At 72.9% G+C, this 49,402-nt stretch carries 38 protein-coding genes and 1 tRNA gene; 17 read left to right on the plus strand and 22 right to left on the minus strand.

Annotation, left to right across the window (positions count from 1 at the left end; all coding sequences use genetic code 11):
* The coding region (locus PSU4_RS20470) for an amino acid adenylation domain-containing protein (protein ID WP_147110829.1) at positions 1-2,988 on the minus strand (2,988 nt) is incomplete at its 3' end.
* A gap of 99 nt (positions 2,989-3,087) precedes the next feature.
* On the opposite strand from PSU4_RS20470, the gene PSU4_RS20475 reads away from it, so the two are divergent.
* On the plus strand, positions 3,088-9,222 hold the full coding sequence (locus PSU4_RS20475) for a non-ribosomal peptide synthetase (protein WP_147110832.1): 6,135 nt from the start codon (positions 3,088-3,090) through the stop codon (positions 9,220-9,222).
* A 63-nt stretch (positions 9,223-9,285) separates the two neighbouring features.
* On the opposite strand, the gene PSU4_RS20480 is transcribed toward PSU4_RS20475, so the two are convergent.
* Both PSU4_RS20480 and PSU4_RS20485 read right to left on the minus strand, forming a co-directional pair.
* Positions 9,286-10,308, minus strand: coding sequence for an ABC transporter substrate-binding protein (locus PSU4_RS20480; protein WP_147110835.1), 1,023 nt, complete (start codon positions 10,306-10,308; stop codon positions 9,286-9,288).
* A gap of 35 nt (positions 10,309-10,343) precedes the next feature.
* The gene (locus PSU4_RS20485; protein ID WP_147110838.1) at positions 10,344-12,209 is read right to left on the minus strand and encodes a siderophore-interacting protein; all 1,866 of its coding nucleotides are present in this window, start codon (positions 12,207-12,209) and stop codon (positions 10,344-10,346) included.
* Between the two features lie 222 nt (positions 12,210-12,431).
* Between PSU4_RS20485 and PSU4_RS20490 the strand changes: the two genes are divergently transcribed.
* Entirely contained in the window at positions 12,432-13,814 is a 1,383-nt protein-coding gene (locus PSU4_RS20490; protein WP_147110841.1) for a helix-turn-helix domain-containing protein, read from the plus strand.
* 33 nt (positions 13,815-13,847) lie between these two features.
* Here the strand turns inward: PSU4_RS20490 and PSU4_RS20495 are convergent, their stop codons facing one another.
* Positions 13,848-14,525, minus strand: a complete 678-nt coding sequence (locus tag PSU4_RS20495) for a formyltransferase family protein (RefSeq protein ID WP_147110844.1) — start codon at positions 14,523-14,525, stop codon at positions 13,848-13,850.
* A 23-nt stretch (positions 14,526-14,548) separates the two neighbouring features.
* On the opposite strand from PSU4_RS20495, the gene PSU4_RS20500 reads away from it, so the two are divergent.
* Together PSU4_RS20500 and PSU4_RS20505 are read left to right on the plus strand one after the other, a co-directional pair.
* Positions 14,549-15,580, plus strand: a complete 1,032-nt coding sequence (locus tag PSU4_RS20500; RefSeq protein WP_246115242.1) for a FecCD family ABC transporter permease — start codon at positions 14,549-14,551, stop codon at positions 15,578-15,580.
* Between the two features lie 107 nt (positions 15,581-15,687).
* Positions 15,688-16,725, plus strand: a complete 1,038-nt coding sequence (locus tag PSU4_RS20505) for a FecCD family ABC transporter permease (protein WP_147110847.1) — start codon at positions 15,688-15,690, stop codon at positions 16,723-16,725.
* A gap of 28 nt (positions 16,726-16,753) precedes the next feature.
* Here the strand turns inward: PSU4_RS20505 and PSU4_RS20510 are convergent, their stop codons facing one another.
* The 3 genes from PSU4_RS20510 to PSU4_RS20520 are packed head-to-tail and all read right to left on the minus strand — an operon-like array spanning position 16,754 to position 19,070.
* Positions 16,754-18,370 carry a (2,3-dihydroxybenzoyl)adenylate synthase gene (locus tag PSU4_RS20510; RefSeq protein WP_147110851.1) on the minus strand — a complete coding sequence of 539 codons (1,617 nt, stop codon included), beginning with the start codon at positions 18,368-18,370 and terminating at the stop codon, positions 16,754-16,756.
* Positions 18,371-18,372: 2 nt separating this feature from the next.
* A complete protein-coding gene (gene panD / locus PSU4_RS20515; RefSeq protein ID WP_147110854.1) occupies positions 18,373-18,786 on the minus strand; it encodes an aspartate 1-decarboxylase in 414 nt (137 codons plus the stop codon).
* A gap of 44 nt (positions 18,787-18,830) precedes the next feature.
* Complete coding sequence (locus PSU4_RS20520) at positions 18,831-19,070, minus strand: MbtH family protein (RefSeq protein ID WP_147110857.1); 240 nt, start codon at positions 19,068-19,070, stop codon at positions 18,831-18,833.
* 241 nt (positions 19,071-19,311) lie between these two features.
* On the opposite strand from PSU4_RS20520, the gene PSU4_RS20525 reads away from it, so the two are divergent.
* The 4 genes from PSU4_RS20525 to PSU4_RS20545 all read left to right on the plus strand — a co-directional run bounded on the left by PSU4_RS20525 (position 19,312) and on the right by PSU4_RS20545 (position 24,339).
* Entirely contained in the window at positions 19,312-20,148 is an 837-nt protein-coding gene (locus tag PSU4_RS20525; protein ID WP_147110923.1) for an ABC transporter ATP-binding protein, read from the plus strand.
* Positions 20,145-21,851, plus strand: coding sequence for an ABC transporter transmembrane domain-containing protein (locus PSU4_RS20530; RefSeq protein ID WP_246115243.1), 1,707 nt, complete (start codon positions 20,145-20,147; stop codon positions 21,849-21,851). The genes PSU4_RS20525 and PSU4_RS20530 overlap by 4 nt, the downstream gene beginning before the upstream one ends.
* Positions 21,848-23,635 (plus strand): ABC transporter ATP-binding protein, encoded by a 1,788-nt coding sequence (locus PSU4_RS20535; protein ID WP_147110860.1) that lies wholly within the window; start codon positions 21,848-21,850, stop codon positions 23,633-23,635. The genes PSU4_RS20530 and PSU4_RS20535 overlap by 4 nt, the downstream gene beginning before the upstream one ends.
* Before the next feature lie 263 nt (positions 23,636-23,898).
* Positions 23,899-24,339 carry a ribbon-helix-helix domain-containing protein gene (locus tag PSU4_RS20545; protein ID WP_186817089.1) on the plus strand — a complete coding sequence of 147 codons (441 nt, stop codon included), beginning with the start codon at positions 23,899-23,901 and terminating at the stop codon, positions 24,337-24,339.
* Between the two features lie 117 nt (positions 24,340-24,456).
* Here PSU4_RS20545 and PSU4_RS20550 read toward each other — a convergent pair.
* The 3 genes from PSU4_RS20550 to PSU4_RS20560 form a co-directional block, all read right to left on the minus strand.
* Positions 24,457-24,528, minus strand: a tRNA-Val gene (locus PSU4_RS20550).
* Positions 24,529-24,555: 27 nt separating this feature from the next.
* Positions 24,556-25,014, minus strand: coding sequence for a peroxiredoxin (locus PSU4_RS20555; protein ID WP_147110862.1), 459 nt, complete (start codon positions 25,012-25,014; stop codon positions 24,556-24,558).
* A gap of 140 nt (positions 25,015-25,154) precedes the next feature.
* Positions 25,155-25,589 carry a DUF3052 domain-containing protein gene (locus PSU4_RS20560; protein WP_147110864.1) on the minus strand — a complete coding sequence of 145 codons (435 nt, stop codon included), beginning with the start codon at positions 25,587-25,589 and terminating at the stop codon, positions 25,155-25,157.
* 186 nt (positions 25,590-25,775) lie between these two features.
* On the opposite strand from PSU4_RS20560, the gene aceE reads away from it, so the two are divergent.
* Both aceE and PSU4_RS20570 read left to right on the plus strand, forming a co-directional pair.
* Complete coding sequence (gene aceE / locus PSU4_RS20565) at positions 25,776-28,568, plus strand: pyruvate dehydrogenase (acetyl-transferring), homodimeric type (RefSeq protein WP_147110867.1); 2,793 nt, start codon at positions 25,776-25,778, stop codon at positions 28,566-28,568.
* 347 nt (positions 28,569-28,915) lie between these two features.
* Entirely contained in the window at positions 28,916-29,122 is a 207-nt protein-coding gene (locus tag PSU4_RS20570) for a cold-shock protein (RefSeq protein ID WP_098960333.1), read from the plus strand.
* 121 nt (positions 29,123-29,243) lie between these two features.
* Here PSU4_RS20570 and PSU4_RS20575 read toward each other — a convergent pair whose 3' ends face one another.
* Positions 29,244-30,008, minus strand: a complete 765-nt coding sequence (locus PSU4_RS20575) for a pirin family protein (RefSeq protein ID WP_147110870.1) — start codon at positions 30,006-30,008, stop codon at positions 29,244-29,246.
* 114 nt (positions 30,009-30,122) lie between these two features.
* Positions 30,123-31,244 carry a Nickel transporter NicT gene (gene nicT, locus PSU4_RS20580; protein WP_147110873.1) on the minus strand — a complete coding sequence of 374 codons (1,122 nt, stop codon included), beginning with the start codon at positions 31,242-31,244 and terminating at the stop codon, positions 30,123-30,125.
* A gap of 183 nt (positions 31,245-31,427) precedes the next feature.
* On the opposite strand from nicT, the gene PSU4_RS20585 reads away from it, so the two are divergent.
* The 5 genes from PSU4_RS20585 (at position 31,428) to PSU4_RS20605 (ending at position 36,457) form a co-directional block, all read left to right on the plus strand.
* Positions 31,428-32,756: a PucR family transcriptional regulator gene (locus tag PSU4_RS20585; protein WP_246115244.1), complete on the plus strand. Its 1,329-nt coding sequence runs from the start codon at positions 31,428-31,430 to the stop codon at positions 32,754-32,756.
* Between the two features lie 171 nt (positions 32,757-32,927).
* The gene (locus tag PSU4_RS20590) at positions 32,928-33,860 is read left to right on the plus strand and encodes an ACP S-malonyltransferase (RefSeq protein WP_147110876.1); all 933 of its coding nucleotides are present in this window, start codon (positions 32,928-32,930) and stop codon (positions 33,858-33,860) included.
* 73 nt (positions 33,861-33,933) lie between these two features.
* On the plus strand, positions 33,934-34,923 hold the full coding sequence (locus PSU4_RS20595; RefSeq protein WP_147110879.1) for a beta-ketoacyl-ACP synthase III: 990 nt from the start codon (positions 33,934-33,936) through the stop codon (positions 34,921-34,923).
* Between the two features lie 50 nt (positions 34,924-34,973).
* Positions 34,974-35,216 carry an acyl carrier protein gene (locus PSU4_RS20600; RefSeq protein WP_147110884.1) on the plus strand — a complete coding sequence of 81 codons (243 nt, stop codon included), beginning with the start codon at positions 34,974-34,976 and terminating at the stop codon, positions 35,214-35,216.
* The gene (locus tag PSU4_RS20605; protein ID WP_147110886.1) at positions 35,213-36,457 is read left to right on the plus strand and encodes a beta-ketoacyl-[acyl-carrier-protein] synthase family protein; all 1,245 of its coding nucleotides are present in this window, start codon (positions 35,213-35,215) and stop codon (positions 36,455-36,457) included. The genes PSU4_RS20600 and PSU4_RS20605 overlap by 4 nt, the downstream gene beginning before the upstream one ends.
* Before the next feature lie 76 nt (positions 36,458-36,533).
* Here PSU4_RS20605 and PSU4_RS20610 read toward each other — a convergent pair whose 3' ends face one another.
* The 4 genes from PSU4_RS20610 to PSU4_RS20625 all read right to left on the minus strand — a co-directional run bounded on the left by PSU4_RS20610 (position 36,534) and on the right by PSU4_RS20625 (position 39,742).
* A complete protein-coding gene (locus tag PSU4_RS20610; RefSeq protein ID WP_147110890.1) occupies positions 36,534-37,088 on the minus strand; it encodes a hypothetical protein in 555 nt (184 codons plus the stop codon).
* Positions 37,089-37,200: 112 nt separating this feature from the next.
* Complete coding sequence (locus tag PSU4_RS20615) at positions 37,201-37,689, minus strand: DUF3145 domain-containing protein (protein ID WP_147110893.1); 489 nt, start codon at positions 37,687-37,689, stop codon at positions 37,201-37,203.
* A 226-nt stretch (positions 37,690-37,915) separates the two neighbouring features.
* A complete protein-coding gene (locus PSU4_RS20620) occupies positions 37,916-39,031 on the minus strand; it encodes an MBL fold metallo-hydrolase (RefSeq protein WP_147110896.1) in 1,116 nt (371 codons plus the stop codon).
* A 9-nt stretch (positions 39,032-39,040) separates the two neighbouring features.
* Positions 39,041-39,742, minus strand: a complete 702-nt coding sequence (locus PSU4_RS20625) for a transglutaminase-like domain-containing protein (protein WP_246115245.1) — start codon at positions 39,740-39,742, stop codon at positions 39,041-39,043.
* A 210-nt stretch (positions 39,743-39,952) separates the two neighbouring features.
* Between PSU4_RS20625 and PSU4_RS20630 the strand changes: the two genes are divergently transcribed.
* A complete protein-coding gene (locus PSU4_RS20630; RefSeq protein ID WP_147110899.1) occupies positions 39,953-40,165 on the plus strand; it encodes a helix-turn-helix domain-containing protein in 213 nt (70 codons plus the stop codon).
* A 36-nt stretch (positions 40,166-40,201) separates the two neighbouring features.
* Here PSU4_RS20630 and PSU4_RS20635 read toward each other — a convergent pair whose 3' ends face one another.
* From PSU4_RS20635 to PSU4_RS20655, 5 genes are all read right to left on the minus strand, one after another.
* Entirely contained in the window at positions 40,202-41,176 is a 975-nt protein-coding gene (locus tag PSU4_RS20635) for a pirin family protein (RefSeq protein ID WP_147110902.1), read from the minus strand.
* Positions 41,173-41,682, minus strand: a complete 510-nt coding sequence (locus PSU4_RS20640) for an NUDIX hydrolase (protein WP_147110904.1) — start codon at positions 41,680-41,682, stop codon at positions 41,173-41,175. Before PSU4_RS20640 ends, PSU4_RS20635 begins: the two co-directional genes overlap by 4 nt.
* A gap of 403 nt (positions 41,683-42,085) precedes the next feature.
* Complete coding sequence (locus PSU4_RS20645; RefSeq protein ID WP_147110906.1) at positions 42,086-44,932, minus strand: vitamin B12-dependent ribonucleotide reductase; 2,847 nt, start codon at positions 44,930-44,932, stop codon at positions 42,086-42,088.
* A gap of 152 nt (positions 44,933-45,084) precedes the next feature.
* Complete coding sequence (nrdR, locus tag PSU4_RS20650; RefSeq protein ID WP_147110909.1) at positions 45,085-45,600, minus strand: transcriptional regulator NrdR; 516 nt, start codon at positions 45,598-45,600, stop codon at positions 45,085-45,087.
* A 572-nt stretch (positions 45,601-46,172) separates the two neighbouring features.
* On the minus strand, positions 46,173-46,514 hold the full coding sequence (locus PSU4_RS20655) for a LysM peptidoglycan-binding domain-containing protein (protein ID WP_147110912.1): 342 nt from the start codon (positions 46,512-46,514) through the stop codon (positions 46,173-46,175).
* Positions 46,515-47,375: 861 nt separating this feature from the next.
* Between PSU4_RS20655 and lexA the strand changes: the two genes are divergently transcribed.
* Positions 47,376-48,110 (plus strand): transcriptional repressor LexA, encoded by a 735-nt coding sequence (gene lexA, locus PSU4_RS20660; protein WP_147110915.1) that lies wholly within the window; start codon positions 47,376-47,378, stop codon positions 48,108-48,110.
* 346 nt (positions 48,111-48,456) lie between these two features.
* On the opposite strand, the gene PSU4_RS20665 is transcribed toward lexA, so the two are convergent.
* Positions 48,457-48,753, minus strand: a complete 297-nt coding sequence (locus PSU4_RS20665; RefSeq protein WP_147110917.1) for a hypothetical protein — start codon at positions 48,751-48,753, stop codon at positions 48,457-48,459.
* Positions 48,754-49,402 lie beyond the last annotated feature (649 nt).

Consider the following 49,402-nt stretch of genomic DNA (forward strand, 5'->3'; position numbering starts at 1 on the left):
GACGGACACCAGCGCCCGTTCCGTGGCAGACTCCGCCGCTCGCCCGGCCCCGCCACCGGCACCCAGGTCCGGGGCAGGCAGGCTCGCCCGGTCGAGCTTCCCGTTCGCGGTGGTGGCGAACGCCTCGATCCGCGTGACCGTGGTCGGCACCATGTAGTCCGGCAGCACCGACCCCGCGAACCCGCGCAGCTCCTCCCCGAGCTCCGCGTCGTCCGCGACCGCGCCGGGCCCCGTCGTCACGTACGCCGCGAGGAACTTGCCCCCGGCGGGATGCTGCAGGGCCAGCACCGCGGCGCCGGTGACGTCGGGGTGCTGCTCCAGCACCGCCCGGACCTCGTCCAGCTCGATCCGGAAGCCCCGCACCTTCACCTGGTCGTCCGTGCGGCCCAAGTACTCCAGCGCCCCACGATCGTCCCACCGGACGAGGTCCCCCGATCGGTAGAGCCGTGATCCGGCCGGGTCGAACGGATCGGCGACGAACCGCTCCGCCGTCAGGCCGAACCGGCCTGCGTACCCGTCCGCCAGCTGCACCCCCCCGACGTACAGCTCACCCACCACGCCCGGCCCCACCTCGCGCAACCACCCGTCCAGGACGAGAAGACGGACGTTCGGCGGGGTGCCGCCGATCGGCACGACGGACAGGTGCTCGCCCAGCGGGTGGTCGTCCATGTGCAGGTAGGAAACATCCACGGTGGTCTCGGTCGGCCCGTAGACGTTGTCGATGCGCGCCGCGCCGAACACCCGGCGGGCCTCGGCCACCGCCGCCATGGGGAACGCCTCACCCGACACGAAGACCTGCCGCAACGAGGTCAGCCGCGCAGGATCCGGTTCCGACGCGAGGAACCCCTGGAGCATCGACGGCACGAAGTGCGTCACGGTGACCCGCCGCCGCGCGATGACGTCGGCGAGGTACTCCGGGTCCTTGTGGCCCTCGTCGCGCGCGACGACCACGACACCACCGACGAGCAGCCCGCCGAAGAACTCCCACATGCACGCGTCGAAGGTCGCGGGGGTCTTCTGCAGGATCCGGTCGTCCGGCCCGAGGTGATGCACGGAGAGCGCCCACATCAGCCGGTTGACGATGCCGCGGTGCGTGACGCGAACGCCCTTCGGCCGCCCCGTCGTGCCCGAGGTGTAGACGAAGTAGACGTTGTCCGACGGGATCAGTGGACGGGCGAGGACCGGCGCCGTGGCCCGGCCACGATCCAGCTCGGCCCGGACCGCCCGGTCATCCAGGAGAACCTGTTCGGCGGGAACACCCGCGAGCCCGTCCCGGTGCGCCACCGCCGTCGCGGAGTCGGTGACGACGGCCGTCACCCCGGCGTCGTTGAACACGTACTCCACGCGATCCGCCGGATAGGAGGTGTCGACGGGAACCCACGCCGCTCCCGCCCGCATGATCCCCACCAAGGTCACGACGAGGTCCGCCGAGCGTGGCAGCAGCACACCCACCGGGTCCCCGACCCCGACCCCACGTTCTGCGAGCAGTCCGGCCAGCGCGTTGGCCCGCGCGTCGAACTGCGCGAAGGTCAGCTCCGTCCCGTCGCCGTCGTCGACGAGTGCGAGGTCGTCCGGGGTCCGGGCCGCCTGGGCGCGGATGAGCGCGTCGAGATCCGTCTGTGGGATGTCGAGCACCGGCCCGGTCGACCACGCGTCGACGCGCGCGCGCTCGGATCCGCCGACCACACTCGGCAGCTGGGCGAGGCGGTGGCCCGGATCGAGCCCGACGGCGGCCTCGACGAACCGTCCGAAGCCGTCCGCGCGCGCCGCGAGGTGGTCCGCGTCGGAGAACGCCTCGTTCCCGGCCAGCTCCATCCGGAACCCGTGGACGGGGTCGGAGTACACCGTGAGGTCGAGGCGCCCGACCGGGCCGGCGTTCACCGTTTCCTGACGGCCGACGACGCCGCCGAACCGCGACTCGTAGTCGAACGCCTTGATGTTGACCAGCGGGAGGGTCCGGTAGTCCAGCTCACCGCCGGGCCAGGTCCGGGCGATCTGTTCCTCGGTCCGACGCTCGTCCCGCCCGGTCGTCCGGAGCTGATCGGCGACGGTGCGGGCGACGTCCTCCAGTGTGGAGTCCCCCGCCAGACGCATCGCGACCGGCAGGGTCGTGACCAGCATCCCGGGTGTGCGGAGTGCGGCGGCGTCCGGCCGCATCATGAAGGGGACACGCAGGAGGAGTTCCTGCCGGCCGTCGGCGAGCGCGTCGTAGACACCCCACAGCGCGGTCAGGTAGGCGGCCCAGTTCACCCGGGCCCGGCGGGCGGCGTCCTTGAGCGCGACGCCGGTCGACGCCGACAGCGGGACGGCCGCGCGCTGGTCCGAGATCCCGAACAGCCGCTCCGAGTCGACGCCCACCGCGTGGCCTCGCGCCTCGCCCGACCCGAACACCTCGGCCCAGGGCTCGGGAGCCTCGGCGGCCGCCTCCGCGCGCGCGTTCTCGCCGCCGGCGACGGCCGCCCACTCACCGAACCACGCCGGAACCGGCTCGGTGCCGTCCCGGTGCGCGGTGTAGATCTCCCCGACCCGGCGGGTGAACAGGCCGATGCCGTAGGCGTCCACGAGCACGTGGTGGGTGGAGAAGACCCATACCCAGGTGCCGTCGGCGCGGCGGTACAGCGTCGAGGCGGACGCGACGGAGCCGGTGAGGTCGGTGGCGACGTCGAACGACCGGCGGACGCGGCGGCGGATCTCGGCGTCGTCGGACGGGGTGTCGACGATCTCCGTGGTCAGCTCCGTCACGTCGTCGACCCACTGCCGCGGCGGGCCGTCGCCGTCGGTGAACCGCACCCGCAGCGCGTCCGACTCGGCGTAGGCCTCCGCCACAGCGCTCACGAACGACACGGTGTCGACCTCGCCGTCGAGCCACAGGAACTGGCCGACGCGGTACGCCGTCGCGGCGGGGAAGAGTCGTTGCGCCGCCCACACCCCACGCTGTGCCCGGGTGAGGGGGAAGAGCTTCCGTGACGCAGCGACACCGTGATTCACTTAGGTAAAGCTAATGCAACGTAGGCCAGCCTGCCAGTACCCACCGGCGTGGCCGGGGCCACCGGACACGGCTGCCCCGGCGCAAGTCCAGGAGGACCCTTGCGCTCCCCCACACATCCCGACACCGAGCCGGCCCGGACCGGGGAGGGCGACGTCGCGGCCCTGCAGGAGCGGTGGAACGACCGCTCGTCACCCGCAGTGTCCGAGACCGTCCCCGCCCTGTTCGCGGCCGCCGTTCGCGCCACCCCCGACGCACCCGCCGTCGTCGACGGCGAGCGGCGGCTGAGCTACCGCGAGCTGAACGCACGGGTCGAGCGGCTCGCCTACCGGCTCCGCGCCGCCGGTCTGGCGACCGAGGGTGTCGTCGCGATCTGCATGCCCCGCTCGGCCGAGATGGTCGTCGCCGTGCTTGCGAGCATGGCCGCCGGCGGCGCTTTCGCCCCGGTGGACTCGCAGTGGCCCGCTGCCCGCCGCGCGCAGGTGATCGCCGAGGCCTCGGCTCGGATCGCCCTCGTCACCCCGGGCGACGACGTGCCGGTCGGAGTCGATCCGATCGTCGTCGACCTCGACGAGAGCCTCGACGAGAGCCTTGCCGATGTCGACGACGGTCTCGAGACCGTGCCACCACTACCCCCGATCACCGGTGCGCGGCTGGCGTACGTGATCTTCACCTCGGGCTCGACGGGCACTCCCAAGGGCGCCATGATCCGCCACGAGGCGATCTGCGAGCGCCTACGGTGGCAGCGCGACCACGTGCTCCTGTTCGGACCGGACGACGCGTCGCTGTTCAAGGCACCGCTCGCCTTCGACATCTCCGTCAACGAGATACTGCTCCCGCTGGTCTCCGGCGGGCGGGTGGTGATCGCGGCCCCCGGCAGTGAGAAGGACCCGGAGCACCTGCTGCGGCTGATCGCCGCGGAGCGCGTGACGTTCGTCTACCTCGTGTCGTCCATGTTGGACGTCCTGCTGGCCCTCGACGACGCCCGCCCCGCAGGCGCCGCGTCCGAGCTGGCCGGCCTGCGGCACGTGTGGTGCGGCGGGGAGGTGCTGACGCCGGACCTGTTCGCTCGGTTCCGGCGGCAGCTGACCACGACGCTCTACCACGGGTACGGGCCCGCCGAGGCGACGATCGGCGTGTCGCACGTGATCTACCGCGACAGCGCGGAGCGGATCGCCACCTCCATCGGCCGGCCCAACCCGCACACGCAGCTCTACGTCCTCGACGAGGCCCTGAACCCCACCCCGATCGGGGAGGGCGGCGAGCTGTACGCGGCCGGGTTCCTGCTGGGCCGCGGCTACATCGGACGGTCCGTGCTGAGCGCCGCCGCCTTCGTCGCCAACCCGTTCGACAGCGGTACGGAACAGGCGGGCTCCCGGATGTACCGCACGGGCGACCTGGCCCGCTGGACGGCTGACGGCGTCCTGGAGTTCCTCGGCCGCGCCGACAACCAGGTGAAGATCCGCGGTAGGCGCGTCGAGCTGGAGGAGATCGAGGTGGCCGTCTCCGGCCATCCACTCGTGCGCCAGGCTGCGGTGACCCTGACGACGAGCGCGACGGGCGTGGAGAGCCTGACCGGCTACGTGACCGGGCACGGCGAGACGATCGACACCGCCGAGCTGCGGACCTGGCTGCTCGAGCGGCTCCCCGAGTACATGGTGCCCGCGACCCTGATGGTCCTCGACCGATTCCCCGTGAACGCGAACGGCAAGATCGACCGCAAGGCCCTGCCCGCACCCACCGAGCCCGAACCCGGGACCCGCACGGCACCGACCACGCCCGAGCAGCGGCTGCTCTGCGAGATCCTCGCGGAGGCCCTCGACGTCGAGGAGGTCGGCGTCGACGACGACTTCTTCACCCTCGGAGGCGACAGCATCGTCGCCGTCACCGTGGCACTCGCCCTTCGGGCCGAGGGGCACACGCTCCGCGCGACCGACATCATCGCCCAGCGCACCCCGCGGCTCCTGGCCCAGCTCCTCGACGGTGGCGGTCCGGCACCCGAGCGGGACGTCGAGGAGCTCGACGACGCACCGCTGGTGGTCCTGGACGAGGCCGACGCCGCCGCGATGTCCGCTGCCGTGTCCGGCCTGCGCGAGGTCCTCCCGGTCACCTCGGTGCAGTCGGGCATCTACTTCCACTCCGTCGCCGCGACGGGCGAGGATCCCTACGTCGTCCAGCAGATCGTCGACCTCGACGGCCCCCTCGACGTGGCGCGCCTGCAACGGGCCACGGAGGCGGTCGTCACTCGGCACGGGGCGCTCGCCGCCGGCTTCCACCTCACCCGCTCCGGGCGGGTGGTCTCGGCGATCGGAGCGACCGGGGCCCCGGAGTTCCGGACCCTGAGCGGCGCTGAACACGACGTGGCCGCGGTCGCGGAGGAGGAACGCCGGCGCGGCTTCGACCTGGGCCGGCCGCCTCTGATGCGCTACGCGCTGGTCGCCGTCGGGCACGAGCGCCACCGCCTGGTCCAGACGGTCCACCACATCGTCGCCGACGGTTGGTCGGTCGCCCTGATCTGGGACGACATCATGGCCGCTTACCGCGGTGACCCCCAGGAGGCGAGTGCCCCGCAGCACACCGGGTTCCTGCGCTGGTGGACCCGCCGCCGCGACCCGGTGCGCGAGGTGGACGCGTGGGCCGAGCACCTCCGCGGCGTCGAGGGCGCGACGCTGGTCGCCGAGCACCTGCCACCGGCAGGGGACGGTACCGGGTTCGGTCGCCGCCGCCGCGCGCTCGACGCCGAGCACCGGACGGCGCTGACCGCCTACGCCCGCTCCCGGTCGGTGAGCGAGGGCGCGGTCATGACCGCGGCGTGGGGCGTGCTGCTGGGCTGCGTGACGAGCCGCACCGACGTCGTCTTCGGTTCCACCACGGCGGGCCGCGGCGAGGACGTCGACGGGATCGACCGGATCGTGGGGATGCTGCTCAACACGGTGCCCACGCGCGTGCGCTGGACGCACCGGGACACGGTGGACGAGGTGGTGCGCCGGTTCGTCGCCGCGGAGACCGCGGTGCTCGACCACCAGCACGTGCCGCTGCTGGAGGTGCACGGCCGACTCGGGATCCGGGAGCTGTTCGACACCCTCTTCTCCATCGAGAACCTGCGGCAGCCCGCCGGCGACGGAGAGCTCCGCATCGGCGCCGTCGAGTACGTGCAGGCCCCGCACTACCGGCTGACCGCGCTGGTCACGCTGCACGAGACGGTCTCGGTCTCCCTCACCAACGACCGCGGCGCCGTCGACGATGCCACCGCCGACCGGATCGCCGACCTCTACCTGCGCGTGGTCGAGCTGATCGTCGAGGGCGGGGAGCGGCGGGCCGCCACCTTCACGACGCTGGGCGCTGCGCCCTCCCACGCCGAGACTGCCGCCGTCGGCGATCCGCCCGGGCTCCTCGCGCCCCGGTTCACCGCGAGGTTCGCCGAGTCCGCCGGCTCCCCCGCGCTCGTCCAGGGCGAGGTCCGCTGGACCTACGCCGAGCTGGGCGCCCGGGTGCACCGCCTGGCCCGCCTGCTCGTCGCGACCGGTGTCGGGCCGGACGTCCGGGTCGCGCTCGTCCTGCCGCGCTCCCCCGAGCTGGTCGTCGGGATGCTGGCGGTGATCGCGGCGGGCGGCGTCATGGTCCCGCTCGACCCCCGCCTCCCCGCGGCCCGGCTCTCGCACCAGCTCGCCGCCGCCGCACCGGCCGTCGTGCTCGCCTGCCGCGACAGCGCGGCCGGGCCGGAGGGTGCCGGTGTGCCACTCCCGGGCGAGGTGATCCTGGTCGACGCCCCCGCCGTGACGGAACGCCTCGCGGCGCTCTCCCCGCTGCCCCTGACCGACCACCGTGCACCGCACGGCTCCCACGGTGCGTACCTGCTCTTCACCTCGGGCTCCACGGGCACCCCCAAGGGCGTGCTCGGCACGCAGGCGGCGCTGGCGAACCGGCTCGACTGGGCGGTGCGACTGTGGGGCGCAGACAGCGGGGTCCACCTCGCGAAGTCGTCGATCGGCTTCGTCGACGGCACGACCGAGGCCCTGGCCGCGCTCCTGGCCGGCCGCGCACTCGTGGTGGCCGACGAAGCCCAGACCGTCGACGTCGACCTGCTGGCCGATCTGGTCTCCAGCCACGGCGTCACCCAGCTGACAGGCGTGCCGACGCTGCTGCGGGCCGTCGCCGAGTCCGGCGGCGGCCGGCTCTCGGGTGTCCGGCGATGGATCTCCAGTGGCGAGGCCCTCACGCCCGCCGTCGTCGAGCGGATCGCCGCAGCCACCCCGGCAGCGACGATCGTCAACTCCTACGGGTCGTCGGAGGTGGCGGGAGACGTCACCTTCGCGGAGACCACCGTGACGGCGGGCGGCCCGATCACGATCGGCACCCCGGTGCCGGGCACCCGGACACTGCTGCTGGACCCGTGGCTGCGGCCGGTTCCCGACGGCGTGGTCGGCGAGATCTACGTCGGCGGCGTCCAGCTCGCACGCGGCTACACCGACCAGCCCGCGCTGACGGCGGCCCGCTTCGTGCCCGATCCCCTCGACCCGTCCGGCGGCCGCCTCTACCGGACCGGTGACCTCGCCCGCCGCGATGCGGACGGGCGGCTCGGCTACCTCGGGCGGCACGACTTCCAGGTCCAGGTCAACGGCGTCCGCGTCGAGCTCGAGGAGGTGGAGGCCGCGCTCGTCGCGGTTCCGGGAGTCAAGGATGCTGCCGCGACGGTGCACGAGACCGGCCGGGCAACCCGGCTCGTCGGCTACGTGACCGCGGGCGAGGGGCACCGGTTGGACGAGATCGCGGTCCGCGACGCGGTCGCCGCGACCCTGCCGATGCACGTCACGCCGATGGTGGTGGTGCTCGACGCCCTACCGCTGACGCCGACCGGCAAGGTGGACCGCGCGGCCCTGCCCGCGCCGGATCCCGCGCGGGCGGCGCCGTCGCGAGCACCCGCGACGGACGTCGAGCGGTCGCTGGTCGCAGCCATGGCGGAGGTGCTCGGCCTCACCGAGGTGGGTGTCGACGAGGACTTCTTCGCCCTCGGCGGGGACAGCTTCTCCGCGATGGCGCTGGCACGGCTCGCCCACGGGCACGGCCTGGGCCTCGGTGTGCGGGACGTGTTCACCCATCGCACGGCGGCCCGACTCGCCGCGGCGCAGGAACCCGCCGCGGTGGAGGACGCGGAACCCGCGGTGGAGCCGGTCGCGATCGCGCCCACCGTCGCCCAGCACCGGCTTCGGCTGTCCGGCCTGCCCCTCGCCGACTTCGTCCACACGCAGGCGGTGCCCCTGCCGGGACCGGTCGACAGCACGGCGCTGCGCTCCGCGGTCGCTGCGGTGCTCCGCGACGTCGATGCCCTCCGCCAACGGGTCATCGCGCGCCACAAGCTGCTGTGGACGACGGAGATCGTCCCGTACTCGGACGATCTCACCGCCGGGTGCGTGTCGGTGCTCGACGGGGGCGACGCCACACTGCCCGACGCGCTCGTCGCCCACATCGACGTGACGGCCGGCCGCACTCTGCACACCGCGATCGTGACCTCGCAGGACAGCACCGATCTCGTTGTCGCCGTACACGGCCTCGCCGCCGACCGCGTGACGCTGCACCACGTGGCCACCCGGATCGCCGCGCACCTCGCCGGGTCCGCGGTCGCCGGGCCGGTCGGGTCGGTGGCCGCCGCAGCCGCCACGCTCACCGAGGCCGTCCGGACCCTCGGGTCCGATCCCGCGATCCCGGGCTGGGTCGACGAACTGCTCGCGCTCCCCGCCCCGGGCGATCCTGCGCCGCGGGTCCGGTTCGGGTCCCGCACCGTGTCCGGAACCGTCGACCCCGCGGCCGTGCGGGACGCCTTCGGCGCCGCGGTCGCGGCGTGGTCGGACGTCCCGCGCACGATCGACGTCGAGTGGGACCTGCGTTCCCATTTGGACGCCGAGGAGATCTCGCCCGGAGCGCTCACGAGCGTCTACCCCGTCCTCGCAGGAGCCGGGGAGCTGCCGGCGTACGCCCCGTGGCACGAGCTGCTGCGCCACCTGGACAAGTCCGCCCGCACCCGGCTGCGCAAGGCGCCGTCGCCCGGGGTGCTGCTGACCCGGTCCTTCGGGCCACAGGCCGATCCCACCCGGGCCGAGGGCTTCGAACCCCTCTACGAGATCGTCGCCCGGTACACGCTCGGCCCGGACGGCGTCACGCTGGCCCTGCTCGGGCCCGAGACCGCCGAGGCGCTCCTCGACGCCTGGGCCGCCCGGCTCACCCCGCAACGCCACTGAACGGGAACGGGCCCGGTCATCCGATGTGGACGACCGGGCCCGTTCCCGTTCCGGTACCGAGACCTACTTGACCTTCTCCAGGGTGGGGAGGATGCCGTTGAGCCACCACTCCTCGCTCGCGGCGCTGCCGCCGTTCACAGCGCCCCACTGCGTGCTGTCGAGGTAGATCAGGGCGTTGTTCTGCGCGGCGGGCAGGGCCGCCACCCGTGGGTCAGCCTGCAGCTTCGCCTTGAACGCGCCGCTGGGGTCGCGGTGCTCGGTCGCGATGATCACGACGTCGGCGGTGAGCTTGTCGACGTTCTCCAGGGAGAACTTCGGCGCGTTCGCGGCGTCCGCACCGCTCGTCGGCTGGCCCGGGCCGGGCGTGAGCCCGAGTGCCACGAGCGGGGCGGCGGCGTACTCGGTCAGCCAGAGCTGATCGCCCTCGCCGAGGGCGGCGATGAAGAACGTCTTGCCCTTCAGGGCGGGCAGCTTCGCCGCGGCCGCGGAGAAGGTCTCGTCGTACTGGGACTGGGTCTTCGCGACGATCGCCGTGTCGTGGCGGGTCAGCTTGGCCAGCGAGGTCAGGTCGTCCTGCCAGCTGGTGTTGGTGCCCTTCGCGGTGCCGACGTACGTCGGGGCGATCTGCGAGAGCTGCGCGTAGGTCGGCTCGTCCGTCTGCCAGATCGTCGTCAGGATCAGGTCCGGTTTGAGCGCCGCGATCGCCTCGGGTGCGGGCAGGTAGTCCGCCGTGAACAGCTTCGGGTCCGGGTCGGTCGTGTAGGTGCCCTTCATCCACGGGTAGTACTCCGGCACCTCCTCGGCCGTCGTCAGGTAGTCCGCCCATGCGACCGGCTTCTCACCGAGGAGGTTCAGCAGCTCGACGTGACGCCCGGCGAGGGCCACGATCCGCTCCGGCTTCTTCGCCACCGTGATGTCGCCGTAGGCGGTGGTGAGCGTGACGGGGGCGTCGGCGGCCGCCGACGGCGTCGACTCCGCCGTCGACGAGGCCTGCGAGCCGCTCGCGCAGCCGGTCAGCGCGAGTGCGGCCCCGAGCAGGCCTGCGACCAGCGAGGTGAGTCGCCGCCGCATCGTGTGCTGTCTCATGTGTCCTTTTTCCGTTTCTCCATCGGGGGGAGGTCTTAGGGGCGTCGGGTGACGAGCTCGCGGATGACGGTGCCCCAACCGAAGCTGTGCCGGGCGGCCTCACGTAGCCCGGCGAGGGCGACGATCGCGTCCAGCTCGGCCTCGGTGCGCAGGCCGGTGCCGTCGCGGGTCAGCGCGAGCAGGTCCTCCTCGCCGTCGTGCTCGTCGGCATGGTCGGTGTCGTACAGGTCCTCGATCAGCAGGACGCGGCCACCGGCGGGAAGGTTCGCCGCCGCGGAGCGCAGCACCGCGGCGGCCGCCTCGTCCCCGAGCGCGCCCAGCGCGAAGACGAGCAGCACCGCGTCGGCGTCGGGAGCGGGATCGATCCCGGCTTCTGCCGCGACGTGGATGCGCGCCCGCTGGGCGGCATCGGGGACAGACGTGGGCAGGTCGCGGCGCAGCCAGTCGGCCTGCGCCGGCGGCGCGCTGATCGTGACACGCAGACCGGGGTGCCGGGCGGTGATCTCGCGCGCCTCCACCCCGGCACCGTCGGACCGGATGACGAGGTGCTCGACACCGGCGAAGACGCCCGAGTCCGCCAGCGGCGCCCCGAGGTATGCCGCGCCCTCCGCGATACTGTCCAGGAGCTGGTCGCAGAAGCCCTGCTCGGTGCGCAGCTGCGCGAACGTCCTCCCCGTGACCGACGCGTACGCAGCCTTCCCGGTGCGGACGGACTCGGCGAGGCCGAAGATGCCCTGTGCCTGCCGGCCCAGCGCGCTGCCCGGGTCCAGGAGGTCGGCCCAGTAGTCGTCGGCGAGGAAGTCGCCCACCTCGGTCAGCGTGTAGCGGGGCAGGCCGTCGTGCAGCGTCTCGGCGAGCAGGCCGATCGTGCTCAGGTAGCGCAGCAGCTTGCCCAGCGCCCGCTCGTCGCTGCCCGTGCGCGCGGCGAGCTCCGCGGCGCCCGCGGCACCGGAGGCCAGCAGGTCACCGAGCCCCAGCCCGGCCGCGACCCGGATCGCCAGTGCCGGTACGAGATCGGCGAGCTCGTGGAACTTCTCGTAGGCGTCGGTGGTGCGCTCGGGATCCGGGACGGACGCGTCCTCGGCGAGCACGACGACGTCGGTGCGCTTCCAGTACCCGGTGAAGTCGATGTCCTTCTTGGCCATCTTGCGGTCCTCGACGAGATGACGGCGGAGCTCGCGCACCGCGGACCGCTCGCCGGCGATCCACGCGAACGGCGCGCCCGGCCACCACTGTGCATCGCGGACGGCGTCGACCAGCAGGCCGATGCCGTCTGCCTCCGCACGCACGAGCCAGGTGACCGTGACCCCCGGCAGCTCCCGCAGGCGCTGGACGTGCCCACGCTCGGCGACCTCGACGAACACCTGCGCGCGGGCGTCCTCGGGCAGCTCCTCGAGCAGCCTGCCGATGGCGGGCAGGGCGGTGTCGTCGCCCGCGACCAGCAACCAGTCCGACGGCGGCACGGGGCCCGCGGACGACTGCGGCCCGAAGAGGTGGAGACGGTCGCCCGCCCGGGCGCGCTGGGCCCAGGTCGTCGCGACCCCGATCCCGTGGGTGACGAAGTCGACGTCGAGCTCCCCGGCGCGGGGGTCGAAGCGGCGCACGGTGTAGGCGCGGTAGAGCGCGTGCTCGTCCTTCGGCCAGTCCAGCCGACCCTGCGCCTGGACGGGCAGCACCGGCCGGGACTGTCCGGGGTGGGCGAAGAGCAGTCGGATGTCGTCGTCGAAGCCGCCGCTGACGAAGGCGGGCTGCGGCAGGCCGTTCTCCGAGGTGAACGCCGCCAGCTGCGGACCGGTGAACGTCACCCGCCGCATCCCGGGAGTGACGTCCTCGATGCGGGACACCTCGACCTGGCGGAGGGTGACGGGGTGCACGACGAGGGCGCGCGAGGTCGGAGACACCAATTGATATTAGGCAAGGGTGCCCTCATAATGGGTGCGGAAACGGTCAGATCGTTGTCATCCGAACCGCAGGAGCATCCCGGAGTGCTGAGCGCGGTCCCTCCGCCGATCCCCGCCAGTCGCAAGGTCGCGCGGTGGGATGCCCACGCCCGCGAGCACCTGCTGATGTGGGTCCACACCGGCAGAGCCCATGTTCGTCTCGGGAGCGGGGAGCTCCACCGCGTGAACGAGGGCACGGGCATCTGGCTGCCGCCCGGCGCCGACCACGAGATGTGGACCGACGCGGACTCGCTCGCCCTCCCTCTGTCGGTGCCGGCCGTCGCGGTGCCGGGGGCGCCCGACCGGGTCGTCCGGTTCGCGGTGGACGAGCGCTGGCGCGACTGGCTCGTCGCGCAGTATGCGCAGCGGATGCAGGACCAGCCGCGCGGGCCGGGGCCGGACCTGCTCGCCGTCCTCACCGCGGCAGGGCCGGAGCTGCCACAGAACAGTCCAGGCGGCGCCGTCGCGGGCGAGGACGATCCGCCTGCCGCCCCACGGACGGGAGCAGCGGCCGCCGTGGCGCGCGCGCTACGGCGACGGCCGTCGCTGGACCTCACGATCGAGGAGTGGGCCGCCGCAACGGCATGCAGTCCGAGCACCCTTCGCCGTCAGTTCCTACAGGGCACGGGCCTGCCCTTCGGGCAGTGGCGAGCACTCTGGCGCCTGGCGGCGGCGCGCAACCACCTCACCGCCGGAGGGTCCGTGTCGGACGCCGCCGCCCTCGCCGGCTTCACCAGCAGGCAGAGCTTCGCCCGCGCGTTCCGGGAACGCTACGGCGACGCGCCGCGCAGCTACGCGATGCAGCACCGCAGCGAGGCCCCGGCGATGTCCGCACCGGCGGGGGTGCGTGAGGTCCCCCCGAACGGCCCGACCGTGCGGACGCGAGGGATCGCCGCCCGGAACGAGCTCATCTGGATCTACCGGGGCGAGGGCAGCTCCCACGTCGGGGACAGGAGCGTCGCGACCCGGCGCGGCGACGCGCTGTGGCTCCCGGCCGGGATGCCGTACGAGAACGTGCTGCCCGCGGGGGCTGTCGCTGTGTCGCTCGGCGAGGTGCGCGGGGACTGTGCAGCGGTCCCGGAGCCGCTGCGAGCGCGCTTCCCCCCGAGCTGGGACGCGTACCTCCTGCACTGTTCCGTCAGCGCGAACACCCTCCTGCACCCCGACGGGTACCACGTCCGACACGTCGTCGATCTCTTCGACGCCCAGCTCGCCGTCGAGCGCGCCCGCGCGGTGCCGCTGCCGAGGCACGTGCACGCGCGTGCGGCGGCCGAGGGCTACCTCCGCCGCATCGGCGCCCGGACCGACGATGCGGCCTACGACGACGTCCCCCCGGGAGTACACGCCGCGTTCCGTCTCGAGACGGGTCTGACGTTCGCAGGGTGGCGGCACGCCACGCGGATGCGCGTCGCCCGCGACCTGCTCACCGCGGGGACACGGCCCGGCGCGGTCGCGGGCCAGGTCGGGTACCGCGATCCGGCGAACTTCAGCCGCGCCTTCGCCCGCTTCCACGGGATGTCTCCCGGCGAGTGGCAGGCACACGAGCTCGCCCAGTCCGCCGGCTGACCCGCACAGCCGAGGCTTGCGTTCGCACGCCCCTCAGCGGGCGGCGGCGAAGAGCGTCGCGTAGTCCGGGTAGAAACTCTCCAGCACACCGAGATCCGTTGCCCGCGCGAAAGCCGGGTGGTCGCGGTGGTCCGCGAGGCCGGAGAGGCGCTTCATCCCGAAGTACTCCCCCGGACCGTCCGACGTGGAGGGTGCGGGTGCGCGACCGAGGTCGGCGAGGTTGTCCACGAAGATCTCGTGACAGGACTTCGTGATCTGGAGCAGCAGCTCCTCCAGGGTCACCGTCGCGGACAGCGGGAATGTCCGCCGGTCGACGACCGCACCCGTGTCGATCCCGGCGTCGACCCGGTGCACCGTGACCCCGAACTCCGACTCCCCCCGAAGGATCGCGAACACCGCCGCCACCACCGGGAGCCCACGGTAGCCGGGAAGCGGCCCGCCATGGACGTTCACGATGGTCAGCCCCAGGTCGAGGACCGCAGCGCGGAACAGGAACGGGTTCCCGGTCGAGCACACCAGGCGATCGGTACAGGCACGGTCGAGGAATGCCGCCAGATCGTTCACGTCGTCGGTCTCCCGGCGCTCGAGCCCCCGCGCCCGCGCGGGCACCGCCTCACCGCGGGGATGCACGACCGCGTCGACCGTCCGGCCCTGCGATACCGCGTACGTGGCAGCACGCCAGACCAGGGCTCCCGATCCCACGATGATCACTAGGTTAGGCTACTCTAACTCCGGTGAAGATCGCCGTGGCCCACGACACGGCGGCCCCGTTGACCCGGCGACGGGTGGTCGGCCTGCTGGCCGCCCTCGCCCTGCTCGCCGCCCTCGTGCTGGCCAGCATCGCGGTCGGGTCCCGGGCCGTCCCCCTGACCGCCGTCGTCGACGCCCTGATCCACGACACCGGAGAGGGCGACTCCTACGTCGTGTGGAGCCTGCGCGTGCCCCGCACGGCCGTCCTGCTCGCCGTCGGGATCGCCCTCGGTGTCGCCGGCATGCTCATCCAGGCGCTGACCCGCAACCCGCTCGCCGACCCCGGGATCCTGGGGGTCAACGCGGGAGCGGCCCTCTTCGTCGCGCTCGGGATCGCGGTGTTCGGGCTGACCTCGCCCGGTCAGTACCTCTGGTTCTCGTTCGCCGGCGCGCTCCTCGTCACCGTCGTCGTGTACGTCATCGGCTCGGCGGGGCGCGGCGGCGTCGACCCGATCCAGCTGACGTTGGCCGGCGTCACGCTCGGCGCGATCCTGTACGCGGTCGTCAGCGCGATGATGCTGCTCGACCCGCGCGCCTTCGAGCAGATGCGGAACTGGAACGCGGGCAGCGTCGTCAGCCGCGGCTGGGAGGTGCTCCTGCCCGTGCTGCCGTTCCTCGCGGCGGGCATTCTCCTCGCGATGGCCGTGGCCGGGCCGCTCAACGCGATCGCGCTCGGCGACGACCTCGCGAAGTCACTGGGCGCGAACATCGGCCGCACCCGCGTCATAGTCGTCGTCGCCGTCACGCTGCTCGCGGGCGGCGCGACCGCCATCGCCGGGCCGATCGGGTTCGTCGGCCTCATGGTGCCGCACGTCGCCCGGTGGATCGTCGGACCCGACCAGCGCTGGATCCTCGGCGCCACCCTGCTCCTCGCCCCCGCCCTGCTGTTGGCGGCCGACGTCGTCGGCCGCACCGTGATCCGACCCGGAGAGCTGCCCGTGGGCATCGTCATGGCGTTCGTCGGCGCGCCGATCCTGATCGTCCTCGTCCGCCGCCGGAAGGCGGCCGGGCTGTGACCGCGGAGCCGACCACGGCGGAGTCGGCCGCAGAGGGGTCGGCCGCAAAGGGGTCGGCCGCAAAGGGGTCGGCCGCAAAGGGGTCGACCGCAGCGAGATCGACCACAGTGGAGTTCGGCCACCGCGCCTGGGTCGTACGCCGCAGCCGCCTCGCGCTGCGCTGGCAGGCCCGCACCGTGATCGTCTGCGTGGCCCTCGCCGTGCTGACCCTCGCCGCCACCACGGCGGCGCTGGCGCTGGGCGACTACCCGCTCACGCTCCCGGAGGTGTGGGCGGCACTCACCGGCGATCCCGGGGCCGGGTTCTCGAGCATCGTCGTGCTGGAGTGGCGGTTGCCCCGGGCCGTCGCGGCCGCGGTGTTCGGCGCGGGCCTCGGTGCCGCCGGCGCGGTGTTCCAGTCGCTGACCCGCAACGCGCTCGCCTCCCCCGACATCATCGGCATCTCGACGGGGTCGTACTCGGGCGCGCTCATCGTGATCGTGCTGGTCCAGGGCACCTACCTGCAGCTGACCGCGGGCGCCCTCGCCGGCGGCGCCGCCACCGCGGCGATCATCTACCTCCTCGCCTGGCGGGGCGGCGTGCAGGGGTTCCGGCTCATCATCGTCGGCATCGCGGTGTCCGCCATGCTGACGTCGTTCAACACCTGGCTCATGCTCACCGCCAAGCTCGAGGTGGCACTCGCCGCCTCGGCATGGGGAGCGGGCTCCCTCGGCCGCATCGGGTGGCAGGAGATGCTCGTCGGGGGCGGCACGGTCCTCGTCCTGCTGGTCGTGCTCGCGGCGTTCGGGCGGCCGATGCGGCAGCTCGAGCTCGGCGACGACGCCGCGCACGCCACCGGGACCCGCGCGGAGCCCGTCCGGCTCGCCGTCATCGCGATCGCGGTGGCCCTCACGGCCGTCGTCTCGTCCGCGGCGGGTCCGATCGCGTTCATCGCCCTGGCCGCCCCCCAGATCGCGCGCCGACTGTGCCGCACGCCCGGCATCTCCGTCGTCCCGGCCGCACTCACCGGCGCAGTGCTGCTGGCGGGCGCGGAGCTCGCTGCGCTGCACCTGCTCCCGGTGGCGCTGCCCGTCGGGGTCGTCACCGTGGTCCTGGGAGGCGGCTACCTCCTGTGGCTGATCGTGCACGAGGTGCGGCGCCGGTAGGCCGGCGCCGCAACTCGGCTCGGCTCGGCTACGACTGGCGCTGCAGCAGCTTGCTGATCTTGCCCATCGCGGTCCGCGGGAACTCCGCGACGACCTCGAGCGCGTCGGGCATCTTGTACGCGGCGAGCCCGCGCTCGCGCAGGTGCCTGCGGACCGCGGCCAGCGTGAGCGTCGACGGGTCGACGCCGTCGCGGGGCACGACGTAGGCCTTGACGCGCTCCCCCAGCACCCGGTCGGCGATCCCGATCACCGAGACGTCGTGGACGCCGTCGAGCGCGAGGATCAGGTTCTCCACCTCCTCGGGCGCGACCTTCTCCCCGCCGCGGTTGATCTGGTCCTTCGACCGCCCGACGACGGTGAGGTAGCCGCGCTCGTCGCGGGCCACGATGTCGCCCGTGCGGTAGTAGCCGTCCTCGGTGAAGCTCGCGGCGTTCAGCTCGGGCGCACGGAAGTAGCCGCGGATGGTCGACGGACCGCGCGTGAGCAGGTGCCCGGGGGTGCCGGGGGCGACCGGCGTGCCGTCGTCGGCGAGGACGAGGAGCTCGTCGCCCGGCGAGACCGGCAGGCCTTGGCAGGTTGCGCTCGTCTCGTCGTCGACGTCGAGCCGGTTGTAGTTCACCAGGCCCTCGGCCATGCCGAACCCCTGCTGCAGGATCGCCCCGAGCTCGGGGCGCACCCGCCGGGCCGCCTCCGCGCTGAGCTTCGCCCCGCCCACGTGCAGGGAGTGCAGGCTCGACAGGTCGAACTTCGCCCGCATGGAGGAGTTCAGCCACGCCAGCAACAGCGGCGGGACCACCGACGCCTGCGTGACACCGTGTCGCTCGATCAGCGGGAAGACGGTGTCGGGGCTGCCGTCGGGCGCGAGCACGACGGTCCCGCCGGCCGCGAGGACACCGAGGAAGCCCGGTGACCGCACGGCCATGCTGTGGCACACCGGCACCGCGATGAGCTGCACGGAGTGCGCCCCGATCCCGCAGAGCGGGATGCTGAGTCGCACCGAGTGCCCGTAGGTCTCGTGGGTGTGCGGAATCAGCTTCGGACGCCCCGTGGTGCCGCCGGAGGTCTGCAGGAGCGCGACGTCCTGCGGCGACGAGCGGCGCTCGTGGGCGAGCGGTGTGTGGGCCAGCAGGCGGTCCAGCTCGGGGCCACCGCCGTCGGGGTCCAGCACGACCGCGCGCAGACCGGACCGGGCCGCGGTGAGCTCGGCCGCCAGCCCGGCGAGGTCGGCGCCGTCGTGCACCGAGACGGTGACGTAGGCGCGCGCCTCGGTGAGCTCGACGAACTGGGTGATCTCGGTGCGCCGGTGGGCAGCCGGCGCAAAGGTCGGGACGGCGCCCAGCTCCCAGAGCGCGTAGACGACCACGATGAACGAGGGCACGTTCGGCAGGTGCACCACGACCCGGTCGCCGCGGCCCACGCCGAGATCGGCGAGGCCCGCGGCGACCCGCAGCACGCGGTCGCCGAGCTCCCCGTAGCTCACGATCTCGTCGCCCGCGACGACGGCGGTCCGTTCCGGATGCCGGGCCACAGAGGCGAACAGCGGCTCCTGGAGGGTCTCGTCCGTCCAGTACCCCGCGCGCCGGTAGCCCTCGGCGACGTCGGCGGGATAGGGCACGAAACCATCGAGCACGAGGGGCTCGCGCATCGCTACACGCCCCGCGAGGAAACCTGGTCGACCGCACCGGGGACCGGCTCCGCCGGATCCTGCCCGAGTGCGACGACCCGGTTGTTCTCGTCGACGTGCACGACGCGCGGCTCGTGGACGAGCAGTTCGTCTTCCTGCGCCAGCAGGTAGGACATGATGATCACCAGGTCGCCGGGCTTCACCAGGTGCGCCGCGGCACCGTTGATGCAGATGCTGCCCGATCCCGGGGCACCGGTGATGACGTAGGTCTCGATGCGGGCGCCGTTGGTGATGTCGACGACCTGCACCTTCTCTCCCTCGACCAGGCCCGCGGCCCGGACGAGGTCCTCGTCGATGGTGATCGACCCGACGTAGTGCAGGTCGGCCTGGGTGACAGTCGCGCGGTGGATCTTGCTGCCGAGCACGGTGCGGAGCATCGAACGGCCTCTCGTGTCTTCCGGACGTGGTTGCGCTGAGCGGTTCAGTTGTGGGCGGACTCGTGCTGCGCGATGACATCGCGCAGCGATTTCGGACGCAGGTCGGTCCAGTTCTCGTCGATCCAGGCGAGCACCTCGCGGCGCGGGCGGCCGTCCGGGCCGCCGAACGCGACGGTCCAGCCACCGGGCACCGGCTTGAACGTGGGCCAGAGCGAGTACTGCTCCTCGTGGTTCACGAGCGCGTAGAAGGTGCCCTCGTCGTCGTCGAACGGGTTCTTCGCCATCGGCGTCTCCTTCTGTCAGGGGCGCGTGCGCTGCCGGACGCACACGTAAGAGCCCTCTGGACGGCCGGTGACGCGGGCCCGGCAGGGCGCGCCGGAGGCCGGAGGGCAGCGCGGATGTGATGTCGTGAGGCGACTCTCAGGGACGGTAACAGCCCGGGTTAGTTTAGGCTAAGTTTCATCAGTGTCGCCTGTCTCACCTGAAGGATCCCGATTGCCCGACGCCCGATCGGAACCCGCGCTCCTGCCTGCCGCCCGTGGCGATGCCGCGACGACACCCACCGGGACCAGCCGTCTCCAGGTTGCCGCCGCGACCCTGGGCTACGACCGGCGGGTGATATCCGAACAGCTCACGGTGTCCATACCGGACGAGTCCTTCACCGTGATCGTCGGGCCGAACGCCTGCGGCAAGTCCACACTGCTGCGCAGCCTGTCCCGGCTGCTCAGGCCGTCGTCGGGCCAGGTCGTCCTCGACGGTGCCGACATCCACGGCTACCGGGCCAAGGAGGTCGCCCGGCGCATCGGGCTCCTGCCCCAGTCCTCCCTGGCGCCGGACGGGATCACCGTCGCCGACCTCGTCTCCCGCGGCAGGTACCCCCACCAGAAGCTGATCCGGCAGTGGGCCGAGGCCGACGAGCGCGCAGTGCTCGACGCGATGGAGGCCACCTCTGTGCGGGAGCTGTCGACCCGGCTCGTCGACGAGCTGTCCGGCGGGCAGCGCCAACGGGTCTGGGTGGCCATGGCCCTCGCGCAGGAGACCGGCATCCTGCTGCTCGACGAGCCGACGACCTTCCTCGACATCACCCACCAGATCGAGCTGCTCGAACTCTTCACCGACCTCCACCACGCCGGGCGGACGCTGGTCGCGGTCCTGCACGACCTCAACCACGCCGCGAGGTACGGCACCCACCTGATCGCCATGCGGGACGGCGCCGTCGTCGCCGAGGGAACCCCGTCGGACATCGTGACCGCCGACCTCGTGCACGAGGTGTTCGGGCTCCGGTGTCTGGTCGTTCCCGATCCGGTCTCCGGCACCCCGTCGGTCGTCCCCCTGGGCCGACAGCGGGACCGAGTGTCGTGAGCAGCTCGGATCGGGGCCCCGTGACCGGCGCCGCGGTGCTGCGCGCCGCCATCGTGGAGCAGCGGCGCGACGTGGTGGTGAGCTCGCTGCTCGCGGCGGGCCAGCAGGCCGGATCAGCGCTGGTGCCGGTGCTCATCGGGGTGATCGTCGACGTCGCGGTGACCAGCGGATCGCCCAGCCTGCTGATTCTGTGGATCGGCGTGCTCGCCGCGAACTTCGTCGTCCTGTCGTACTCCTACCGGTTCAGCGTCCGGGCGGCCGAGCGGGCCGCCGAACACGCCGAACACGATCTGCGCCTGCGGCTGACCCACCGGGTGCTGCACCCGGGTGGCGGAGCCGGCGGCGGGCGGCTGTCGGGTGAGCTGGTGAACATCTCGACGAGCGACGCCAAACGGGTCGGGACGGCGAACGTGGTGGTGCCGTTCGGTGTGGCCGCGATCATCGCGGTGCTGGTCAGCGCCGTCGTCCTGCTGACGATCTCGGTGCCGCTCGGCCTGCTCGTGCTGCTCGGCACGCCCCCCCTGCTGCTGCTGACCCACTACGCGAGCAAGCCGCTGGAGCGGCGCAGCGAGGCCGAGCAGGAGCGCGCGGCCCACGCCTCGGGCGTGGCCGCGGACCTGGTGGCCGGTCTGCGGGTGCTCAAGGGACTCGGTGCGGAGCGCACCGCGGTCCAGCGCTACCGCCACACCAGTCAGCAGTCACTGGTCGCGACCCTGCGCACCGCGAGGGCGTACGCAGCCCAGGGCGGGGTCGTGGAGACGTCGTCCGGGGTGTTCATCGCGATCGTCGCACTGGTCGGCGGCCTGCTGGCCGCGGACGGCGCGATCAGCGTCGGCCAGCTGGTCTCCACCGTGGGGTTGGCCCTGTTCCTGCAGATCCCGCTGTCCACGACCGGCTGGACGACCATCGAGTTCGCCCAGGCCCGCGCATCGGCCGCCCGGATCGCGGCAGTGCTGTCCGCACCACCGGCGGTCCCGGCCGGAGCGGGCGTCGCACCGGAACCGGTGCGCGGCGCGCTGCGGCTGCGTGGCGTGACCCAGGGGCTCCTGCACGACGTCGACCTCGACGTGGCGCCCGGTGAGCTGCTCGGGGTCGTCTCCCCCTCCCCCGCGATCGCCCGCGCCCTGCTCGCCTGTCTGGCCCGCGAGGTCGACCCGGAGCAGGGAACCGTAGAGCTGGACGACGTGCCGCTGGCCGCTCTCGACCCCGCCGCCGTCCGGGCCGCGGTGCTCGTCGCGACCCACGACGCTGTCCTCTTCGCCGGAACCCTGCTCGAGAACGTCACCGCTGCCGGAGCCGAGGGGGCCGCGGACATCACCGCCGCGCTCGTGGCCGCGGCTGCCGACGAGGTGGCCGACAGCCTGCCCGACGGTGTCGACAGCACCATCGGCGAGCAGGGCAGCTCGCTGTCGGGAGGGCAGCGCCAGCGGGTGGCGCTCGCCAGAGCGCTCGCCGCCGGCCGGCCGGTCCTCGTGCTCCACGACCCGACCACAGCCGTCGACTCCGTCACCGAGTCGCGGATCGCCGGCGCGCTGCGGCGCATCCGCCACGGACGCACCACGGTGGTGGTGACGACCAGCCCCGCGCTGCTCGCCGTCACCGACCGGGTCGTCCTCCTCGACGGGGACGGGGTGCGGTGCGAGGGCCGGCACGCCGATCTCGTCGAGTCCCATGCCGACTATCGGGAGACGGTGCTGACGTGAGCGACACAGTGGACACTGCGAGCCGCCTTCCGGACGACCGCGAGCTGCTCCCGGTGGCCACCGGCGCCGACACACGCGCCGCCGTCCGCCGCCTCCTGCGCCCCCATCGGTGGCGAGCCGTCGTCACGGTGGCCGTGCTGGTCGCCGGGAGCGCGGTCGCACTGCTGGTCGCCCCGCTGCTCGGGCGGATCGTCGACATCGTGGTCTCGGGCTCGGGCTCGGCCGCCGTCGTCGGCCCCGCAGTCCTCATCGCGGTGGTCGCCGTGGTCGCGGGACTGCTCACGACCGTGGGCATGTCGCTGCTCGTCGGTCTCGGCGAGCGGCTGCTGGCCCGCCTGCGCGAGCAGTTCGTCGACCGCGCGCTCGCGCTCCCCCTGGAGCAGGTGGAGCGCGCAGGCGGCGGCGATCTGACCGCGCGCGTCACCGGAGACGTCGCCGTCGTGGGCGAAGCCGTCCGCGGCGCCGTGCCGAAGCTCGCCCGGGCCGGTATGACGATCGTGCTGACGCTGCTCGCCATGGGCGCGCTGGACTGGCGGTTCCTCGCCGTCGCGCTGCTGGCCGTCCCGATCCAGATCCACACCGCACGCTGGTACGTGCGCAACGCCGGGCCCGTCTACGCCCGGCAACGGGTCGCCGAGGGCGGGCTCCAGCAGCAGCTCCTCGACACGGTGGGCGGTGCCGCCACCGTGCGCGCGTTCCTCCTCGCCGACGACCACGTCGACCGGGTCCGCGGTCGCTCACTCACCGCCGTCGACCTCGTCCTGCGCGGGATCCGCCTGATGACCCGCTTCTACGCCCGGCTCAACCTCGCTGAGTTCGTCGGGCTGGCAGCGGTGCTCGTGACGGGATTCCTCCTGGTCGGCAACGGCTCGGTCACCGCGGGCACGGCCACCGCTGCGGCGCTGTACTTCCACTCCCTGTTCGGGCCGATCAGCAGCGCACTCGTCACCATCGACGAAGCGCTCTCCGCGGGGGCGAGCCTGGCCCGCATCGTCGGCGTGGCCGAGCTGCCCACACCGAACGAGCCCGAGAAGCGGGCACTGCCGGTGGACGGTTCGGTGAAGGTCGTGGACGTGCACCACGCCTACCGCGCGAACCGTCCCGTGCTGCACGGCGTCGATCTCGACATCGGGGCAGCCGAGCGGGTCGCACTCGTAGGGGCGAGCGGTGCAGGCAAGACCACGCTGGCCAAGCTCATCGCCGGGGTGCACCGGCCGAGTGGCGGATCGATCAGCCTCGGCGGCGTCGGGATCGACGAACTCGGCCCCGAGCTGGCCAGGCAGACAGTCGTTCTGGTCACCCAGGAGGTACACGTCTTCGCCGGCACCCTCGCGGACGACCTGCGGCTGGCACGCCCGGACGCCACGGAGGCGCAGCTGCGGGAGGCGCTGGCCATCGTCGATGCTCTGGAATGGGCCGACGCGCTACCCGACGGCCTCGCCACCACAGTCGGCGAGGGTGCACACTCGCTCAGCGTGACCCAGGCGCAGCAGCTCGCGCTGGCCCGGCTCGCCCTGGCCGATCCCCCGGTGGCGATCCTCGACGAAGCCACCGCTGAGGCGGGCAGCGCAGGCGCCCGCGTGCTCGAGGCCGCGGCCACCCGGGCGCTGGCCGGGCGGACCGGGCTCATGGTGGCGCACCGGATGACCCAGGCCGCGACCGCCGATCGCGTGGTCGTGCTGGACGCGGGGCGCGTCGTGGAGATCGGCCGCCATGACGAGCTGGTGGCATCCGGCGGGCGCTACGCCGCTCTGTGGGAGGCATGGTCGGCCACCAGGACCTGACCCGGCGGCGACGGGACGGCCGGCCGGAAGCGCTACGGGCGAGCCGGCACAGAGGCCGCCGCAGGCCGCGGACTCGACCGTTCATGCCGAAGTAGGGCCGCCACGCCCGTGATGTCGGAGTAGGTCTCGTCGTCCGATGCCGACCGCCAGAAGGTGACTCGCATTGTGAGACACGGTCAGCGACCTGTGGTGGCGTGACGAGACGCCGAGTACATCCGGCGCCGCAGCGACCGCTACCCCGGCGCGACCACCATCGAGCCGTCGTGGACTCAGGAGGCAGCGACCGACACGCGACGCATAGTGCGCGACCCGGACCCGAAGAGCTGACCGGGGGCGATCCGGATCATCGGCTACTCCGGCACGGCCGGGTTCGTCCTGACCGTGATCGCCACTGCCAGGACCCACGCCGGCGTCACCGCGCCGCGCGCGAGGAGTACGCCGACGAGGAAGCGGAAGCCGCGGAGCTGGAAGCCGCGCAGAACGCAGCAGCGCTCGACGTCACCCTCTCCCTGAGGATCAACCACGATCTCGACGCTGAACTGCGGCGCAGGGCAGCCGCTGAGGAGGTGTCCCCCTCCGCGCTCGTGCGGCGCCTCCTCCGCAGCGCCCTGCAGCAGAACCACAGCCCGGCACTCACCGTCGAACAGGTCGAGGAGATCGCCCGGCGCGTCGTCCGCGAGGCTTCCTGCCCCGGCGTGTCGTGACTCCGCCTCGAGGACCGGCGCCCGCACACTGAATCGGCCCGACGCGGTTGGTGTCACGAGTGGTGTCACACGCCGGGCGTCTCGTGCAGGGACCGAGCAGCACTGCCGTGAACTGGGTGGGCGCGGCAGGGTTCGAACCTGCGACCGCTCGGGTGTAAACCGAGTGCTCTCCCGCTGAGCTACGCGCCCGGGACCGGCCCTCGGGCCGGTGTGCGGTCAGAGCGCCGCGATGGCCTTGCGCCAGCCGTCCTGGTCGCGGGCGTCGCCGGGGCCGTTGGTCTCGGCGAACTGCACGACCCCGTCCTTGTCGACGAGGAAGGTGCCGCGCAGGGCGAAGCCGGCGTCGGCGTTGAAGACGCCGTAGTCCTGCGCCACCTTGCCGTGCGGCCAGAAGTCGGCCAGCAGCGGGAACTGGTAGCCCTGCTCCTTGGCCCAGGCGCCGAGGGCGAAGGGGTGGTCGACGGACACGGCGAGGACCTGGACGTCGTCGTTCTGGAACGCCGAGAGGTCGTCGCGCACCGAGCAGAGCTCGCCGGTGCAGACGCCGGAGAAGGCGAAGGGATAGAACACGACGAGGACGGCCTTGTCGCCGCGGAACGACGAGAGGGTGACCTCGTCGCCGTTGCCGGACTTGAGCGTGAAGTCGGGAGCCTGCGAGCCCACCGTGAGCGCCATGATCAGGGATCTCCTCGGCACGTCGACGACACCGCACCCCGGTTCGGGGCGCCGCACTGCCCCCGAGCCTATGCCACCCGCGGGCGCGACCCTGCCCGTGACCCCCGTTCGTCGGGATCACGGGCGGGGTCGGCGCCGGTTCAGCGTCGTTGTTTGCCCTGTTTCGGGGAGGCGAGCCGGGCACCGGCCCATTCCTCGCCCACGCTCACGTTGGACGTCTGTGCGAGCCCGGCCGTCGGGGCCGCCTCGGCGATCTCACTCGGCTCCAGGTGCCCCGGGCGCCCTGTCTTGGGTGTGAGCACCCAGACCACGCCGTTGTCGGCGAGTGGACCTCTGGCGTCGACGAGGGCGTCGACGAGGTCGCCGTCGCCCTCCCTGAACCACATGAGGACGACGTCGATGACCTCCTGGGCCTCCTCGTCGAGCAGCTCGTCGCCGCTGCGTTCCTCGACGGCGTCGCGCACCGCCTCGTCGACGTCGGAGTCCCAACCCAGTTCCTGGACGACCATGCCCGGCTCGATGCCGAGCTTGCCCGCGATGTCGGACGTACGTCCGGCATCTTCCGCGGCGACCACGCGCGCGCCCCCTTGTTGTCGTGTGTGGGTCGTGTCGACCCGTGTTTCGGATGCGGAATCCGAACACGTGGGGCGTGCGCTGCGCAACCGCCGTTCCACGATCGCAGCGCGGGGGGCACGATAGGGGCTGTACGGACATGAAGAGACGCGGGCCGGCAACGACGACGGCAACGCACGACGAACGGCATGACCGCCCCCCAGGGAGACCCCTTGACCGGCCAGAACAACCGCTCCGACAGAAGCGGGCGTGTACACGTGATCCGTGACGGCCTCGCCGCGCACCTCCCGGACATCGATCCCGAGGAGACCGCGGAGTGGCTCGACTCCTTCGACGCGGTGCTCGACGAGGCGGGCCAGCAGCGCGCCCGCTACCTGATGCTGCGCATGCTGCAGCGTGCCCGTGAGCGACATGTCGGCGTTCCGTCGCTGACGAGCACGGACTACGTCAACACCATCCCGACCGACCGGGAGCCGTGGTTCCCGGGCGACGAGGAGGCCGAGCGGGCCTACCGTCGCTGGATCCGGTGGAACGCGGCGATGACGGTGCATCGCGCGCAGCGGCCCGGGATCGGGGTCGGCGGGCACATCTCGAGCTACGCGTCGTCGGCGACGTTGTACGAGGTCGGCTTCAACCACTTCTTCCGCGGCAAGCAGCATCCGGGCGGCGGGGACCAGATCTACATCCAGGGCCACGCCTCCCCCGGCATCTACGCGCGCGCGTATCTGGAGGGCAGGCTGTCGGAGGACCGCCTGGACGGGTTCCGCCAGGAGCTGTCGCACGGGGGGCCGGGTCACGGGCTGCCGTCGTACCCGCACCCGCGGCTGATGCCGGACTTCTGGGAGTTCCCGACGGTGTCGATGGGCCTCGGCCCGATGAACGCGATCATGCAGGCGCGGTTCAACCGCTACCTGCGCGACCGCGGCGTGAAGGACACCTCCGACCAGCACGTGTGGGCGTTCCTGGGCGACGGCGAGATGGACGAGCCGGAGTCGCGGGGCCTCATCCACGTGGCCGCGACGGAGGCCCTGGACAACCTGACGTTCGTCGTCAACTGCAACCTGCAGCGTCTCGACGGGCCGGTGCGCGGCAACGGGAAGATCATCCAGGAGCTGGAGTCGTTCTTCCGGGGCGCGGGCTGGAACGTGATCAAGGTGATCTGGGGCCGCGAGTGGGACTCGCTGCTGCACGCGGACCGCGACGGCGCGTTGATCAACCTGATGAACACGACGCCCGACGGCGACTACCAGACCTACAAGGCCAACGACGGCGCCTTCGTGCGTGAGCACTTCTTCGGTCGGGACCCGCGGACGAAGGACCTCGTCCATGACCTGTCCGACGCCCAGATCTGGGGCCTCAAGCGCGGTGGGCACGACTACCGCAAGGTGCACGCGGCCTATGCGGCGGCGATGGAGCACAACGGGCAGCCGACGGTCATCCTGGCGAAGACGATCAAGGGCTACGGCCTGGGTGCGCACTTCGCGGGCCGCAACGCCACGCACCAGATGAAGAAGCTGTCGCTGGACGACCTCAAGCAGTTCCGCGACGAGCAGCGCATCCCGATCAGTGACGCCGAGCTCGAGCGTGACCCGTACCTGCCCCCGTACTACCACCCGGGCAAGGACGCGCCGGAGATCCGCTACATGGAGGACCGGCGCAAGGCCCTGGGTGGGCCGCTGCCGTCGCGGCGCACCTCGTCGAAGGCGCTCGTGCTGCCGGGCGACAAGGTCTACGAGGTGGCGCGCAAGGGATCCGGGAAGCAGGAGGCCGCCACGACGATGGCGTTCGTCCGCATCCTGCGCGAGCTGATCAAGACCGAGGAGCTCGGCGAGCGGTTCGTGCCGATCATCCCGGACGAGGCGCGCACGTTCGGGATGGACTCCATGTTCCCGACGCAGAAGATCTACAACCCGCACGGTCAGCAGTACACGTCGGTCGACGCGTCGCTCATGTTGGCGTACAAGGAGTCCGAGCAGGGCCAGATCCTGCACGAGGGCATCAACGAGGCCGGTTCGGTGGCCTCGTTCACCGCGGCGGGGACGTCGTACGCGACGCACGACGAGCCGATGATCCCGGTGTACGTCTTCTACTCGATGTTCGGTTTCCAGCGCACGGGCGACTCGATCTGGGCCGCGGCCGACCAGATGGCGCGCGGTTTCCTGGTGGGCGCCACGGCCGGGCGGACGACGCTGACCGGGGAAGGGTTGCAGCACAACGACGGGCACTCGGTGCTGCTGGCCGCGACGAACCCGGCGGTCGTGGCGTACGACCCGGCGTTCTCCTTCGAGGTCGCGCACATCGTCAAGGACGGGCTGCGCCGGATGTTCGGCGAGTCGCCCGAGAACGTCATTTACTACCTGACGGTCTACAACGAGCCGTACGTGCAGCCCGCCGAGCCGGCCGACGTCGACGTCGACGGCCTGCTGCGCGGCATCTACCGCTACGCGGCCTCGCCACGGGCCGAGGGCCCGCAGGTGCGCCTGCTGGCGTCGGGTGTGTCGCTGCCGTGGGCGTTGCAGGCCCGCGACATGCTGGCCGAGCAGTGGGGCGTGGGCGCCGAGGTGTGGTCGGTGACGTCGTGGGGCGAGCTGCGCCGCGACGGCGTCGATGCGGAGCGGCACAACCTGATCCACCCCGAGGAGGCGCCGAAGGTCCCGTACCTGCGGACGGCCCTGGAGGGCTCGGACGCGCCGGTCGTGGCGGTGTCGGACTGGATGCGTGCGGTCCCGGACCTGGTGCGCCAGTGGGTCCCCGCGCCGTTCACGACGCTGGGCACGGACGGCTTCGGGCTGTCGGACACCCGCCCGGCGGCGCGGCGGCACTTCGCGGTGGACGCCGAGTCGATCACGGTGGCCGCGTTGGGGTCGCTGTCCGCGCGGGGTGAGGTCGACCGTGGCGTCGTGGCCGAGGCCGCGGCGAAGTACGCGATCGACGACCCGCAGGCGGCGGGTCCGCAGACGTCGGACTCGGGCGTCGCCTGAGGACGGTCACGCGCTGTCGCCCGCCCCGGTGCCCGTGAGGGTGCCGGGGCGGTCGCGTGTGAGACGCCGGTCACCGTCGACGCACGTCCGGACACGGTGCGCGACGACCGCTCGGGAGCCTCGCGCGGGGGCCGTCGAATCGGCACCGAATGGTGCCCCCGACGGCGTTCGCCGGCACGAATCCACTGGTCATTGGCTCTCGGCATGAGGGCTGAGTCACGGTACGCTCCGCCCGACGCCGACCTCGCGTGATCGCGAACGGGGTCCCGACCCGGGCGCAGAACCCAGTGACCGGGCGGCGCGATGCCGGGGGCGAGTGCCCCGGCACAGGTACGAGGAGAGCAAGAATGGCAGAGGGCACCGTCAAGTGGTTCAACAGCGAGAAGGGCTACGGCTTCCTCGCTCCTGACGGTGGTGGCGCGGACGTGTTCGTGCACTACTCGGCGATCCAGGTCAACGGCTACAAGAGCCTCGACGAGGGGCAGCGCGTCTCGTTCGACATCGAGCAGGGCCAGAAGGGCCCGCAGGCCACCGGGGTCACCCCGATCGCCTGATCGCGGCGGTCACCCGGCCCCGAGCACGTCTCCTCGACCGACCCCGTCCCATCTCCACTGTGGACCCGGACCTCGCCTGAGTCCGGGTCCGCAGCGGTGGCCGTGACCGGTCGGCGGGCGCTCAGCCCAGGGCCGAGTGCATCTCCCACACCAGTACTTCGGCGCCCTCGGCACCGGCGGTGATCCGCCGGCCCTCGGATGCCGTGATCCGGGCGGCGTCGCCCTCGGCGATGCGTCCGGCGCCCTCCAGCTCGGCGTCGCCACGTGCCACGAACAGGTGCACGTAGGGCGCGACTGGTAGCTGCGTCACGCCATGCGGGTGCAGCCGGGCCGCGTGCAGCGCGGCGTCGCGCTGTGCGATGGAGATCGCGCGATCCCCTGCGTGCCTGGGCATTCCGGAGGCGACGACGACGAGTCCGCCCGCGTCGAGCTCCGGGCCGATGTCGAGCTGCTCGTAGCCGGGCGTGATGCCCGCGGCGTCGGGCACGACCCACATCTGGACGAAGTGGACGTCGGTCGCGGGCGTGTGCGGGTCGGTGCGGAAGGCGTCGTTCTTCTCCGAGTGGAGGATGCCGCTGCCCGCGGACATCCGTTGCGCCAGACCGGGATGGATGACGCCCGTGTGCCCGGTGGAGTCCTGGTGGACCAGCGACCCCTCGAGCACCCAGGTGACGATCTCGGTGTCGCGGTGGGGGTGCGTCTCGAACCCGCTACCGGCCGTGACCCGGTCGTCGTTGCTCACGAGCAGCAGCCCGAAGTGGGTGTCGTCGGGGTCGTAGTGCGCCCCGAACGAGAAGCTGTGCCGGGAGTCGAGCCAGTCGATCTGGGTGTGGAGGCGGTCGTCGGCGCGCCGGACGAGGACGTCGTGCGTGGCGGGTCGGGTCATCGTGTCGTCCCCTCGTCGTCGCACGGTCGCCGGTCGCGACCGTCGCACCCCGCGTTGCGCGGCTGTTGCACCGCCCGCGGTGCCGGGGCGACGAGAACGATTGTGCCCGCCCGCTCAGCCCTCCTCGGGCCGGGCCGCCAACCCGGCCGACCATCGCTCCTCGACCCGGCCCAGCTTCCAGACGGCGAGTGCGACGGCCCACGTCAGCACGAACAGGCCGACCACGACGAAGCCGACGTTGTCGAGATCGAGACCCGCCACCCAGGCGAGCGGTCCCGACTCGACGCCGAGCTCGTCGGCGAACAGCGACAGCAGCTCGATCATGCCGATGACGAGGGCGACCGCCACGGACAGCGCGGTGATGGTGACGTTGTAGAACACCTTGCGGACGGGACGCAGGAACGCCCAGTCGTAGGCGAAGCACATGAAGGCGCCGTCGAGGGTGTCGAACAGGCACATCCCGGCCGCGAACAGCACCGGCAGCACCAGCACGGCGTACCAGGGCAGCGCCCCGGCCGCGGCACCTCCGGCGATCACCAGCAGCGTGACCTCGCTGGCGGTGTCGAAGCCCAGCCCGAACAGCAGCCCCACCGGGTACATGTGGTGCGGCTCGCGGACAGCGCGCGTCGCCCGGCCGAGGACACGGTTCATCAGCCCGCGCTTGTCGAGGTGCTCCTGCAGCTGCGCCTCGTCGTAGCGGCCGCGACGCATGTCGCGGAACACCCGCAGGATCTGCACCAGGATCACGAGGTTGATCAGGCCGAGCAGGACCAGGAACAGCCCCGACACCCCGGTGCTGACGAGGCCGCCGATCTGCTTGAGCGAGGAGTCGTCGTCGGAGATCTCGCCGGCGATCGCCCGCACGCCCAGCGAGATCAGCGCGACCAGGACGAGCACCACAGTGGCGTGTCCGAGGGCGAACCAGAACCCCACCGACAGCGGCCGCGACCGTCCGGGCTCGCGCTCGGCGAGCAGCTTGCGGGTGGTGTTGTCGATCGCCGCGATGTGGTCGGCGTCGAAGGCGTGCCGCATCCCGAGCAGGTAGGCGGTCAGCCCGAGGCCGAGACCGAACGCGCCGGTGGAGCCGAGGTCGTAGTGCCGGGGCGCGACGAACACCGCCAGCACACCCCAGCCGACGACGGTGAGTGCGAGCAGCGCCACCGTCATGGCGACGACGGCGCGCCTCTCCGCGGACTGCAGCCGGACCCGGGTCCGGGCGGTGGCGGGCTGGCTCATCGACGTCCTCTCGTCCGCCCTCGGGGGCTCCACGCGGGCCGGTCCAGGAGAACAGCGACATCGGCTCGTCGACAACATTGAGCAGATGACCAGATGCATCGAAGCGGGCGGGTTCCGGACAGCCGGGAACGAACCTCCGACGTGATATGCATCACTCATGCTCGCCCGTGCCATGCTTCGGCCGTGACGCCCGCGTCCGTGCCGACCGGCGCCCCCGTCTCCTCCGCGACCCTGCGCCGCCTCGAGCTCGGCGCCGGCGGCATCGCCGGGGCGTGCCTGGCCGCGATGGACCGCCGTCAGCCGTGGTTCCGCAAACTGCCCGCCGCGCTGCGCTCGGGCGTCCAGCTCGTCACCCAGACCGGGGTCGCGAACTTCGTCGGCTGGCTCGTCGCGACCGGGGGCGGGCCCACCCGCGCGTCGGAGCAGCCGGAGCCCACCGACCACACCGCCGCCGACGTCGCGGTCGCCGTCGGCGGCGGTGGTGGCGGCGATGTGATCGGCGGCCACCCGGGCGCCGGATCGGTGCGGCTCACGGCCGAGGCGTTCCGCATCGCCCCGCGCGACCTCGCGCGCCGGCTCACCCTGCGCCAGACCGTCGAGCTCGTCCGCGTCGCCACCGACGTCCTCGAGGAGCGGCTGCCCCCGCTGGCCGCCGACGACGCCGAGTTCCGCGTCCTGTCCGAGGCGGTGCTGCGGTTCGGGCGCGAGGTCGCGTTCGCCGCCGCCACCGCCTACGCCGGGGCCGCCGAGGACCGCGGCGCCTGGGACGCCCGGCTGGAGGCACTCGTCGTCGACGGCGTCGTGCGCGGGGACACCGGCGACGAGCTGGTGTCGCGGGCGTCGGCGCTGGGCTGGGACCCGGCCGGACCGGTGCGGGTCGTCGTCGGGACGCCGCCGTCGGACCACGCGCCGGAGCGGCTCGGGGAACTGCGCCGCCGGGCCGGGCGGGCGGGCCGGTCCCTCCTGGTCGGGGCGCAGGGCAGCCGGCTCATCGTGCTGCTCTCCGACGCCGACCACGACGCCGACGACCTCACCGAGGTCCTCGCCGCGGTCGCGCTCGACTTCGGGCCGGGCCCGGTCGTTGTCGGGCCGCTCGCCGCCGACCTGCCGTCGGCACCCGCCAGCGCCCGTGACGCGCTGTCGGGGCTGCGCGCGGCGCCCGCCTGGCCGGAGGCGCCGCGTCCCGTCCCCGCCGACGACCTGCTGCCCGAGCGCGCCTTCTCCGGCGACCCGGAGGCCCACCGCCGGCTCGTCGAGACCGTCGTGACGCCGCTGGCCGAGGCCGGCGGCGAGCTGTGGCGCACCCTCGCCGCCTACCTCGACGGCGGCGGGTCACTGGAGGCGTGCGCGCGGGCACTGTTCGTGCACCCAAACACCGTCCGCTACCGGCTGCGCAGGGTGAGTGACCTCACGGGCCGCTCCCCCGCCGACCCGCGGGACGCACAGGTCCTGCGCGCCGCGCTGCTGGCCGGGCGGCTCGCGGGCGCCGAGGCCGGGGCCGACCCGTCCTGAGCTGCGAAAGATCGGCCCCGGGGTTGCGACTCCTACAAACGACGGTCCCCCGACGTGGCGAGTCACCGGTCACATAGTCTGCGTCGTTGTGGAGAACCTCCAAAAGCCGCCCGCCGAGTTCGTGCGTGCCGCTATCCCGCGCGGACACCTCACCGGTGTTCGCTGTCCGTCGTGATCGCGCTGCTCGCGCCGGGTCAGGGCTCCCAGACCCCCGGCATGCTGACCCCGTGGCTCGACGACCCCGGGGCCGAGGAGACCGTCGCCGCCTGGTCCGACGCCATCGGCCTCGACCTGCGACGCCTCGGCACCACGGCGGACGCCGACGAGATCAAGGACACCGCGGTCACGCAGCCCCTGGTCGTCGCGACCGCGCTGCTGGCCGCCGCGCGGCTCGGCGCCCACGTCACGCTGCCCGAGGCGAGCCCCGTCGCCGGGCACTCCGTCGGTGAGCTCGCCGCCGCCGCGATCGCCGGGGTACTCGGTACCGACGCCGCCGTCGCCCTCGCCGCGGTCCGCGGCCGCGAGATGGCCGCCGCGTGCGCGCTCGAACCGACCGGCATGAGCGCGACGCTGGGCGGGAACCCCGACGACGTGCTCGCGCGACTGTCCGAACTCGGCCTCGACCCGGCGAACCGCAACGGCGCCGGCCAGATCGTCGCGGCCGGACCGCTCGCCGCGCTCGAGGAGCTCGCCGCGAACCCCCCGGAGCGCGCCCGTGTCAAGGCGCTGCCCGTCGCCGGCGCCTTCCACACCCGGTTCATGGCCCCCGCCGAGGACGCGCTGCGCCAGCACGCCGCCTCCGTCGAGCCGGCCGACCCGAGCCGGCCGCTGCTGTCCAACGCGGACGGCACCGTCGTCACCGACGGCGCCGAGGCGTTGCGCAGGCTCGTCTCCCAGGTGACCCGGCCCGTCCGCTGGGACGCCTGCATGTCCACGTTGCGTGAGAAGGGGGTGACCGCGGTGATCGAGCTGCCACCCGCGGGTGCACTGGTCGGACTGGTCAAGCGCGAGCTCAAGGGCACCGCGACGCTCGCCCTCAAGACCCCCGACGACCTCGACGCGGCCGCCGCCCTCGTCGCCGAGCACGCGGAGGCGCGGGCATGAGGGAGCGTCAGCGAGTGAATCATCGACACAGCGCCCGCGCGCAGCGCCGGCCGAGCGTCAGCGAGGTCGTGCGATGAGTGCCAGGTTGAGCCTCGCGCCGGTCGTCCCCGGCGCCCGCATCATCGGCATGGGCAGCTACCAGCCCGAGAAGATCGTCACCAACGACGACCTGGCCGAACGCGTCGAGACCAACGACCAGTGGATCCGTGACCGGGTCGGCATCGTCGAGCGTCGCGTCGCCGCCGACGACGAGCTGCTCGTCGCCATGGCCGCCGAGGCGGGCCGCCTCGCTGTCAAGGACGCCGGGATCGCACCGACCGACGTCGACACGGTCATCGTCGCCACCTGCACGATGCCGTACCCGATCCCCAACGCCGCCGCCCAGACCGCCGACCGGATCGGCATCGTCGCGCCCGGCGCCTTCGACCTCAACGCCGCCTGCGCGGGCTTCAGCTACGCGATGGGCACGGCCGCCGACCTCATCCGCGCGGGCTCGGCCCGCACCGCGCTCGTCATCGGCGCCGAGAAGCTCACCGACTGGCTCGACTGGGACGACCGCTCCACCTGCATCATCTTCGCCGACGGCGCCGGCGCGGCGGTCCTGTCCGCGGCCCCCGACGCCGAGTCGGTCGGCGTCGGCCCCGTCGCCTGGGGCTCGGCGGGCGACCTGCACGCCATGATCGAGGTCCGCCCGCACAACAACGCCCTCGCCCAGGAGGGCCAGGCGGTCTTCCGCTGGGCGACGACGAAGATCGCCCCGGTCGCCCTGCGCGCGATCGAGCTGGCCGGGCTCACCCCCGCCGACATCGACGTCCTCGTCCCGCACCAGGCCAACCTGCGGATCGTCGAGGCCGTCGCGAAGCGGTTGCGCGCCAAGGGCGCCCGCGAGGACATGGTCGTCGCCGACGACATCGTCCACTCGGGCAACACGTCGTCGGCGTCGATCCCGCTCGCCCTCGACCACATGCGCGCCGCCGGACGCATCAGGTCCGGCGACGTCGCCCTGCTCATCGGTTTCGGCGCCGGGCTGTCCTATGCGGGCCAGGTCGTCGTCTGTCCCTAGGATCGTCGACCGACGGACCTCCCACAGTTTCCCATCAGAAGGAGCACCCAGTGGCTGACAACGCCGAGATCCTCTCCGGCCTCGCCGAGATCGTCGAGGAGGTCGCCGGTATCGACGCCGGTGACGTCGCGGCCGAGAAGTCCTTCGTCGACGACCTCGACATCGACTCGCTGTCGATGGTCGAGATCGCCGTCCAGGCCGAGGACAAGTTCGGTGTGAAGATCCCCGACGAGCAGCTCGCCGAGCTCAAGACGGTGGGCGACGCGGTGGACTACATCGCGAAGAACCAGTGACGGGGGCCCCCGTCGAGGTCGTCGTCACCGGGTACGGCGCGACCACCCCGCTGGGCGGGGACGCCGCGTCGACCTGGGAGGCGCTGCTCGCCGGGAAGTCGGGCGTCGCCACGACACAGGGCGCGTTCACCGAGCGGTTCGACCTCCCGGTGAAGATCTCCGCGCAGCTGGCGGTCGAGCCGACCGACGTCATCGCCCGGGTGCAGGCCCGGCGCATGGACCGTTGCGAGCAGGTCGCCGTCGTCGCCGCCCGAGAGGCGTGGGCGCACGCGGGCCTCGACGGCGACGAGCCGAAGGTCGAGCCCGAGCGGTTGGCGGTCTGCGTCGGCACCGGTATCGGCGGCGCGGTCACGCTGCTCGACCAGGACGACCTGCTCGAGTCCGGCGGGGTCCGCAAGGTGTCCCCGCTGACCGTCCCGATGCTCATGCCCAACGGTCCGGCCGCCGTCGTCAGCCTCGAACTGGGGGCACGCGCGGGCACGCACGCGCCGGTCTCGGCGTGCGCGTCCGGCGCCGAGGCACTCGCGTGGGCGTACCGGCTGCTGCAGGACGGTGACGCCGACGTCGTCATCGCCGGTGGCGCCGAGGCCTGCATCACCGGCATCACCGTCGCCGGGTTCGTCCAGTCGCGCACGCTCAGCCGGCGCAACGACGACCCGGAGCGGGCGTCGCGTCCGTTCGACACGGGCCGCGACGGGTTCGTCCTCGGCGAGGGCGCCGGCATCCTGGTGCTGGAGCGGGCGGAGTTCGCCAGGGCCCGCGGGGCGACGGTCCACGGCCGGCTCGCCGGCTACGGACTGACCTCCGACGGCTACCACATCACCGGGCCCGACCCCTCGGGTGCGGGACAGTCGCGGGCCATGCTCAAGGCCGTGCAGACCGCGGGCCTGGAGCCGTCGGACATCACCCACGTCAACTGCCACGCGACCTCGACGGTCGCCGGCGACGTGGGCGAGGCCGCGGCGGTCCGCAAGGCGCTGGGCGACCAGCCGGTGCTGACGGCGCCGAAGTCGGCGCTCGGGCACCTGGTCGGCGCGGCCGGCGCGGTGGAGAGCCTCGTGACGATGCTGTCGATCCGCGACGGGATCGTCCCGGCCACGCTCAATCTCGACGAGCTCGACCCGGGCGTCTCGCTCGACGTCGTGCGCGGCGAGCCGCGCAAGATGGACATCGACGCCGCGATGAACAACTCGTTCGGCTTCGGCGGGCACAACGCCTCGGTGGTCTTCACCAAGGTGTGAGGGCGGGACGTCGTCGCAGGTCAGGCCTCGTGAGTGGCGATAGTCGCCATAGCGACCATCGCCACTCACAGGGGTTTCAGCAGGGCTCGGACAGCAGGCTGCCCGCGGAACCGGTCTCCAGACGAGGTGGGTCGCCCACCATCGGGAACGCGCCGCGCCAGCAGATGCGCGGCACCCGCAGGTCCGGCGGTGCGTCCTCGAGCGACTGCGTCGACACGAACCGCACCATGGCCAGCACCCGGCCGCCGCCCGCGTCGTCGATGCGGTCGACGCGGATCGTGCCGTCGGTAGCGGTGTCGATCGAGGCGATCCACTGCTCCCGCGGCTGCTGCTCCACCCGCTCCGGCACCACCGACACCGACCACAGCTCGTAGTCCCGGGAGTTGATCGCGTCGAAGTAGCGCTGCAGCTGGCTGCGGACGGCGTCGGCCAGCGGATGGTCCTCGGCGTCGGCCGACAGCTCGACCTCCGGCGGCCCCGCGCCGGACACGGGTGGCCGCTCGGGCGCACCCGAGGGCGCGACGCCCTCGAACATCCGCCCGCCCAGCACCCAGGCCGAGACCCCGGCCGCGACGAGCAGCGCAAACAAGGCCACCGCGAGCGCGGGCGTGTACCGGACCCCCGACCTCACCCCGCCGACGTCCTCACCGGTCGTGCATCCCCCACGAGCACAGTCTCCCCGACCGCCCCGAGACGATCACGGCGGCCCTCCCCCGGCCGGCGCGCGGGCGTGCGCGGGAGGGTCAGCCGACCTGGTGCAGCCAGGTGACCGGGGCGCCGTCGCCGGCCAGCCGGAAGGGCTCCAGCGCGTTGTCCCACGCCGAGCCGAGCAGCGCGTCGATACCCGCGTGGACCTTGCCCGCCGACGACCCCGCCATCACGGAACGCAGCTGGTCCTCACCCACGACGATGTCGCCGTTGGCGCTCGTGCGCCCCCGCCACATCCCGAGACCCGGGACGTAGCAGAACCGCTCCCCGTCGACGCCCGGACTGGGCTCCTCGGTGACCTCGAACCGCAGCATCGGCCAGGCACGCAGGGCGCCCGCGAGGGCACCGCCGTTCCCGGCCACGCCGGTCCACGTCACCTCCGCCCGGAGCGTTCCGGGCGCAGCGGACTGCGGAGTCCACTGGAGAGAGACCTTGCTCCCCAGCACCCCCGACATCGCCCATTCGACGTGCGGGCAGACCGCAGTCGGCGACGAGTGGACGAAAACCACGCCGCGTGTGCTCACTGCAGACCTCCGCTGTTCGACGAGGATCGTCTTCCCCTACGTCCTCGCGCACCGCGTCGGCGAACAGATCGCGTGTGAAACTGTGTGGCCCAGGCGGGCCGGTTCGGCCGGGGTGACCCGGCGGTGGTCGGCTGTCGGTGATCACTCTGCCTGATCATGCCGCCAGGGGCAAAGGATCCCGGGCGCGTCGGGCGTGTCGATCACCCGTGTCGCTGCTCGCGTGTGCTCACACCGCGCGGTAGTGGACCACCGCGACGTCGCCGTCCCTGTCGCCCGGGCCGGTAGGCGTCGGGTCGGCGTCGGACGCCACGAGCCCGCGCTCGACGAGCACCTCCAGGTGCACCGCCGTCTCCAGCACCGCGAGCATCCGGTTGAACGGGTCGAGCTCGGCCAGCGTCCGGCCGCGCCGCGTCCAGGCCAGCGTCGCCGCGACCTCGTTGGCGGTGGTACGCCCCTCGGCCAGGCCGGCCAGCGTGTCGTCGAGACGCTGGGCGTGATGGGCGAGCAGCTCGTCGACCCGCTCGTGGACCCGGCGGCCCACCTTGCCGTGCGCGGGCAGCATCGCGGCGTCGGGCCGGTCGCGCAGCAGCTGCAGCGACGTTAGGAAGTCCGACAGCGGGCTCGGCGGCGCGATGGGCTCGAACCCGATCGACGGAGTGATCGTCGGCAGCACGTGGTCGCCGGTGAACATCAGGTCGTGGTCACCGTCGGCGAAGACCATGTGGCCGCGGGTGTGCCCCGGCGTCGCGATCGCGGTGAGGGTGCGGCCGAGCGGGCCGGTGCCGTCCGCGGCGGACCCCTCCGGGCCGACGGTGAGCACGGCACCGTCCTCGAGCCACTCGTCCGGGGGCTCCCACAAACGCAGGTCCATCCGCGGCGGCGGGTTCGCACTGATCAGGTCGGCGAGATCGGCCGCGCCGGCCTGACGCAGCCGCTCCATGTGCGACGAGCCGCCCTGTCCGCGGTCGGGCCGGTTGATCTCGTCGAGACCCACCTTCTCCCCCGCGCCCAGCAGCACCCGCGAGCCGAAGCGCCGCCGCAGCTCCACACCCATCGTGTAGTGGTCGCGGTGGGAATGGGTGCACAGGAACCGGCGCACGCCCTGCAGGTCGGTGCCCAGCGCCGACAGGCTCTCGGCCAGCAGCTCCTCGGCGACGGTGAGGGCCCAACCGGAGTCGACGAGCGTCCAGCCGTCGACGTCCTCGATCGCGTAGACGTTGACCGCGCGCAGCCCGTCGTTGGGCAGAGGCAGCGGGATGCGGTAGACGCCGGGGGCGCAACGGTAGGTACCGGGCGCGGTCCAGTCTCCGTCAGGCTCGTCGTCGAGGATCGTCGGGCTCACCCCAGCACCCTAGGCGGAGGTGGGGGCGGAGAACTCGTCGGTGCCCGCGTGAGAGTCGCCACCGAGCAGCGCCTCGCCGTAGGTCGCGCGGAACCGGGTTAGGATCGCGTCCAGCGGCAGGTCCGCCGAAGGGCCGTGGTCGACGACGTACTCCATGTACCGGGCGCCGTCGCCGGTGAACTGGTGCATCAGCGCGTGGCCGTCGCCGTCGAAGTCGAGCGGCTCGACCCCGAACCGGTGACACAGCTCCGCGTTGAACGCCGGCGACGCCTTCAGCCAGCGCCCGCCGAGGTACAGCTCGCTGTAGCCGTGGTGGATGAACACGTCGTGGCCGTTCATCAGCGCGCGCAGCCGCGGGGTGTTGAGGTGGTTGCGGACGTCGGCGAACCCCAGCCGCGCCGGGATGCCGACGGCGCGCGCCGACGCCGTGAGCAGCACCGCCTTGGGCACACACCAGTTGCGGGGCGCAACCGCGACCGCACTCGCCCGGTAGTCACGCGGGTCGGTGCTGATCACGAAAGGGTCGTACCAGATGCGGTCGCGGACGGCGGCGAACAACAGCCCCGCCCGGGCCACCTCGTCGTCCTCGCCGCCGACGGCCCGCTCGGCGAACTCCCGCACCGCGGCGGCGTCGGAGTCGACGAACTCGCCCGGCATCAGGTTGTCCTCCGGACGGTCCGAGGCCGGTGTCGTCGTGCCCGCGTCCGCCACGTGCAGTTCCTCACTCTCCGTCGAGACAGGGTCGCGCGGGGTCACCGTACCGCGCGGTCCATCCTCACTCATACCACCCGGTCGGGGCGGCTTTCCCACCCCGGAGGTGACGCTTCGTCGATTAGTGTCGCCATGAAGCAAATCGGTCAGGTGACCGTCGCGGCCGGCATGAACGGCTCGTGACGGCACGGAAGGAGCGGGGGTCCGTCGATGGTGGCAGGCAAGCCGGAGCGCCCGGAGGTGGTGCAGGCGCCGTTCCTCACCGTCGCCGAGGTGGCCGAACGGATGCGGGTCTCGAAGATGACGGTCTACCGGCTGGTGCACAGTGGACAGTTGCCTGCCGTCCGGTTCGGACGCTCGTTCCGGGTGCAGCGCAACGCCGTCGACGACCTCATCGAGTCGGCCCGCTACGAGGTGGGCTGAGCCAGGCCCGCCCAGCGCACTCGCGGGGCCGGGCCGTCAGCGGGTCCGGCCGCGCGGGCGCAGCGGCACCGGCGGCATCGCCGGCGCCGACAACGGGTCCCCCTCGTAGCCGGTGACCTCCCCGAACCGCGCAGGCCCGGTACCGGTGATCTCGGCCTGCCACGCCGAGCGGGCCGCACGCACCTCGTCGCCACTGCGGCCGACGAAGTTCCACCACATGACGATCTGCTCGTCGAACGGGATACCACCCAGCAGCAGGAAGCGGCTCGCCGACGCCGCGCGCAGCCGCAGCTGCGCCCGGCCGCACCCCAGGTAGCAGAGCGTCCCCGGGTCGAGGACGCCGTCGATGTCCGGCTCGCCGGACACCGTCAGCACCGCGTGCTCGAAGTCGGGCTCCAACGGGATCACCACGTCCGCGCCCGCCGCCAGCTCCACGTCCACCCCGACCAGCGGAGTGTGCACCCGCCCCGGCGACCGGGCCTCGGCGAACTCGCCGAGCAGCACCGTCGCGCGCATCCCGGTGCCCGTGACCGCGGGCAGCCCGGCATGGAACTCGAACCGTGGCGCGGTCTCGCGGGCGCCGTCGGGCAGCGCCACCCACAGCTGGGCGCCGTGCAGCAGCGGAGCGTGCGGGTCGGGCGACTGCTCGGCGTGCGCGATGCTGCGGCCCGCCGTCATGAGGGCCAGCTCCCCCGGGCCGATCATCGTGTCGCTGCCCAGGCTGTCGCGGTGGTGCACCGTGCCCTCGAGCAGCCAGCTGACCGTCTGCAACCCGATGTGGGGGTGCGGCGGCACCTGCATGCCGGGGGCCTTCGCGACGTCGTCGGGGCCGTAGTGGTCGACGAAGCACCACGCGCCGACCATGCGCCGGCCCAGCGTCGGCAGCAGGCGGCGGACCTTCGTAGACCCGCCCAGCGCGACCGTCTTGGCCGCCAGCACCTCGCGCACCGGCTCCACCCGCGGCGCCGGCCCGCAGATCTCGACGTCCGGCCGGATCGACGTGTCGCTCACCGATCCAGCCTAGGACGTGCACCGTCCGCGTCGAACCCGAAGGCCGCCACGGCGGGGACCGGCGCATCGCCGGCCAGCCACGCGAGGACCTGCCGCTCGTGCGGCACCACCGGATCGGGCAACGCCGCGAGCGGGAACCACTCGACACCCTCGGACCTGTCGTGCTCGGCGGCCCGCGGCTCCCCCGACCAGCGCCGGCAGGTGAAGAAGAAATCGACCCGCTCGTCGACGGGCAGGCCCGTCGCCTGGGTCCGGTGCATCGCCGTCAGGGGTTCGAGGTCCGCGGGGTCGATGACGACGCCCAGCTCCTCGGCCGCCTCCCGAACGGCGGCGCGGTGCACCGACTCGCCGTCCTCGACGTGCCCCGCCGCCGCCGACGCCCAGAACCCGTCCATGAACCCGGTGCCGGCGCGCAGCTGCAGCAGCACCTCCGTGCCCTGCGGGCCGTCGCGCAGCAGCAGGACGTAGGCGGCGGGCACGAGCCGGAACCGGTCGGTCACGATCATCGACCCTACGGGGCGCCCGATGTGCGGCCGCTGCCGGGAAGCGCATCAGGCTCGCCACACGGACGGCACAGCGCGCCGTCGCCGAACGTGTCACCAGCGCGATCCGGGCGCACTCACGACACGCTCGCCGGCTACGCGCCCACCGGGCGTGTCACCAGCGCGGACGACACACTCCCACGACACGCCCGCCGGCCTGGAGACGGTCCCTCGGGGTCCGCGGTCAGCCCGCGTGCACCCGGTGGTCGGCCGCCGTCGACGGGCGGCGCGCGATACCGCCGAGTTCGACACGGGACTGGTCCCACGAGGCTCGCGACCACTCCCACGTCGAACTCGGCGTACGGGCCAGCAACGGCCGAGGGGCCGGACCGCGGTCGCGGTCCGGCCCCTCGGGCTCGAGCAGGCGTCAGCTGCAGCCGCTGGTCGAGCCGCAGCCCTCGCACAGGTAGCAGGACCCGGCCGGACGCATCTTCGTGCCGCAGGTCAGGCACAACGGCGCGTCGGCCGCCTTGCCCAGCCGCAGCTCCAGCAGCTCCGTCGAGCTGCCCACCGCAGCCGGCGCCGCGGCCGGTGCGGCCGGTGCCGGCTCGTCGACGGACACGCTGGAGCGCAACGACTCCAGGTCCACATCGCCCGGACCGTAGCTCGTCGCGACCTGCGCCGACCGCTCCTCCGCCGAGAAGATGCCCAGCTCGGCGCGCTTCTCGAGGCTCAGGTGATCGAGCGCGAGGCGGCGGAACAGGTAGTCGAGCACGCTCGTCGCGATCCGGATGTCCGGGTCGTCGGTCATGCCCGCCGGCTCGAAGCGCAGGTTGGAGAACTTCGAGACGTAGAACTCCAGCGGGATGCCGTACTGCAGACCCACCGAGATCGACATGGAGAACGCGTCCATCACACCGGCGAGCGTCGAGCCCTGCTTGCCGAGCTTCACGAAGATCTCGCCGAGGCCGTCGTCGGGATACGAACCGGCCGTCAAGTAGCCCTCGGCGCCCGCAACAGTGAACGACACCGTCTCGCTCGGGCGCTTCTTGGGCAGCCGGCGCCGGACCGGACGGTGCTCGTGCGGCTCCGTCGTCTCGGCCTGAGCGTCCTTACGGGCCTCCTTGCCCGCCGACAGCGGCTGGCCCACCTTGCAGTTGTCGCGGTAGATCGCCAGCGCCTTGAGGCCCATCTTCCAGCCCTCGAGGTAGATCCTCTCGACGTCCTCGACGGTGGCCGCCTCCGGCATGTTCACCGTCTTGGAGATGGCGCCGGACAGGAACGGCTGCACCGCGGCCATCATCCGGACGTGGCCCATCGCGGGGATGACCCGCTCACCCATGGCGCAGTCGAACACCTCGTAGTGCTCGGTGCGCAGGCCGGGCGCGTCGACGACGTGACCGTGCTCGGCGACGAACTCGACGATCGCCTCGGCCTGCTCGTCCTGGTAGCCCAGCTTCGCCAGCGCCCGCGGGACCGTCTGGTTGACGATCTGCATCGAGCCGCCGCCGACGAGCTTCTTGAACTTGACCAGCGCCAGGTCCGGCTCGATGCCGGTCGTGTCGCAGTCCATCATCAGACCGATCGTGCCCGTGGGGGCCAGCACGGAGGCCTGCGAGTTGCGCCAGCCGTTGCGCTCGCCGATCGCGAGGCACTCCTTCCACGTGATCGTCGCCAACTTGTGGACGTGGGTGCTCGCGGCGAGGGTGCGCACGTCGTCGTTGGCCGCGGCGTGCTTGCGCATGACCCGCTGGTGGCCCTCGGCGTTGCGCGCGTAGCCCTCGTAGGTGCCGACGACGCCGGCCAGCTCGGCCGACCGCTTGTAGGCGGCGCCCGTCATCAGCGAGGTGATCGACGCCGCCAGGGCACGGCCGCCCTCGGAGTCATAGGCGTGGCCGGTGGCCATCAGGAGCGCGCCCAGGTTGGCGTAGCCGATGCCCAGCTGGCGGAACTTGCGGGTGGTGTCGCCGATCGGGTCCGTCGGGAAGTCGGCGAAGCAGATGGAGATGTCCATCGCGGTGATGACGAACTCGACGGCCTTGCGGAAGCGGTCGGCGTCGAACAGGCCGTCGTCGCCCAGGAACGTGAGCAGGTTCAGCGACGCCAGGTTGCAGCTCGAGTTGTCGAGGTGCATGTACTCCGAGCACGGGTTGGACGCCGAGATGCGGCCCGACTCGGGGCAGGTGTGCCAGTCGTTGATCGTGCCGTCGTACTGGATGCCGGGGTCGGCGCACTCCCACGCGGCCTGCGCGATGCCACGGAACAGCGTGCGGGCGTCGACGGAGTCGATCACCTCGCCGGTCATCCGGGCACGCAGGCCGAAGCTCGTGCCCTCCTCGACGGCGCGCATGAACTCGTCGTTGACGCGCACGGAGTTGTTGGCGTTCTGGTACTGCACCGACGTGATGTCGGAGCCGCCCAGGTCCATGTCGAACCCGGCGTCGCGCAGCACGCGGACCTTGGCCTCCTCCTTGGCCTTGGTCTCGACGAACTCCTCGATGTCGGGGTGGTCGACGTCGAGCACGACCATCTTCGCCGCCCGACGCGTCGCACCGCCCGACTTGATCGTCCCCGCCGACGCGTCGGCACCCCGCATGAACGACACCGGGCCGCTCGCGGTGCCGCCGCTGGAGAGCAGCTCCTTCGACGACCGGATGCGCGAGAGGTTCAGGCCCGCGCCGGAGCCGCCCTTGAAGATCAGGCCCTCCTCGCGGTACCAGTTCAGGATCGACTCCATCGTGTCGTCGACAGCGAGGATGAAACACGCGCTGACCTGCTGCGGCGACGACGTGCCGACGTTGAACCACACCGGCGAGTTGAAGCTGAACACCTGGTGCAGCAACATCCAGGTCAGCTCGTGGGCGAAAATCTCGGCGTCGTCGTCGGTGGCGAAGTAGCCGTTCTCGACGCCCGTCCGGTGGTAGACGCCGACGACCCGGTCGATCAGCTGGCGCAGGCTCGACTCGCGCTGCGGCGACCCCACCGCGCCCCGGAAGTACTTGCTGGTGACGATGTTCGTGGCGTTCACCGACCAGCTCGACGGGAACTCCACGCCGCGCTGCTCGAAGTTGACGGTGCCGTCACGCCAGTTCGTCATGACGACGTCGCGGCGCTCCCACTCGACCTCGTCGTAGGGGTGCACGCCCGCGGTCGTGTACAGCCGCTCGACGGTCAGCCCGGCCGTCCGCTTGCGCCCGGCCCGGCTCCCGGCCTTCGCCCCACGGGTGTTCCCGGCAGCGTCCCCCGAGGCCGTCGCCCCGACCGTCTCCGTCATCCTCGTCCTCTTTCCTGGCAACCGTGGTGCGGTGGTGCCGCACCGATGTCAACGACCGCGTCGGCGAATGAGCCGCCCGGCGGACCGTCCGGTGGGTCGACCGGCCGGTGTCGCGCGCCGGCCGGGCGACACACCCGTTCCCACTACGTGTTTCACGGCGCGTCGTCCCGCGACGGGGTGCCCCCCGCCGCCTCGCCGTCCGCGTCGTCGGCTGCTTCCCCGGCATCCGACTTCCGCAGGTCCGCGATCTCCTTCTCGAAGTCGTCGATCGACGAGAAGGACCTGTACACACTCGCGAAGCGCAGGTACGCCACCTCGTCGAGCTCACGCAACGGCCCGAGGATCGCCAGCCCCACCTCGTGGCTGGGAATCTCGGCCGTCCCGCCCGCCCGGACCGCCTCCTCGACGCGGTGCGCCAACTGCTGCAGCGCGTCCTCGTCGACAGGGCGCCCCTGGCAGGCGCGTCGCACTCCGCTGACCACCTTGTCGCGGAGGAAGGGTTCGGTCACACCACTGCGCTTGACGACCGCGAGCACCGGCTCCTCGACCGTCGTGAACCGCCGTCCGCACGACGCGCACGAGCGGCGGCGCCGGGTCGCCTGCCCGTCCTCGACCTCACGAGAGTCGATGACGCGGCAGTCGGAGTGACGGCAGAACGGGCAGCGCACAGTAGTGATCCTCTCTCCGAGAGCGACCGACAAACCCAACCTGTGGCCGAACAACACGTATGTAACCACAAGATGTGGGGGTCGGTGCGACCGGGAGGCCCGCCAGACGCAGGTTCCCCCGATCTGGCGAGTCAGCGGCGGCGACCGTGCCACCCGTTGTCGCGGAGCGCGGCGCCTCGACCACTCTGCGCCGCCACCCGACCCCTCCGAAGGCTTCGCCGCAGGCACCCACACGGGCTGCCACGACTGCGAAGCGCGACCGCTGCAGGGCGGCCACCGAGCCACGGACCCGGTTCGCCCCGTCCGCCGACGAGACCGATCCGGAACGCCCGAGACTGCCATCCCCGACCCACCGCGGCGGACGGCACCCGTCGCCGGACACGGCCCGCGATCGGGTAAGGCTCGGGGTGCGGCACTGCACCGTGTGACGGCCCCTCATCGCCGGGCGATCGCGCGCTCACCTGGACCGCGCACCCGACCACGCGCGGAGAGGTGCCGTTACTCGAGGCCGGACTGATCACGATCCGGCGCGATCCGGCCCCGTGCCGAGCCGGCGAGGCGCGCCGGGGGCCTCAGGCAGCGGGCACCGTGAGCACCTGCCCCGGACGCAGGGCAGCCGAGCGCAGACCGTTCAGCTCCGCGATGTGGGCGGCGGCCGCCGCCGGATCGGCATCGGGGGCCGCACGCCGGGCGATGTCCCACACCGTGTCGCCCTGTCCGACCACGACCTGCGCGGTGGCGGCCGGGATACCGGGCCCGGCGTCGCGTGCGACATCCGCCAGGGAGCCCAGGCCCACGACGACGCCCGCCGCCACGACGGCCAGCACCATCAGTGCGGCGGCCCGGCGGACCCGGTAGCGCAGCGCGAGCGGCGCCCGCCGGACGGTCCGCGCACCCGCAGGACGGCGCCACACCCGCGGCGCGGGGACACAGCGACCGCGCACCGGGCGCCCGGCCGGTCGCTCGGTCGGTCGCTCAGCCGGGCGCCCGGCAGGCCGCTCGGTCGGGCGTTCAGTCGGACGCTGGGCCGGGCGCCCGGCAGGCCGCTCGGTCGGGCGTTCAGTCGGACGCTGGGCCGGGCGTCCGGCAGGCCGCTCGGTCCGGCGTTCAGCCGGGCGCCCGGCAGGCCGCTCGGTCGGGAACTCGTCCCACTCCGCCGGCCGCTGCGGCGGAACCGCCGGATCGGCCGAGAGACCACCGGGGATCAGCGTCAGCGCCGGCCGGCAGACCGCGGGCGCCCCACCGGGACGGGCCGCGACGGGTTCCCGCGAGGACACACCCCGCCGCGCCTCCCCCCGGCGCGCCTCACGCGGCCGCGCGGGCCGGGGGCCCGGACCGTGCCGCCTGCCACGCCCCGCACCGGCCTCGGGCCGGGGCTCGCGACCGCCGCGGACGGCCCCCTCCCCGGCGGCACCCCCGCCCTCGACCCCGGGCTCCGCCTCCGACCGCGCGCCCGCACATCCGGGAGCCGTGCTGACAGACATGGCATTTCCCTTCCCGTTGGCGCCGGCTGCTGCGTCGGCGACTCGCGTCGTCCGGGGTGCACCCGCGCCGTCGACGGTGGCCCGCCGCACCGGATCGGATACGCTCCGTTCGCACGGACGTTCGATCGAACGTCCGTGCGAATGTCTACCACCGGCCACCGACAATTCTTCGCGACGCGCCCGCGTGTCGTTCGAACATGTGTTTGGCGGGGGCGATGATCGGGTCTACGGTTCGGTGGCGACGGCGGCGGGGACGACGGTCCCGCCGCGCCGATCGAGGAGGCGGACGAGATGGCACGGGACGAGACCGGTACCGACCGTGAGGCCGGGCAGGTGCGGTCCTTCCCGGACCCGGCCGAGGCCGAGGGCACCGGTGCGGTGCTCACCCCACGGCAGCGCAAGGTCCTGGAGGTCATCCGGGACTGGGTCGACCGGTTCGGCTACCCGCCGAGCGTGCGGGAAATCGGCGACGCGGTGGGCCTGACGTCGACGTCGTCGGTGCACCACCAGCTGCGCACCCTCGAACGCAAGGGCTACCTGCGGCGCGACCCGAACCGCACCCGCGCGGTCGACGTGCGCTCCCCCGAGGACCTCTCCGACGACAGCGCGGACACCCGGACCGATCCGGCCGTGGAGCGCGACGAGCACCCCGCCCCGGCCTACGTCCCGCTGCTGGGCAACATCGCCGCCGGTGGCCCCATCCTGGCGGAGCAGGCCGTCGAGAGTGTGTTCCCCCTCCCGCGGGAGATCGTCGGCGAGGGCACGCTGTTCCTGCTCAACGTGCGTGGAGACTCGATGGTCGAGGCCGCGATCACCGACGGCGACTGGGTCGTGGTGCGGCAGCAGCCGGTGGCGGAGCAGGGCGAGATCGTCGCCGCGATGATCGACGGCGAGGCCACGGTGAAGACCTTCCGTCGCCGCGACGGGCACGTCTGGTTGATGCCGGCCAACCCGGCCTACGACCCCATCCCGGGCGACGACGCGTCGATCCTCGGCCGGGTCGTCGCGGTGCTGCGCCGCCTCTGACACGAGCGCCCCTGACACAAGCGACCCTGACACGAGCGCCCCGACACGAGCGACCTGACACGAGCGACCCTGACACCGGCGGCCCCTGACACGAGCGCCTCTGGCACCGACGGCGCGACCGGGACACGTCGTCCACGGCGGACGTTCACACCGGACGTGTGGGGCTCGGGCTGTCCTGTCCGGACGACACCGAGGTGTGTGGGGCCGCGCGATCAGCCTGCGGGCGGAACCACTGTGGCCCGCCGCGGTCAGTGCCCCCAGATGGTCACCGTCGACACCGGAGCGGTCCACAGGCGGGCACCGGCAGCAGCCCGGCGCCGAGCTCGGCGAGGTGCGGATCGCCGGTTCAGCGGCCCGGGCGTGCTCCGGCGTCCGTGGCGTCGACCTGCTCGGACCCGCTGCGGGACTCGGTGCGGGACTCGGTGCGGGCCGCCGCGGCGGCCGTGCTGCGGAATGCCGCGTCGTCGCGGGAGCTGTCGGACGTCCGGGTGTCGGCGCCCTCGCGGGGTTCCGTCCCGGAGATCGGGTTCCCGCCGCGGTCTCCCCCGCCGTTGCGGGAGCTCTTGTCGGCGGCGGGGCGGGGCGTCCGGTCGCTGCGAGGATCGTCGTCCCGGGGACCGGGCGGCGGAGGTCCCGCGGGCACGGGCCGGGGCCCCGACGTTGGGGCCGGCGGCCCGCCCGGGCGCGGCCCGCCGGACCCCACGGCCTCGGCACCGGAGCCGTTGGGACCAGAACCGTTCGGAACGGAACCATTCAGAACAGAGCCGTGGGGAACGGATCTGTTGGGAGCGGAGCTGTTGGGAGCGGGACCGTTCGGAGCGGAACCGTTCGGAGCGGAACCGTTCGGAGCGGAGGCGCTGGGAGCCGGGGCGCTGGGAGCCGGGGCGCTGGGAGCAGAGCCGTTCGAAGCAGAGCCGTTCGGAGCGGAGCCGCTGGGAGCAGAGCTGTGGGAAGCAGGACCGTTGGGACCGGCCCCGGGGGCTCCCGGAGCCGGTGGGCGGCTCGGCGGGGGCGGCCCGGCGGGCCGCAGCGGCCTGACCGGTCCGACGGAGTAGGCGGGGCCCGCAGGTCCGTTGCGCCCGGGCCCCGCAGGAGCACCGGGACGCCCCCCGTTCGGACCCCCGTTCGGACCCCCGACGGGAGCAGGACGGCCGGCGGGCGGCCCGACACGCGGCGGACCCGGGGGCCGGCCCGGAGGCGGGCCCTGCGGCCGCCCGGGAGGCGGCGGGCCCACACGCGGCGGGCCCACGCGCGGCGGACCCGGGGGCGGGCCGTACGGCGGGCGCCCCGGG

Source organism: Pseudonocardia sulfidoxydans NBRC 16205, assembly GCF_007989085.1.
GTDB lineage: Bacteria > Actinomycetota > Actinomycetes > Mycobacteriales > Pseudonocardiaceae > Pseudonocardia > Pseudonocardia sulfidoxydans.

Coding starts and splice junctions, on each gene's coding strand:
- PSU4_RS20480 (WP_147110835.1), bottom strand. CDS start 10,308: ATGAGACAGCACACGATGCGGCGGCGACTCACCTCGCTGGTCGCAGGC.
- PSU4_RS20510 (WP_147110851.1), bottom strand. CDS start 18,370: ATGCGCGAGCCCCTCGTGCTCGATGGTTTCGTGCCCTATCCCGCCGAC.
- panD (WP_147110854.1), bottom strand. CDS start 18,786: ATGCTCCGCACCGTGCTCGGCAGCAAGATCCACCGCGCGACTGTCACC.
- PSU4_RS20520 (WP_147110857.1), bottom strand. CDS start 19,070: ATGGCGAAGAACCCGTTCGACGACGACGAGGGCACCTTCTACGCGCTC.
- PSU4_RS20555 (WP_147110862.1), bottom strand. CDS start 25,014: ATGGCGCTCACGGTGGGCTCGCAGGCTCCCGACTTCACGCTCAAGTCC.
- aceE (WP_147110867.1), top strand. CDS start 25,776: ATGACCGCCCCCCAGGGAGACCCCTTGACCGGCCAGAACAACCGCTCC.
- PSU4_RS20570 (WP_098960333.1), top strand. CDS start 28,916: ATGGCAGAGGGCACCGTCAAGTGGTTCAACAGCGAGAAGGGCTACGGC.
- PSU4_RS20575 (WP_147110870.1), bottom strand. CDS start 30,008: ATGACCCGACCCGCCACGCACGACGTCCTCGTCCGGCGCGCCGACGAC.
- nicT (WP_147110873.1), bottom strand. CDS start 31,244: ATGAGCCAGCCCGCCACCGCCCGGACCCGGGTCCGGCTGCAGTCCGCG.
- PSU4_RS20595 (WP_147110879.1), top strand. CDS start 33,934: ATGAGTGCCAGGTTGAGCCTCGCGCCGGTCGTCCCCGGCGCCCGCATC.
- PSU4_RS20630 (WP_147110899.1), top strand. CDS start 39,953: ATGGTGGCAGGCAAGCCGGAGCGCCCGGAGGTGGTGCAGGCGCCGTTC.
- PSU4_RS20640 (WP_147110904.1), bottom strand. CDS start 41,682: ATGATCGTGACCGACCGGTTCCGGCTCGTGCCCGCCGCCTACGTCCTG.
- PSU4_RS20645 (WP_147110906.1), bottom strand. CDS start 44,932: ATGACGGAGACGGTCGGGGCGACGGCCTCGGGGGACGCTGCCGGGAAC.
- lexA (WP_147110915.1), top strand. CDS start 47,376: ATGGCACGGGACGAGACCGGTACCGACCGTGAGGCCGGGCAGGTGCGG.